The 57671-nt window shown below is 57.2% G+C and carries 51 protein-coding genes and 1 tRNA gene (1 of these 52 only partly in view); 33 read left to right on the forward strand and 19 right to left on the reverse strand.

Features of this window, described 5'->3' with window-relative positions; genetic code table 11:
* The 7 genes from ccmE to AC0V6W_RS14235 form a co-directional block, all read left to right on the forward strand.
* On the forward strand, positions 1 to 429 hold the 3' portion of the coding sequence (ccmE, locus tag AC0V6W_RS14205; protein WP_486151055.1) for a cytochrome c maturation protein CcmE. Its footprint begins 66 nt before the window's first position; only the last 429 of its 495 coding nucleotides appear in the window; its start codon lies off the left edge, out of view; it ends in the stop codon at positions 427 to 429.
* An 18-nt stretch (positions 430 to 447) separates the two neighbouring features.
* Positions 448 to 2463, forward strand: coding sequence for a heme lyase CcmF/NrfE family subunit (locus AC0V6W_RS14210; protein ID WP_486151057.1), 2016 nt, complete (start codon positions 448 to 450; stop codon positions 2461 to 2463).
* A complete protein-coding gene (locus AC0V6W_RS14215; RefSeq protein ID WP_486151059.1) occupies positions 2463 to 2987 on the forward strand; it encodes a DsbE family thiol:disulfide interchange protein in 525 nt (174 codons plus the stop codon). Before AC0V6W_RS14210 ends, AC0V6W_RS14215 begins: the two co-directional genes overlap by 1 nt.
* Entirely contained in the window at positions 2987 to 3409 is a 423-nt protein-coding gene (locus tag AC0V6W_RS14220) for a cytochrome c-type biogenesis protein (protein ID WP_486151061.1), read from the forward strand. Before AC0V6W_RS14215 ends, AC0V6W_RS14220 begins: the two co-directional genes overlap by 1 nt.
* The gene (locus tag AC0V6W_RS14225; protein ID WP_486151063.1) at positions 3406 to 4086 is read left to right on the forward strand and encodes a tetratricopeptide repeat protein; all 681 of its coding nucleotides are present in this window, start codon (positions 3406 to 3408) and stop codon (positions 4084 to 4086) included. Before AC0V6W_RS14220 ends, AC0V6W_RS14225 begins: the two co-directional genes overlap by 4 nt.
* 84 nt (positions 4087 to 4170) lie before the next feature.
* Positions 4171 to 6093: a potassium transporter Kup gene (locus tag AC0V6W_RS14230; protein ID WP_486151065.1), complete on the forward strand. Its 1923-nt coding sequence runs from the start codon at positions 4171 to 4173 to the stop codon at positions 6091 to 6093.
* Positions 6094 to 6357: 264 nt separating this feature from the next.
* Complete coding sequence (locus AC0V6W_RS14235; protein WP_486151067.1) at positions 6358 to 6555, forward strand: hypothetical protein; 198 nt, start codon at positions 6358 to 6360, stop codon at positions 6553 to 6555.
* A gap of 93 nt (positions 6556 to 6648) precedes the next feature.
* Here the strand turns inward: AC0V6W_RS14235 and AC0V6W_RS14240 are convergent, their stop codons facing one another.
* The 5 genes from AC0V6W_RS14240 to AC0V6W_RS14260 all read right to left on the reverse strand — a co-directional run bounded on the left by AC0V6W_RS14240 (position 6649) and on the right by AC0V6W_RS14260 (position 12096).
* Entirely contained in the window at positions 6649 to 7320 is a 672-nt protein-coding gene (locus tag AC0V6W_RS14240; protein ID WP_486151069.1) for an inner membrane-spanning protein YciB, read from the reverse strand.
* Complete coding sequence (gene ftsY, locus AC0V6W_RS14245; RefSeq protein WP_486151071.1) at positions 7320 to 8249, reverse strand: signal recognition particle-docking protein FtsY; 930 nt, start codon at positions 8247 to 8249, stop codon at positions 7320 to 7322. The genes AC0V6W_RS14240 and ftsY overlap by 1 nt, the downstream gene beginning before the upstream one ends.
* Complete coding sequence (locus AC0V6W_RS14250; RefSeq protein WP_486151073.1) at positions 8246 to 9475, reverse strand: MiaB/RimO family radical SAM methylthiotransferase; 1230 nt, start codon at positions 9473 to 9475, stop codon at positions 8246 to 8248. The genes ftsY and AC0V6W_RS14250 overlap by 4 nt, the downstream gene beginning before the upstream one ends.
* Complete coding sequence (gene dapF, locus AC0V6W_RS14255) at positions 9472 to 10293, reverse strand: diaminopimelate epimerase (RefSeq protein ID WP_486151075.1); 822 nt, start codon at positions 10291 to 10293, stop codon at positions 9472 to 9474. The genes AC0V6W_RS14250 and dapF overlap by 4 nt, the downstream gene beginning before the upstream one ends.
* A 99-nt stretch (positions 10294 to 10392) precedes the next feature.
* Positions 10393 to 12096, reverse strand: a complete 1704-nt coding sequence (locus AC0V6W_RS14260) for a putative bifunctional diguanylate cyclase/phosphodiesterase (protein WP_486151077.1) — start codon at positions 12094 to 12096, stop codon at positions 10393 to 10395.
* A 237-nt stretch (positions 12097 to 12333) separates the two neighbouring features.
* Between AC0V6W_RS14260 and AC0V6W_RS14265 the strand changes: the two genes are divergently transcribed.
* Positions 12334 to 12726 carry an EVE domain-containing protein gene (locus tag AC0V6W_RS14265; protein WP_486151657.1) on the forward strand — a complete coding sequence of 131 codons (393 nt, stop codon included), beginning with the start codon at positions 12334 to 12336 and terminating at the stop codon, positions 12724 to 12726.
* A 22-nt stretch (positions 12727 to 12748) separates the two neighbouring features.
* Here AC0V6W_RS14265 and AC0V6W_RS14270 read toward each other — a convergent pair whose 3' ends face one another.
* Complete coding sequence (locus tag AC0V6W_RS14270; RefSeq protein WP_486151659.1) at positions 12749 to 14446, reverse strand: thiamine pyrophosphate-binding protein; 1698 nt, start codon at positions 14444 to 14446, stop codon at positions 12749 to 12751.
* Positions 14447 to 14598: 152 nt separating this feature from the next.
* Between AC0V6W_RS14270 and AC0V6W_RS14275 the strand changes: the two genes are divergently transcribed.
* Positions 14599 to 14889, forward strand: coding sequence for a hypothetical protein (locus AC0V6W_RS14275; protein WP_486151078.1), 291 nt, complete (start codon positions 14599 to 14601; stop codon positions 14887 to 14889).
* On the opposite strand, the gene AC0V6W_RS14280 is transcribed toward AC0V6W_RS14275, so the two are convergent.
* Entirely contained in the window at positions 14890 to 16293 is a 1404-nt protein-coding gene (locus tag AC0V6W_RS14280) for an MFS transporter (protein ID WP_486151080.1), read from the reverse strand.
* 159 nt (positions 16294 to 16452) lie between these two features.
* Between AC0V6W_RS14280 and pgsA the strand changes: the two genes are divergently transcribed.
* Together pgsA and AC0V6W_RS14290 are read left to right on the forward strand one after the other, a co-directional pair.
* On the forward strand, positions 16453 to 17061 hold the full coding sequence (pgsA, locus tag AC0V6W_RS14285) for a CDP-diacylglycerol--glycerol-3-phosphate 3-phosphatidyltransferase (RefSeq protein ID WP_486151661.1): 609 nt from the start codon (positions 16453 to 16455) through the stop codon (positions 17059 to 17061).
* A gap of 307 nt (positions 17062 to 17368) precedes the next feature.
* Positions 17369 to 18286, forward strand: coding sequence for an OmpA family protein (locus AC0V6W_RS14290; RefSeq protein ID WP_486151082.1), 918 nt, complete (start codon positions 17369 to 17371; stop codon positions 18284 to 18286).
* A 106-nt stretch (positions 18287 to 18392) separates the two neighbouring features.
* On the opposite strand, the gene AC0V6W_RS14295 is transcribed toward AC0V6W_RS14290, so the two are convergent.
* The 4 genes from AC0V6W_RS14295 to AC0V6W_RS14310 form a co-directional block, all read right to left on the reverse strand.
* Positions 18393 to 18821: a hypothetical protein gene (locus AC0V6W_RS14295; protein ID WP_486151084.1), complete on the reverse strand. Its 429-nt coding sequence runs from the start codon at positions 18819 to 18821 to the stop codon at positions 18393 to 18395.
* 181 nt (positions 18822 to 19002) lie between these two features.
* Positions 19003 to 19911, reverse strand: a complete 909-nt coding sequence (locus AC0V6W_RS14300) for a hydrogen peroxide-inducible genes activator (RefSeq protein ID WP_486151086.1) — start codon at positions 19909 to 19911, stop codon at positions 19003 to 19005.
* Positions 19912 to 19918: 7 nt separating this feature from the next.
* Positions 19919 to 21121 carry a ribonuclease D gene (rnd, locus tag AC0V6W_RS14305; RefSeq protein ID WP_486151088.1) on the reverse strand — a complete coding sequence of 401 codons (1203 nt, stop codon included), beginning with the start codon at positions 21119 to 21121 and terminating at the stop codon, positions 19919 to 19921.
* A gap of 204 nt (positions 21122 to 21325) precedes the next feature.
* Positions 21326 to 21640 carry a hypothetical protein gene (locus AC0V6W_RS14310; protein ID WP_486151090.1) on the reverse strand — a complete coding sequence of 105 codons (315 nt, stop codon included), beginning with the start codon at positions 21638 to 21640 and terminating at the stop codon, positions 21326 to 21328.
* A gap of 354 nt (positions 21641 to 21994) precedes the next feature.
* On the opposite strand from AC0V6W_RS14310, the gene aspS reads away from it, so the two are divergent.
* The 17 genes from aspS to AC0V6W_RS14395 all read left to right on the forward strand — a co-directional run bounded on the left by aspS (position 21995) and on the right by AC0V6W_RS14395 (position 45766).
* Positions 21995 to 23782 carry an aspartate--tRNA ligase gene (gene aspS, locus AC0V6W_RS14315; protein ID WP_486151663.1) on the forward strand — a complete coding sequence of 596 codons (1788 nt, stop codon included), beginning with the start codon at positions 21995 to 21997 and terminating at the stop codon, positions 23780 to 23782.
* A gap of 110 nt (positions 23783 to 23892) precedes the next feature.
* The gene (locus AC0V6W_RS14320) at positions 23893 to 24924 is read left to right on the forward strand and encodes a hypothetical protein (protein WP_486151092.1); all 1032 of its coding nucleotides are present in this window, start codon (positions 23893 to 23895) and stop codon (positions 24922 to 24924) included.
* Between the two features lie 47 nt (positions 24925 to 24971).
* Positions 24972 to 25751 (forward strand): hypothetical protein, encoded by a 780-nt coding sequence (locus tag AC0V6W_RS14325; RefSeq protein ID WP_486151094.1) that lies wholly within the window; start codon positions 24972 to 24974, stop codon positions 25749 to 25751.
* A 108-nt stretch (positions 25752 to 25859) separates the two neighbouring features.
* Positions 25860 to 26096, forward strand: coding sequence for an acyl carrier protein (locus tag AC0V6W_RS14330; protein WP_067596821.1), 237 nt, complete (start codon positions 25860 to 25862; stop codon positions 26094 to 26096).
* Between the two features lie 133 nt (positions 26097 to 26229).
* Positions 26230 to 27492 carry a beta-ketoacyl-ACP synthase II gene (fabF, locus tag AC0V6W_RS14335; protein WP_486151097.1) on the forward strand — a complete coding sequence of 421 codons (1263 nt, stop codon included), beginning with the start codon at positions 26230 to 26232 and terminating at the stop codon, positions 27490 to 27492.
* 4 nt (positions 27493 to 27496) lie between these two features.
* Entirely contained in the window at positions 27497 to 28465 is a 969-nt protein-coding gene (gene mltG, locus AC0V6W_RS14340; RefSeq protein WP_486151099.1) for an endolytic transglycosylase MltG, read from the forward strand.
* A gap of 408 nt (positions 28466 to 28873) precedes the next feature.
* Positions 28874 to 29404: a 2'-5' RNA ligase family protein gene (locus AC0V6W_RS14345; RefSeq protein WP_486151101.1), complete on the forward strand. Its 531-nt coding sequence runs from the start codon at positions 28874 to 28876 to the stop codon at positions 29402 to 29404.
* A gap of 101 nt (positions 29405 to 29505) precedes the next feature.
* Positions 29506 to 29582, forward strand: a tRNA-Met gene (locus AC0V6W_RS14350).
* 256 nt (positions 29583 to 29838) lie between these two features.
* Positions 29839 to 30819, forward strand: a complete 981-nt coding sequence (locus tag AC0V6W_RS14355; RefSeq protein ID WP_486151103.1) for a hypothetical protein — start codon at positions 29839 to 29841, stop codon at positions 30817 to 30819.
* A 31-nt stretch (positions 30820 to 30850) separates the two neighbouring features.
* Positions 30851 to 31366, forward strand: coding sequence for a hypothetical protein (locus AC0V6W_RS14360; protein WP_486151104.1), 516 nt, complete (start codon positions 30851 to 30853; stop codon positions 31364 to 31366).
* A gap of 71 nt (positions 31367 to 31437) precedes the next feature.
* Positions 31438 to 32553 carry a hypothetical protein gene (locus AC0V6W_RS14365; protein WP_486151106.1) on the forward strand — a complete coding sequence of 372 codons (1116 nt, stop codon included), beginning with the start codon at positions 31438 to 31440 and terminating at the stop codon, positions 32551 to 32553.
* A gap of 24 nt (positions 32554 to 32577) precedes the next feature.
* On the forward strand, positions 32578 to 37806 hold the full coding sequence (locus AC0V6W_RS14370) for a hypothetical protein (protein WP_486151108.1): 5229 nt from the start codon (positions 32578 to 32580) through the stop codon (positions 37804 to 37806).
* A gap of 65 nt (positions 37807 to 37871) precedes the next feature.
* Positions 37872 to 39989 (forward strand): DUF11 domain-containing protein, encoded by a 2118-nt coding sequence (locus AC0V6W_RS14375; protein ID WP_486151110.1) that lies wholly within the window; start codon positions 37872 to 37874, stop codon positions 39987 to 39989.
* Between the two features lie 82 nt (positions 39990 to 40071).
* Positions 40072 to 41721, forward strand: a complete 1650-nt coding sequence (locus AC0V6W_RS14380) for an acyl-CoA dehydrogenase family protein (RefSeq protein WP_486151112.1) — start codon at positions 40072 to 40074, stop codon at positions 41719 to 41721.
* A gap of 70 nt (positions 41722 to 41791) precedes the next feature.
* Positions 41792 to 42526 carry a trehalose-phosphatase gene (otsB, locus tag AC0V6W_RS14385; RefSeq protein WP_486151114.1) on the forward strand — a complete coding sequence of 245 codons (735 nt, stop codon included), beginning with the start codon at positions 41792 to 41794 and terminating at the stop codon, positions 42524 to 42526.
* Positions 42527 to 42536: 10 nt separating this feature from the next.
* Entirely contained in the window at positions 42537 to 44378 is a 1842-nt protein-coding gene (locus tag AC0V6W_RS14390; RefSeq protein ID WP_486151116.1) for a glycoside hydrolase family 15 protein, read from the forward strand.
* Positions 44375 to 45766 carry an alpha,alpha-trehalose-phosphate synthase (UDP-forming) gene (locus AC0V6W_RS14395; RefSeq protein ID WP_486151665.1) on the forward strand — a complete coding sequence of 464 codons (1392 nt, stop codon included), beginning with the start codon at positions 44375 to 44377 and terminating at the stop codon, positions 45764 to 45766. The genes AC0V6W_RS14390 and AC0V6W_RS14395 overlap by 4 nt, the downstream gene beginning before the upstream one ends.
* Before the next feature lie 15 nt (positions 45767 to 45781).
* Here the strand turns inward: AC0V6W_RS14395 and AC0V6W_RS14400 are convergent, their stop codons facing one another.
* The gene (locus AC0V6W_RS14400) at positions 45782 to 46246 is read right to left on the reverse strand and encodes a response regulator (RefSeq protein ID WP_486151118.1); all 465 of its coding nucleotides are present in this window, start codon (positions 46244 to 46246) and stop codon (positions 45782 to 45784) included.
* Positions 46247 to 46424: 178 nt separating this feature from the next.
* On the opposite strand from AC0V6W_RS14400, the gene AC0V6W_RS14405 reads away from it, so the two are divergent.
* On the forward strand, positions 46425 to 47216 hold the full coding sequence (locus AC0V6W_RS14405; protein WP_486151120.1) for a tyrosine-protein phosphatase: 792 nt from the start codon (positions 46425 to 46427) through the stop codon (positions 47214 to 47216).
* A gap of 61 nt (positions 47217 to 47277) precedes the next feature.
* On the forward strand, positions 47278 to 48258 hold the full coding sequence (trxB, locus tag AC0V6W_RS14410) for a thioredoxin-disulfide reductase (RefSeq protein WP_486151122.1): 981 nt from the start codon (positions 47278 to 47280) through the stop codon (positions 48256 to 48258).
* A 3-nt stretch (positions 48259 to 48261) separates the two neighbouring features.
* On the opposite strand, the gene AC0V6W_RS14415 is transcribed toward trxB, so the two are convergent.
* The 5 genes from AC0V6W_RS14415 to AC0V6W_RS14435 all read right to left on the reverse strand — a co-directional run bounded on the left by AC0V6W_RS14415 (position 48262) and on the right by AC0V6W_RS14435 (position 52191).
* Positions 48262 to 48744 (reverse strand): MAPEG family protein, encoded by a 483-nt coding sequence (locus tag AC0V6W_RS14415; RefSeq protein ID WP_486151124.1) that lies wholly within the window; start codon positions 48742 to 48744, stop codon positions 48262 to 48264.
* A gap of 7 nt (positions 48745 to 48751) precedes the next feature.
* Positions 48752 to 49195 carry an MAPEG family protein gene (locus AC0V6W_RS14420; RefSeq protein WP_486151126.1) on the reverse strand — a complete coding sequence of 148 codons (444 nt, stop codon included), beginning with the start codon at positions 49193 to 49195 and terminating at the stop codon, positions 48752 to 48754.
* An 82-nt stretch (positions 49196 to 49277) separates the two neighbouring features.
* The gene (locus AC0V6W_RS14425; RefSeq protein ID WP_486151128.1) at positions 49278 to 49925 is read right to left on the reverse strand and encodes a class I SAM-dependent methyltransferase; all 648 of its coding nucleotides are present in this window, start codon (positions 49923 to 49925) and stop codon (positions 49278 to 49280) included.
* Positions 49922 to 51139 (reverse strand): BtaA family protein, encoded by a 1218-nt coding sequence (locus AC0V6W_RS14430; protein ID WP_486151130.1) that lies wholly within the window; start codon positions 51137 to 51139, stop codon positions 49922 to 49924. The genes AC0V6W_RS14425 and AC0V6W_RS14430 overlap by 4 nt, the downstream gene beginning before the upstream one ends.
* A 95-nt stretch (positions 51140 to 51234) precedes the next feature.
* Positions 51235 to 52191: a threonine ammonia-lyase gene (locus AC0V6W_RS14435; RefSeq protein ID WP_486151132.1), complete on the reverse strand. Its 957-nt coding sequence runs from the start codon at positions 52189 to 52191 to the stop codon at positions 51235 to 51237.
* Positions 52192 to 52485: 294 nt separating this feature from the next.
* On the opposite strand from AC0V6W_RS14435, the gene AC0V6W_RS14440 reads away from it, so the two are divergent.
* The gene (locus tag AC0V6W_RS14440) at positions 52486 to 53712 is read left to right on the forward strand and encodes a saccharopine dehydrogenase family protein (protein WP_486151134.1); all 1227 of its coding nucleotides are present in this window, start codon (positions 52486 to 52488) and stop codon (positions 53710 to 53712) included.
* A 4-nt stretch (positions 53713 to 53716) separates the two neighbouring features.
* Here the strand turns inward: AC0V6W_RS14440 and AC0V6W_RS14445 are convergent, their stop codons facing one another.
* Positions 53717 to 54355, reverse strand: coding sequence for a hypothetical protein (locus AC0V6W_RS14445; protein WP_486151136.1), 639 nt, complete (start codon positions 54353 to 54355; stop codon positions 53717 to 53719).
* A gap of 276 nt (positions 54356 to 54631) precedes the next feature.
* On the opposite strand from AC0V6W_RS14445, the gene AC0V6W_RS14450 reads away from it, so the two are divergent.
* Positions 54632 to 55822: a carboxynorspermidine decarboxylase gene (locus AC0V6W_RS14450; protein ID WP_486151138.1), complete on the forward strand. Its 1191-nt coding sequence runs from the start codon at positions 54632 to 54634 to the stop codon at positions 55820 to 55822.
* A gap of 3 nt (positions 55823 to 55825) precedes the next feature.
* Here the strand turns inward: AC0V6W_RS14450 and AC0V6W_RS14455 are convergent, their stop codons facing one another.
* On the reverse strand, positions 55826 to 56938 hold the full coding sequence (locus AC0V6W_RS14455) for a DUF3137 domain-containing protein (RefSeq protein WP_486151140.1): 1113 nt from the start codon (positions 56936 to 56938) through the stop codon (positions 55826 to 55828).
* 61 nt (positions 56939 to 56999) lie between these two features.
* Here AC0V6W_RS14455 and AC0V6W_RS14460 point away from each other — a divergent pair, with 61 nt between their 5' ends.
* Positions 57000 to 57557, forward strand: coding sequence for a LemA family protein (locus tag AC0V6W_RS14460; RefSeq protein ID WP_486151142.1), 558 nt, complete (start codon positions 57000 to 57002; stop codon positions 57555 to 57557).
* Positions 57558 to 57671 lie beyond the last annotated feature (114 nt).

Genomic DNA, 57671 nt, shown 5'->3' on the forward strand with positions numbered 1-57671 from the left:
GTTATCGCTGCGCTCGCGATTTTGGGGGCGGGGTTCTTGGCGGCGTGGGCTTTGCCCAATCAGGCGAATTTCTTTTATCTGCCGGAACAAATGGTCGATGATCCGCCCGAAGTGGGACGCGCGGTGCGGCTGGGCGGGATGGTTGCGCCCGAAACGCTGACCCGGCTGGACGATGGCGTGACGGTGGAATTTGCTGTTTCCGGCAATACGCCTGACCTCGTCAAAGTGCGTTACACCGGCATCCTGCCAGATCTATTCGTCGAAGGGTCAGGCGTGATCGCAGAGGGCTCCCTCGCAGAAGACGGTGTTTTTGTTGCCAGCAACCTTTTGGCCAAACACGATGAAAACTACGTGCCCCGCGAACTTGAAGGGCTGGAAAGCCATGAGGCTGCGCAAGCCGCCGCTGATACTGCGGTTGGTTTGGATTAGGGCGGGTAAAGCGGCACCATGATCCCTGAAATAGGTCTTGCCGCCTTGTGGCTCGCCGCAGCGCTTTCGGTTCTGCAAATGGTCGCAGGCGCGCTTTCCATGCGCGAAGTTTCCGAAGGACAAGCCGGGCCTATGGCGGATTTTGCGCGTCCTGCGGCTGTGGTTCAGGCGGCGCTGGCAGTGCTGGCATTTGCGGCATTGCTGTATGCGTTCGCGGTGACCGATTTGTCGGTCAAACTGGTGGCCGCCAATTCGCATTCGGCCAAGCCTGACCTTTACAAAATCACGGGAACCTGGGGCAATCACGAAGGTTCGATGCTGCTTTGGGTGGCGGTGTTGGCGCTTTCGGGCGGTCTGCTCGCGGGGCTTGAGCGGCGCTTGCCAGAACGAACGATGCAGGCCGCGCTTGCAGTGCAGGGGTTCGTCGCGCTGGGATTTTATGCGTTTTTGATTGGCTCATCCAACCCCTTTCAGCGGCTTCCTGTACCAGCGGCGGAAGGCATCGGGCTGAACCCGCTGCTGCAAGATATCGGCCTCGCGCTGCATCCGCCCACGCTTTACGTCGGTTATGTCGGGCTGTCGGTGGCATTCAGCCTTGCGATGGGCGCGCTTATCACACGGCAAGTCACGCCCGAATTTGCGCGCGTCATGCGGCCATGGGTGTTGGGAGCCTGGGTCTTTTTGACGCTGGGCATTACGGCGGGCTCTTACTGGGCCTATTACGAGCTGGGCTGGGGCGGCTGGTGGTTCTGGGATCCGGTTGAAAATTCATCGCTTATGCCTTGGCTGGCAGCAACCGCGTTAATGCATTCGGTGAGCGTGCTGGCAGCGCGCGATGCACTGCGCACTTGGACGATTATGCTGGGCGTGCTGGCCTTTTCCATGTCGATGCTAGGCACATTCCTGGTGCGTTCCGGCGTTCTGACCAGCGTTCACGCATTTGCTGTTGATCCAGAGCGCGGCACATTCATCCTTATTCTGTTGCTGCTGTATATCGGCGGCGCACTGGCCATTTTTGCGATGCGTGCAGGCGCTGTTGCGGAAGGCAAGACTTTCGCCGTGAACAGCCGCGAAGGCGCGCTTGTTTTCAACAATGTGATGCTGACGGCGATTCTTGCGATTGTCCTGCTCGGCACGCTGTATCCTTTGTTGACCGAGGCGTTCGATGTGCGGGTTTCGGTTGGGCCGCCCTATTTCAATCCCGCAGGGGCAATGTTTGCGATCCCGATGCTGCTTGTGATGGCAGTTGGGCCATTGCTCAGGTGGAAACAGGACAAGGCTGCGCGCATCAACCGTGAGCTGATACTGCTCGCTGCGGTGCTGATTGCGGGGTTGGTGATTTTCGGCGTCATGGCTGATGTCAGCGTGCTGGCTCTGCTGGGTTTAGGCTTGGCTTTTGCGCTGGCCTTGGCCGCGTTTTTACCGCTGCGCGGGCGAAAACTTGCCCGCACTCCTGTGGCCGTGTGGGGTATGGTGTGCGCGCATTTTGGCGTGGCGGTTGCTTTGTTCGGGATGGCCTCGGAAAGCGCTTTCACTCAGGAAAAGCTTGCCGCGGTTACTGCTGGCGAGACGGCGCAAATTGGCGATTGGGATGTGACGTTGAACAGCGTTGATGCTGTGGCAGGCCCCAATTGGACTGCGATGGAAGCGCGCCTTTCGGTCAGCCGCGGCGGCGATCCGGTGGTGCTGTCTCCGCAAGCGCGAAACTTCTGGTCACCCGCCATGGCGACAAGCGAAAGTGCGCTGCTTACCCGCTGGGACGGGCAGCTTTACGCCGTTCTGGGTGAAAGTGTCGGAGCCGATGAAACGGGCGCGGAACGCTGGCAATTGCGCGTCTGGTGGAAACCGTTTGTGACATTTATTTGGTATGGCGGATTGCTGATTGGGCTGGGCGGAATGCTTGCGATGATTGGCCGCCTGCGCGATGATTTGCGCCGCCGCCACACTGTTCGCCGCCGCGAAGAACAGCGCGAGGATGAGGCCGAAGCGCGGGCCGCATTGGCGCATACGGTCCGGCAGGAGCCAGCTGAATAATGCGCCTCATCTATTTGATACCGCTAGGGCTGTTCGCATTCATCGCAGGGCTGGGGGGCTATATGCTCACTCAGGTAAAGGACGACACGATCCCCTCGCAGATGATCGCCAAGCCTCTGCCCGAATTTGATCTGCCGCCTGCTACAGACGGGGTGAAAGGCGCATCAAGTGCAGATTTCGGACAAGGCGAACCGCGTCTTCTCAACCTATGGGCCAGCTGGTGCCCGCCATGCATCGCCGAAGCGCCGCAATTGGAAGCGTTAAAAGAGGCAGGCGCTCCGATTATCGGCATAGCCATGCGCGACACGCCTGAAGACGTGGCCGCGTTCCTTGACGCGCACGGTAACCCCTATATCGCAATAGGACATGACGAAATATCGGCGATCCAGTTTGAGCTTGGCTCATCGGGGCTGCCCGAAACTTATGTGATCGATGGTGAGGGCGTGATCCGCTATCAGCATATCGGCGATATCCGTAAAGAGCATGTGCCGATGCTGCTCGAAATGCTGGAAAAAGCGAAGTGATGCGCGCACTGGTCATGTGGCTGCTGCTTGCCGCAGTCCCGCTTCATGCGCAGGACAATGCGCCGCCTGCGCCCTATGCCAATGTGCAATTGGAGGATGCCGCGCTCGAGGCGGAAGCGACCGCTTTGATGCACACTTTGCGCTGCCTCACCTGTCAATCGCAATCGATAGCTGACAGCGATGCGCCCATGGCAGGAGATATGCGCCATCAGGTTCGTGTGCGACTGCTGGAAGGCCAATCGCCTGACGAAGTGCGCAGCTGGTTGATTGATCGGTATGGTGATTATGTCAGCTACACCCCGAAAATCAGCCAGACGACATGGCCATTATTTGCCGTGCCGGTGCTTGTCTTCCTGATCGTCACACTGGTCCTGTGGCGGCGATTGAGGCGTCAGGCCAAAACTGCGCAGGTGAGCGAGTGATCGGCTGGTTTTCCGTGTTGGCACTGGCGCTCGCGACCTTTGCTTTTGCTGCTTTCGCTTTGAAGCTGCCACGGCAAAGCTGGGCGCTGTTTGCTGCTGCCTTGTCACTGGGGCTGGCGGGTTATGCCTGGCAAGGCGCGCCGCAGCAGGCGTCTTCCCCCAAGTCGCCAGTGACGGCTCCTTCAGGTTCGGGCGAAGGCATGGTCGAGGCGCGCATGCAATTGTTTGATCCGGTGCAGCCGAAACCTTCGTATCTGATCACGTCGGATGCATTCGCGCGGCGCGGGCAATTTGGCGATGCAGCCGGGCTGTTGCGCAAAGGTCTGAGCGATAATCCCGATCATCTCGAAGGATGGCTGGCTTTGGCCATGTCGCTCACCGGGCATGCCGATGGAGTGGTCACGCCTGCGGCGCTCTATGCGTATGACCGTGCGCGCGCGATCAATCCTGCCAATCCGGGAGCGGATTTCTTTCTTGGCATATCATACTTGCAAACCGGAGAGATACGCGAGGCGCGTGCTGTTTGGGGCGAATTGCTTTTGCGTTCGCCCGAAGATGCGCCCTGGCGGCCCGAACTGGAACAGCGCATCGCCGGTCTCGATCAGATGATCGCGAACGCGCCGATGCTGCAGCAAAACCGCCCAGAAGCCGCGCAGCAGGCTGAGACGCAGCCTTGAGCTGGTGTTGCGAGTGTAGCCGCGCAGTGCTAGGCGCGCGGCCTTTCGGGGATCAATCCCTCGCAATGGGAATACCGCATTGAAATGAGCGAAGCCACGGCTCCCGCACACCAACCTCCCGTAGGGGGCAAAGGGCACAGCGCGTCGAAGGGCGCGCTCGCGGTCGGCGCGATTGGTATTGTGTTCGGCGATATCGGGACAAGTCCGCTTTACGCGTTTCGCGAAACCTTCGTTGGACCGCACCCTCTGGCTGTCGATACACCCCATGTGCTTGGCGTTATCAGTTTGATCTTCTGGTCGATGACTTTGGTCGTCGCGATCCAGTATGTCACGATCCTGATGCGCGCCGATAACAAAGGGCAGGGCGGCTCGCTCGCTTTGGTGGCGCTGATTTCGCGCAGCATTTCAAAGTCGAAATATGGCTGGGTCGCCGTGCTTCTGGGCGTGTTTGCGACATCGCTGTTTTATGGCGATAGCATGATCACGCCTGCCATTTCGGTGCTGTCTGCCGTTGAAGGGCTGACAGTGGTGGATGCGGGGCTGCAACGTTATGTCATCCCGATTGCGCTCGTCCTGCTCGTGTGCCTGTTCCTGCTGCAAAAGCGCGGGACAGCCAAAGTGGGCGCTCTGTTTGCGCCTGTGATGATTGTGTATTTCTGTGTGATTGCCTCTCTGGGCGCTTGGCAGATCGTTCAGATGCCCGAGATTTTGTGGGCGCTGAACCCCTATCACGCGGTCAACTTTTTTGTGCTGGACGGCTGGCTCGCGTTCCTGGCGATGGGCAGCGTCGTGCTTGCGGTGACAGGGTCTGAGGCGCTGTATTCGGACATGGGCCATTTCGGGCGAGGGCCGATGCGTCTGTCCTGGTTTGGCTTTGTGATGCCATGCCTGCTGCTCAATTACTTTGGCCAAGGGGCCATGATTATAGGCATGCCGCCCGAAGCGGCGGCGGCTGCCATCCAGTCACCGTTTTTCTTTCTGGCTAGCGAGGAATGGCGTTTGCCTCTGGTTTTGCTCGCAACGGTTGCCACTTTCATCGCCAGTCAGGCCGTGATCTCGGGCGCGTTCTCGATCACGCATCAGGCGATTCAGATGGGATACATTCCGCGGCTGTCGATCAGGCATACGTCTGAAACTGAGGGCGGGCAGATCTATATCCCAGTGGTCAATTGGGCGTTGATGGTCGCCGTCATTATCCTGGTTTTGACGTTCCAGAACTCTTCCAACCTCGCCAGCGCTTACGGGATCGCAGTGACGGGCGCTGTTACCATCGACACCTTGTTGATGGGCGTGTTGTTTGTGGGCGTGTGGAAGTGGAAATGGTGGTATGCTGCACCCATCGTCGTCCTGTTCCTGATCGTCGATGGCGCATATTTCGCTGCCAACCTGACAAAGGTGCCCGATGGCGGATGGTTCCCGCTTATGATCGGCTTTATCGCGTTTCTTTTGCTCACCACATGGGCGCGCGGGCGAAAGCTTATGCGCGCCAATATGTCAGAGCATGCGCTGCCGATCGAGATTTTCGCTAAGTCTGCAAAGAACTCTGCATTGCGCGTACCGGGCACCGCGATTTTTATGGCCAGCCAAAGCTCAGGCGTGCCTTCGGCGCTGCTTCACAACATCAAGCACAACAAGGTGCTGCACGAACGTGTCGTGATCCTCACGGTTGATATTCAGGATGTGCCCTATGTCGATCCGGAGAAAAGGTGCGAATACACCGATATGGGCGACGGGTTCTACCGCGCTGTGCTGCATTATGGCTTTATGGAAGAAACCAATGTTCCGCTTGGCCTGAGGCATATGGAGCGGTGCGGCGGCGAGTTTGATATGATGCAAACCAGCTTCTTCCTGTCGCGTCAGACATTACTGGCATCAGACAAGCCGGGCATGCCAATCTGGCGCGAGAAGATATTCGCATGGATGTTGCGCAATGCGGCCAATGCGATGGACTTTTTCAAATTGCCGACAAACCGTGTTGTCGAATTGGGCAGTCAAGTCGAAATCTGACACGCGCGGGGCGCTTGTTCACAGCTTTATTTGCAATGCGCATTCATAAGTGACGGCTCCATACAATCCGCATAACCGGGCATCCATGCTAGCTATAACTCAGTCGGATGTTTCCGATTTGCGGTAATATTTAACAAGTGAATGTCCCGATGTGGTCTTTTCCACACAGGACATTTCCTGAAACAGCAAGTTACATGATATGCAGTTGCATCAACACAGAATCACGAAGTAGTAAAAAGATCAACTTCCAATAGGGGCGAGATCATGACAGCACGTCGCGTTTACACCTCGGGTCATCGCGAAGCTCAATTAGGGCACAGAGGGTATCTGGATTTCGGTTCACGCCGGTCCGTCGACAACCAAGAAGAGGTTTTGCAGGCCGTCCGCGCTGAACGCGCGCGCCGCGATCTCTATATGAATTGCGAGCTTGCTGGCAGCGGTTGGGAATACCACGCCGCTTAAGCACGCGCGCTCCTTGGTCCCTTGCGGCTAGACACTTGTTCAACACGCCCGGCGCTCGTGAGAGTGCCGGGCGTTGTTGTTTCTAGGGTTTATTCAGGCAGGTTTGTCGTCTGCGCTTTGGGGTTTGTCGCTTTCATCATCGCCGCCAACATCCAGCCCGTATTTGAGAAGCATTGGGATCTGCGAGAAGGTGAAGAGGAACGATAGCGGCAGAAACACCCACAGCTTTGCCCATAGCCAGCCCTCAAATGAAAGAAACGCGCGTAGACCCTCGTTCAAGCCGGCCAACAAAAGGAAAAACACACCCCAATTGCGCGACAGTTTCAGCCAGCCTTCGTCCGAAAGCCCCTCAAAGGCCGCCTCCAGCAGGATTTTCAGCAGCGGTCGGCCCATCGTATATCCAGCGAGCAATGCCACGCCGAACACGCTGTAAATGATGGTCGGCTTAAGCTGCACAAAGACAGGATCGCCAAACAGAATGGTGAGTGCGCCAAATCCGACAATCAGTGCGGTCGAAAACCACAGCATGGGCGAGATTTTGCCGAGCAGTGTGCGGCTTGCGATCAATGCGGCGACAGCGGCGACCATAAAAGCAATTGTCCCGGAAATTATCGCGACCAGCTCGCCCGCCGGGTTCGGATCATCAGGCGCATTCCAGCGATAAACCCCAAGGAACACAAGCAAGGGCCCGTAATCGATGACGACATTCAGCCATCCCGAAGCCGGCTTTTTCTCCGCAGCTTTATCGGTTTGCGGTTCAGACATCACGCGACCCCAGCGATGACACGCGCAACAAGATCGGGATCGAAGGGGCGCAAATCTTCCATTTTCTCTCCCACGCCGATCGCGTGGATCGGCAGGCCATATTGCTCAGCCGCTGCGACAAGCACACCGCCGCGAGCGGTCCCGTCAAGCTTGGTCATGATGAGGCCAGTGACCCCTGCGACTTCCTTGAAGACATCAATCTGGCTCAATGCGTTTTGTCCATTAGTAGCATCCAGAACCAGCACCACATCATGCGGCGCGGCCTCGTTCAATCGGCCAAGAACGCGGCGGATTTTCGCCAGCTCGTCCATCAGCTCGGCTTTGTTCTGAAGGCGGCCTGCGGTGTCGACCACCAGTGCATCAATCCCGGTATTGGTGGCTTGCTTTACCGCATCGAACACGATGGATGCCGGATCGCCGCCTTCCGGCCCTTTAACAATATCGACGCCGGCCCGCTCTGCCCAGGTTGCCAATTGGCCAATGGCCGCAGCGCGGAATGTGTCGCCAGCGGCAAGCAGCACGCCGTAATCGTCTTCCATAAACAGATGGGCGAGCTTTGCGATGGTGGTGGTTTTGCCCGAGCCATTGACCCCGATCACAAGGATGACCTGGGGCCTTGGGAAAGCGTTGACTTCCAACGGTTTTGCCACCGGGCGCAGGATTTCTGCGATTTCTTCAGCTACCGCCTCTTTAAGCTCGGTTTCGGTGATCGCGCTGCCAAAACGCTTCTCGGCCAGCTTGGCACGGATACGGCTTGCCGCAGCCGGGCCGAGGTCCGAGATGATGAGCGCGTCTTCGATATTGTCGAGCTCGTCATCTGATAATTTGCCGCCGCCAGCCAGGCCTGACAGATTTTCGCCAAGGCGTTCCGACGTCTTGCGAAAGCCGCCAAGCAGCTTGTCGCTCCATCCAGCAGGTGCCTCGCTCATCGCAGCAGCCCTTGTTCAATACGGGTTGGCGTGACGTTCACGATGGAGCCTGCGGGCGTTTCGGGGGGCAAAGCAATTCTTGCATAGTCCGGCGCATAGCCTGTGCCATCGCGTTCGGCGAGGACGCTTTGCGAATTGCCCACATGGGAAAACAGCCAGTCCGCCCGGATATCGGCGATGGCGGCGCGCAATTCGCCTGCGCGGCTTTTGATTACCGAACGGTCCAATTGCGGCATGCGCGCAGCGGGTGTTCCGGGGCGGGGAGAGAAGGGGAAAACGTGGCCGTGGACGATATCAAGCTCGCGGATGATTGAGAGGTTTTCGCCGTGGTGCTCACCGCTTTCGGTTGGAAAGCCTGCCATCAGATCTGCCCCCACTGCGATATCGGGCCGGCGCGCTTTTAACCGGTCAACCAATCGCACTGCATCTTGGCGCAAATGGCGGCGTTTCATGCGCTTTAAGATCAGGTCTGCGCCGTGCTGCAAGGAAAGGTGAATATGCGGCATTACCCGCTGTTCTGAGACGATCAGATCTTCGAGCAGCGGATCAATTTCGATCCCGTCCATGGATGACAGGCGCAACCTTGCTCGTTGGCTAAGTACATTCAGGATAGAGGACACAAGGTCGCCCAGAACAGGCGTGTTGGAAATATCATGTCCCCAACTTGTAAGATCAACACCCGTTAGGACAATTTCCTTAGCCCCTAAATCAAGGTGCTGTTCCACCTGCTCCAGCACCTCGGCCACACTCAAAGATCGGCTCTTCCCGCGCCCTTGAGGGATCACGCAGAACGTGCAGGTATGATCGCAGCCATTCTGCACCGCGATAAAGGCGCGCGTTTTTGTAGGGGCCAACGGAGCCTTTTCCGCCGCGATGTTAAAACTGCGCGGATCAAGCTTTGCCGCATTGGCAACCAGCCCATCGACCTCGTCCATCGCGCCCAAAGCGTTGCGCTCAATATCGGCGGCGCAGCCGGTGACGATCAGGCGCGCACCGGGGCGTTCGCGCCGGGCTTTGCGGATGGCCTGACGCGTCTGGCGCACTGCTTCTGATGTGACCGCGCACGAATTGACGACCACCAGATCGCTTTCCTTGGCGAGCATGGCGCGCATGCGTTCGGCTTCGGCTGTGTTCAATCGGCAGCCCAGATTGATGACTTCGGCGCGTGACGTTGCTGGGCGAGAAGGCGCTGGCTGAGGGGTGGCAGTACGGGGAGGCGCGTTCATGCGTAATCATCCCATTCGATAGTGCCGCGAAACGCCTCTGCCGCGGGGCCTTTCATGGTGATGGAGCCGCCGCGTTCCCACTCAATCACCAGATCGCCGCCGGGCAGAGTGACGGTCACCGGGCTTTGCACGATACCTTTGGCAATGGCGACGGCGGCGCTCGCGCATGCACCTGTGCCGCACGCGCGGGTCAGCCCTGCGCCGCGTTCCCACACATGCAGTTTGATATGATTGCCGCCAGCAAGGCTTAAAACGTTAACGTTAACCCCTTGGGTAAATGCGGCATCGGTCTCTATCACAGGGCCGATTGCGGCGAGATCGACCCCGTCGGCATCATCCACCACAAATACGGCATGCGGATTGCCGACGTTTACCGCCATGGGCGCTTCAAGCATTGCGCCTCCTTCGCCCCAGGCAAGCGGCATGGCGGCAGTGTCCATCGGGAAGGCAAGCGGGATCGCATCCCAATCGAACCGGGGCACGCCCATATCGACGCTCGCACCGGCTTCAGACGGGGTGAGAGCAATGACCCCTCCGCCCGTTTCAACGCGCGCAGGTTCGCCGTGCAGGATCGCCACAGCGCGCGCAGCATTGCCGCAGGCTTCCACTTCGCTGCCATCTGAATTGAATATCCGCATGCGGAAATCGGCAGTGTCCGACAGTTCAAGCACAATCACCTGATCGCAGCCCACACCGGTACGCCTGTCAGCCAGCGCGCGCGCGGCGGTTGCAGTCATGGCGGGCAATGCCTCACCGCGCCCGTCAAGCACGACGAAATCATTGCCAAGCCCGTGCATCTTGATGAAGGGAATGCGCATGGTCTTGCCAGCGCATTTATGCATGGCAAAGGCAATCGTCCAGTCTTGTGCGGTGCCGTGATTTATTGGGCGATGTAGCGGGGGGCCCTAACAGGCGCTTTATTGGCTCGCGGTGCGGCGCCAATCGGGGCGGTGTTCTTGGCGCAGGTCTGCGATGTCGGCCTCTTCGTCAGAGGAGGCAGGCGCGGCAGTGATTTCAAGATCTTCAGGCGCGGCATTGACCAGCAATTGGCCCGATTGGCCCAGCCGCTTGCACACATCCAGCGCGCTTTCAGGCTGACCATACAGATAGCCTTGCCCTTTAAACCCGCCTTTGCTTTTGAGCGCGTCCAGCGTCGCCTGATCCTCGATCCCTTCGGCGGTGATCGGCATGCCCAATCCATTGCCCAGCGCCACAATCGCATCAACCACGGTGGTGTTGCTGGAAGAATTGGTCAGATCGCGGATGAAAGAGCGGTCAATTTTCAAACGGTCAAACGGCAGGCTTTGCAATTGTTCAAGGCTGGCATAGCCGGTGCCAAAATCATCAAGGCTGACACGCACGCCCTGATTGCGGAGGCTGGTAATCATCGAACGCACCATGGCGATGTTATCGTGCAGACAGCTTTCGGTGATTTCGATTTCAAGGCGCTGCGGGGGAAAATCGCATTCGACCAAGGTTTTGAGCAGTTTTTGCGCAAACCACGGATCGCGCAATTGCACAGGCGAGATATTGACCGAAATCGAAATCGAAGGATCCCAATGGCGCGCATCGGCAAATGCCTTGCGCATCAGCACATCGGACAATTCATTGATAACGCCAATTTCCTCGGCGATGGGGATGAACAATTCTGGGCTCATCAAGCCCAGTTCGGGCGATTGCCAGCGCGCCAGCACTTCAAACCCGACCAGCGTACCCGTTTCCAGATCAACCTGCTGTTCGTAATAGGGGACGAATTCGTCGCGTTTCAATCCGGCGCGGATGCCCGTTTCCAACTGGTTGCGAAAACGCAGTTCATTTTCCATCGAAGGTTCAAACCAGCAGAACCGGTTTTTGCCTTCTTTCTTTGCGTGATACATGGCGATGTCCGCCATGTGCATCAGCCGATCGCATTCGCTTTCCTGCGGGTCTTTCACCAGAGCATCAAATTCATGCGCAAGCCCGATGGAGATCGTCGCATGGGCAGTGATGGTGTTCAGTTCAAACGGCGTGGCCAGTTTTTCGAACAAACGGATGACCAGATCATCGACGCGGTCCTGCTGCGTTTTGTCAAACGGCACGGCAAAAGCAAATTCATCGCCGCCCAGACGCGCCAGCGGGGTGTCTGCTGGCAGCAGTTCTTTCAGCCGCTTGGTTAAAGCCATCAGCAATTGATCGCCTGCCATATGGCCATGAATGTCGTTTATTTTTTTGAAGTTGTCGATGTCGACCATCGCATAGGCAATGCCCAAACCGCGATCATTCGCGATTTCTTTGGTCTCCAACGTGGCTTCGGCCATGCTGCGGCGATTGAGGCATCCGGTCAGCGGGTCGATTTCGGCCAAGCGGCGCGCGCGGTCTTCGGCATCTTCGCGTTCACGGATTTCCATGGTCAGCTGGCGATAACGCCGCCAGCCAAAGATGATCAGCGCGACATTCAAAAGAAGAGCGTTGACGAGCAGGAAATCGGGGCCTTCTCCGCCAGCCAAAAGGGCCGCAACCACACTGGGCAACACCGATCCGCCTGTGCCGACGAACAGAATTATCGCAGCCGTAGCAATGCCTAGTGCGACGATATCGCGATTGGCGATGCTCAGACGGTCAGATGCGTGTTTGGTTGCCACTATTTGCACTACCATGCTTCAGGTGAAGCGCGGTCCCCATTTGCTGCCCTTATCAATATGAAACAACTAGGTGGATGTGATAAATAAAGTGTTAACAGCTCACTAACGCGGCGAAGGGGTTGCCTAAGGGTGGCGATCTTTGCGCTGCGCGTTTAAGCAGAACATCTACAGACTTACTGCCGCGATCAATGAATTAGGAGGTTAGGTGTGGCCAATACTCGCCCCAATTACTGGCTGATGAAATCCGAGCCGTTCAAATACAGCTGGGATGATCTGGTTGAGGAAGCAGAGGGCACGTGGGACGGGGTGCGCAACCATTCGGCAAAGCTGAACCTGCGCGCAATGGAAGTGGGGGATGAGGCGTTCTTCTACCATTCACGCGAAGGGCTGGAAATTGTTGGCATCGCAAAGGTTTCGGTGTCCGGCATTATGGACCCCACCGATGAAACCGGCAAATGGGATGCGGTGAAGATCAAGCCTAGCCGCAAGTTTGATAATCCGGTGACTTTGAAACAGATAAAGGCGGTGCCCGAACTGGCCAATTGCGAACTGGTGCGATTATCGCGGCTATCGGTTGCGAAAATCACGCCGGAGGAATGGGAGATCATCTGCAAAATGGCAGAGGATTGAGGCAGGGGGTTGACGAAGGGGCCTATTCGCGCGCTCGAAGCCCTGAAATGGTCGCTCCGCTGGCGGCGAGCTGTTCGACATCAATCTTTAGGTGGATCAGGCGGAGGCCCTTTTTGGCAGTCGCTTGGGCCAGGGCCGCTTCGAATTCGGCCGTGGTCGAAACCGCAGCGGACCACCCGCCAAAGGCTGCGCCGAGCGCTGCAAAATCGGGATTGCTCAGCTGGGTGGCAGAAACGCGCGCGGGATAATCGCGCTCCTGATGCATGCGGATGGTGCCGTAAGCTCCGTTATCGACCACCAGCACCAGCAGGTTTGCGCCATATTGAGCAGCGGTCGCCAATTCCTGACCGTTCATCAGAAAATCGCCATCGCCTGCGACCGCTACCACAGTGCGGTCCGGATATCTTAGCGCTGCTGCAATGCTGGCGGGCACCCCGTACCCCATCGCGCCTGATGTGGGAGCAAGCTGAGTGGGGTGACCTTGATAACGCCAATACCGGTGCCACCATCCGGCGAAATTGCCCGCTCCGTTGCAGATGATGGTGTCCAGCGGCAAGGCCTCTCGCATCGCTGTGACGCAGGCTGCCATGTCGAGTGCTGGCGGATTTTCGCTTCTGGCTGAATAAGTGGCCCATTGCTGCCATTCGCGGTGCGCGCTCGCGCCTGCATCAAAGGGGATGATGCTGGCATCGTCCCACAGGCTGGCGGCCTCGGCAAATTCATCCATGCTGCATGCCATGGCAAGGTCGGCGGGGTAGACGCTGCCGAGTTCATCGGGGTCAGGGTGGATGTGGATCAGCTTTTGATTTGCGGCAGCGGCGCCGGTTTTGGGCGCAGGGACGGTGTATCCATCGGTGGTCGCCTCGCCCAAGCGCGCACCCACGGCAAGGATCAGGTCAGCATCTTTCACGCGGGCCACCAGTTTGGGATTGGGGCCATATCCCAGATTGCCGGCATAGACAGGTGAAGACGGCGCAATCGCATCCTGCCGGCGAAAAGCAGTCGCAACCGGCAGGCCGATCTTCTCGGCAAAGCTTTCAAAATGATCGCGCGCTTTCGCGTTCCAGCCTGCCCCGCCAATGATTGCAACAGGGCTGGCCGCATCGGCGATCATCGCGAACATCGCCTGCATGGCATCCGGGCAAACGGCCTGGGCAGGGCGAGTGACCGCGGGGCGCGGGGCAAGGTCAGCTGGCACTTCATCGCAAAGCATATCTTCGGGCAGGGCAAGCACGACAGGGCCGGGCCGCCCGGAAATGGCAACCGAGTAAGCGCGCGCGATATATTCAGGAATGCGCCGCGGATCATCAATGCGCGCCGCCCATTTGGAAATGGGGCCAAAGAAAGCGGGAAAGTCGATCTCCTGAAACCCTTCGCGATCCCGCATATCGCGCGCGACATCGCCGACAAACAGGATCATCGGCTGGGAATCCTGATGCGCCACATGCACGCCGATGCTCGCATTGGTCGCGCCGGGTCCGCGTGTGACAAAGGCAATGCCGGGCCGCAGCGTTTCGCCTGCGCTCAGCGCGCCGTCCGCGCACGCCATAAAGGCCGCGCCGCCTTCCTGGCGCACAGTCACAGTATCAATGCCGCCGGCATCATGCAGCGCATCGAGCACCGCGAGAAAGCTCTCCCCCGGCACGGTAAAAACCCGGTCGGTCCCTTGTGTTGCCAGACATTCGACCAGCAAATCGCCTGCCCGTTTGGTGTTTTGCATTGTCATAATGGCGCGCTCTCCCTTGCGTCCTAGCGCTTAGCGAGGCGGGCATGGTCAATCAACGCGGTTAAGGGCGGGGCTAACTGTCCCGCTGTGCAACATGGCCGCGAACCGGGCTGGGCAATCGTTAAAAAAGTCTTAAGATTACGCTCATGTCTTTTGCAAGTCTTACCCAAGTTCGCATTCGCCCCACTCGCGATCCAGAAGGCGCCAAAACACTCGCGCCGGCTGCCAATCCGCGGTTCTCGGAAGGCCGCAGGGCGCTCGTCCTCACCGATGAGCAGGCCAATCATCCTTTCCGCGCGACGCTTCCCGCCCATGTGCGCGAAGATCTGCACGACATCCCGGCAGAAGCGCTGTGGCAATTGACGAAAGATGACGTGCGCGGTGCGGCAACAACCTATGTTGCGGCAACAGCGGCGATCCTCGCCTTTATTGTCTGATTATTCGACAGCTTGAGGGGCGAGGGCTTTTGCCTCTTTTTCGGCTTTGAAAAGCAGGTATCCGAGCCAAGCTGAGACCACTGTCATAGCGGCGGCGAGCAGCAATTGTTCTGCGCTTGGAACCCCGATAAAGCTAAGTGCCATCGCAATCAAAGACCCAATTACCATCGACACGGAATTCACGACGTTGTTTGCGGCAATCGTCCGCGAGGCCGCATCGTGTTCACATCGAGTGGTGAGGAAGGCGTAAAGTGGGACTACGAAGAACCCGCCTGCCGTCGAAATCCCTAGCAGCATCAAAGAGAGCGGGACGGCTAGCGGCTCAAGTATCCACTGTTGGATTGGAAGTAGCTCGCCTGCAGGGTCAGCTGGCCATGATTTTACTACAAAGTAAAAGCCAATCACGAAGCAACCCATGACGACAACCGAAAGGGGTGAGTAGCGGGCTGAAACTTCGCCTTTAAGCAAAGCATTTATTCCAATCGAACCAATGGCAATTCCTATTGAGAATATCACAAGAAATAGACTGGCGACTTCCTTGCTTGCGAGCAACTGGTTCTTGGCGAGTGGCGGGAATTGGATGAACAGCACCGCACCGATGGTCCAGAAAAAACTAATGGCAACAATTGCAAACCAGATCTCGCGATTGTCCATCGTGTGGCGGATGAGTTTCCAACTCATCACTGCTTGGTCAGCAATGGCGACTGGTGCATAGCCGAGCCATCGTAAGACTGGATTTCCGACCTTTTTGGCATATGGCTCGAGCAGCGGGTAGTGCATCTCGTAGTCGCTTTGCGGAGGCGCATCTGGCACATAGCGTGATATCCAATAACCGACGAGTGCGGTTATCACGATAAAGACCATAGCTAGTTCAATCGCAATAAACCCGGCAAGTATCGTACCGGTAAGTATAGCAATATAGGTCCCAGCTTCGATTAATCCCGTACCGGGTAGAACTTCCTCTTTTTCAAGATGTTGTGGGAGGATCGAGTATTTGATCGGTCCTAGGAATGTCGATTGGGCGGCCGCCAGAAATACTACAAGAAGGAGCAGCGGTATGGCGATTGTGTGCACCATGATGCCTTGCCAAGCCATATACAGGCCGATCGCGCCGAGTGTTGTCCAACCAATCTCGCAAATCTTGACTGTGCGTATGATCATGGCTTTGTCGCGAGTGTCGGCGAGCTGTCCCGCAAGAGCCGATAGGAACACAAATGGGAGGATGAAAATACCGGTCGCAAGTCCGCTGAACAACGCTTCTTGTTGTTCATCATTATAAACCGAATAAACAACAAAGAGCACAAGCGCGGTTTTGAACAGGTTATCGTTGAACGCGTTGAAAAACTGCGTGACCATAAGCGGCAAAAAGCGCTTTTGGCGCATCAGGTTTGTCGATGTTGTCATGCGTTAGAGCGAGATGGCTAACCCTGCGCTGTTTCCCCGTGATCGTTTGACATAGCGATGAACCCCAATCGATCAAGGCGGCCTGCACAAGTCCTGTGCATGGCCTGCGCGCTTACCCTTTGGCTTATAGGTCAGAGCGGCTAAGGGATTGTGAACGTTATGCTGACTTTGCCCAACATCCTTACGCTGTCGCGCATTCTGGCTGTGCCATTGCTGGGCTTCTTCCTGTGGTGGCCCGAATGGAAGCTGGGATATCTGATCGGTTTTCTGCTGTATTGCGGGATTGCGATCACTGATTTTTTCGATGGCTATCTTGCCCGGGCGCAGGGGACCGTTTCAAAACTCGGCATCTTTCTCGATCCGATTGCGGATAAGATTATGGTCGCATCGGTTATTTTGATCCTGACAGCGCAAGGATATCTGCGCGGGCCGTATGTGGGGGATATGCATGTCATCGCAGGGGCAGTGATCCTGATCCGGGAAATCGCCGTATCGGGATTGCGCGAATTTCTGGGCGGTATCCAGATATCGGTTCCGGTCTCAAAACTGGCCAAATGGAAAACGACATTTCAGCTCATCAGCCTTGCCGCGCTGATCCTTGGCGGCGCGCTTCATGGCCAGCCTTGCCAATCGCTGGCGGCTGATTGCGGGACATTTGCGGACAATTGGATGCACGTAATTGGGCTGACGACTTTGTGGGCGGCTGCCGTGCTGACATGCATCACCGGGTGGGATTATCTGCGCGTTGGCCTGAAACATATGGAATGAGCCCGCGATCAGCCGAGGCTCACGCGCAGATTAACGGTTCATCGCAAGTTGCTCTCTGGCTGTCTGTCTGGCCCCTGTTTTTGAAAGAACCATTCATTTACGCGCAATGTCACAGCGTCATTTGGCGTTTGTGAGCGCGAGCTGTGGTTAGGCACTCCGGCTTATGTTCACGTTAAAAAGAGGACCACACCAACAGGGATTCACACGGATCAATGCCGTCTTGCAGGAATGGGGCACATTCAAGATGTCTTGCAAAGGGAAACACCCTCCCGCGCATTGTTCGTGATACAGGTTAAGGAGTATCAAAATGACTTTCACAACGAAAAGCGCAGCCGCGCTGGCTGCAACTGCCATGATCGCAGGAACTGCATCTTTCGGCGTCGCAGCGCAGGAAACCTACGGCCAGCCGGCCGCTGCCGAACAGGGCGAAGTGCTGACCACTGTTGTCGGTTCGCCGCCTGCTGATCTGGAAGGCCTCACCGAAGGGCCGGATGTCGAAGGCATCATCTCGGCGCGCACTGGCAGCGATCTGCAAGTGACTTTGAACGACGGCACCAACACCGTGGTGACATTGAGCGAAGGCACTCAAATCCGCGCATCGGGCGGCTTTCTCGGCCTCAACCGTGACAATCTGGGCGCTGATGCACTGCTGAACGGCCTGCCTGTCAAAGTGGACACGGTGGAATGGGCCGGATCGCTTGTTGCGACAAAGATTGCGCTGAAGAACAAGGATCTGCGCACTGCAAACATGATCCGCAGCGGCACCAATCAGCGTTTCGGCCAGAACGAAGCTGACATCGCTGCCAATGCTGCCGCTGCCGAAGCTTTGCGCGGACGGTTTGGCGACATTGACAAATACAATGTGCGCGGCACCACCAATGTGTTCTTCGACACGGGCAAGTTTAACCTGTCCGATCAAGCGCGCGGCGAACTGTGTCAGGCGGCTGCCCAAGCAGAAGCGATGGACAATGCGCTCCTGCTGGTGGTTGGTTACACCGATTCAACCGGAAGCTATGAAGTGAACCAAACGCTCAGCGAAAAGCGCGCTGGCCGGGTTGTGAATTACCTTCAGCAGCAATGCGGATGGAAGCCGTGGCGGATGCTGGCACCTTCGGGCTTTGCCGATTCTGATCCGACAGCGGACAATTCAACCGCTTATGGCCGTTCGCAAAACCGCCGCGTGGCTGTGAATGTGCTGGTCAGCAAGAGTGTTGACGGGCTTTAAGGTCCGCTTCGCAGATTGCGATTGCTAACACAAAAAGGGCGGAACAGTTGATGCTGTTCCGCCCTTTTTTCACGTCAGTTTACTGGTAGGAGAACCGGGGCGAGCCTTAGAGGTTTTGCGGTTCAACAGGTTTCCACATGACCGGATCATCTTCGCTTGCCTTGGCAGACTGGCCGCTCGCCGATGCCGAAGCGCCTTTGTCGATCCCATCTCCAAGGCCTTTCACCACAGCCGCTGATGTGCCTGCGTTAAACGTGTTCTGCTTTGATCCTGACGAGACCAGCCCGCCGAGATATTCAAAGATTTGCGCGACCCTGCTTTTGTCCTTGGGCTTTGCGATGCGCATTTTCTTGCCCGGATCGATCACGACGAATTTCCCGCCGCGCACCAGCACAGCGCGCGCTGTTTTGCTGGTGCTGATCACATCGCCGGGCTGCAATACGGTCCCTTGCGCGCCATAGATCGGTTTGTTGCCGCGCGTGACGGTCACTTGCCCGTCGGCATCCGAAATCGTCCAGCTTGTATCGCTGGCCATGGCTGCGCTGCTTGCGAAAAACGCTGTGAGAATACAGAGAAGTTTGGAAAATTTACCCATGTTTTCAGCCCCAAATCGCTCAAGTTCGGGACGTTAAATAGCGTAAACCATTTGGCATCGTGTTGCTGGGAAGAGTTAACAGGAGCTTTCCAAAAACGCCTCAGCGCCCTCGCAAGACCACTTATCCGGCGCGCAATTCTTCGGCAAGCAGCTTGAAATCAGCCTCACGCGGGGAGTTTTTGCGCCACACCAGCACAATTTCTCGCCGCGCTGTGTCACTTTTAACGGGGCGTGCAACGACATTGGTGCCGCCAAGAATACCAGCATCAATCGCCATTTCGGGCAGCATTGTCAGCCCCAGATCATGATCGACCATTTGCACCAAAGTGTGCAGGCTCGTCCCAATCATCGCCGCGCTGGCGCGCAGCTCAGACCGGTTGCACGCCGCCAAAGCATGATCGCGCAGGCAGTGCCCATCTTCGAGCAGCAATAAGCGCCCTTCGGAAATCGCAGGTTCGATCATGTCAGGCGGGATCAGGGCAGGGGGATCGCGCGGGTCATCCTTGGGAAAGGCGACGAACAGCCGGTCATCGCTGATATGCTCAATCGCGGCATCACCGGTGTCAAACGGCAAAGCCAACAGCACGCAATCCACCCGGCCATGCGTGAGCGATTCCATCGCATCCTGGCTGGTTTCCTCGCGCAGCATCAATTTGAGATCGGGCCGTTCTTCGCGCAGACGCGGCAGAAACCGGGGCAGCATAAATGGCGCGATGGTCGGGATAACGCTCATGCGCAATTGCCCGGATAACGGCTTGCCCGATGCCTGCACCAGATCGGACAGCTCCTCTGCCTCGCGCAGCAGCCGGCCTGCTTTTTGCACAACTTGTTCACCCAAGGACGTAAAGCGCACCACGCGGCGCGATCGTTCAACCAAGGTCACGCCCAACAGCGATTCCAATTCGCGCAGGCCAGCCGACAGCGTCGATTGCGACACATAACACGCATCTGCCGCACGCCCGAAATGGCCGTGTTCATGCAAGGCGACGAGATATTGCAGCTGTTTGATCGTGGGGAGATAGGTGCTCACCGCCGGCTCACTCGGCTGCCAGCGCTTCTTCCATGCTGGCTTGCATGTCGTCGATATGGGTCATGGTGAGCTTGCCCTCGCGCACGGCAAAGGCGGTTTTGCCTTCGACCAGTTCCAGCGCATCTTTGCCAAACACTTCATACCGCCAGCCTTGCAGAACCGACAGATCGCGAACACCGGCGGCCAGCGCTTCCATCTCATCCGCGCGGGTTAGCAAGCGTGCTGCGACATCAATTTCGCGCGCGCGGATTTTGAGCAGCAATTTGAGCAGGTCAGCCACCAGCGCGCCTTCTTTGCCCAATGGCGCGCCGCGTTTCATTTTCTCGGGCATTTCTGATTTGGGCAGGGGCTGCGCATCGGCGATGATTTTCATCAGCCGCTTGCCAATATCATTGTCTTTCCACGCGCTGGAAAGCCCGCGAACCTTGGCCAGATCGCCCTGTTTTTTCGGCGGATGCGATGCAATGTCAGCCAGGGTTTCATCGCGCATAATTCGCCCGCGCGGAATGTTCTTGTGCTGCGCTTCGCCTTCGCGCCACGCGGCAAGCGCTTTTAACCGGCCCAGCACTTGCGGGTTGCGCCCCGGTGATCGGATGCGTTTCCACGAATTGTCAGGATCAATCAGATAACGCGAGGCATCGGCCAGTTTCTCCATTTCGGCATTGAGCCAATTGCCGCGGTCCGTTTTGATCAGTTTTTTCAGTATTTTGGGAAAAATCTTAGACAGATGCGTCACATCGCCAATCGCATATTCGATCTGCCGATCGGTCAGCGGACGGCGGCTCCAATCGGTAAACCGCGCGCCTTTATCGATGGTGATATTGAGCCAGGTTTCCACCAGATTGGCATAGCCGATCTGTTCGGACTGGCTGATGGCCATCATCGCAATTTGCGTATCGAAAATCGGGAAAGGCGTTTTGCCCGTCATATTGACGATGATCTCAACATCTTGCCCGCCTGCATGGAAGACTTTTAACACGTCGTCGTTTTCGCACAGCAGATTGAGCAGCGGGGTCATATCCAGCCCGTCTGCCAGCGGATCAATCGCGGCGGCTTCTTCGGTGTTGGCGATCTGCACCAGGCACAATTCCGGCCAATAGGTGTTTTCGCGCATGAATTCTGTATCGACCGCGACAAATTCGGATTGCGCCAATCGGTCGCACAAATCGGAAAGAGCATCGGTGGTGGTAATCAGATCATGAATTTTCATATCATCTCTTGCGTTTGAGCGGAGTGCCGCTCGCGGACCCAATCCTGGTCCATGGGGTTTCAAAGGCGCAGCCGCCATCGGCCACGCGCTTAGAGTGTTACGCAGAAAATTGATATCTGTTTAGGGCTGGCCTCCACACTGCCCACAATTGCGGTGATTAAGCGGTCCGTTCCGGTTTTCGGTTTCAGCCGCGAGTGGTCCTGATCAGCCGGTCACATCCACCGTGACATAATCTTCATCGCATTGGGCCGCGATTGCCTCAAATGCTTCGGCCATTTCTACGAATTCGTTGTCATTTTCGATTGCCTTCATCTCGCTTGAAACCGCCTGCGCGACCTGAGAGCGCGCTTTATCATCCAGCTTGCTTGCCTCAATCATCTGATCGAGAAGAACTCCGAATTCTTCGGCATTTGCCGCCTTTTTGGTCGCAATTTCAGCGATGGATCGCTTCTTTTCCTCACTATCGCTTGTTTCGGCCACAATGTTATAGATCGTTGTCAGGCGCTCGTTAACGACCATGCAGCGGGTCACTTCCGTGTATGCCTCAGCCGAGGTGTCGAGCGGTTCTGTTTGCGCCGCCGGCTCTGTTTCTTCTTTGAACCCTTCCTCAAACCCTTCTTTGAAATCGCTGCATCCAGCCAGTGATACACTTGCCGCTGCAATGATGATGCCCGCTTGTTTGATGATCTTGTCCCCCTCGCTTTGATTTCGCTTACTATAAAAAGCGCAGCGTGTGGGAATAACGGGTCAAAAAACTTGAGGGGGTGACCGATTGCAGGTGAACCGCTAGAGCGCGCGGCAATGGGAGCGAGAGCACGCAAAAGCTCTTCGCTTCGACGTTCACAAATATTGAGAAACACGACCACGATGACTATGCACGCATACCGCTCTCACAAATGCGCTGATCTGCGCGCTAGCCACGTTGGCGAAACCGTTCGCTTGTCCGGCTGGATCCACCGTATCCGCGATCATGGCGGGGTGCTGTTTGTCGATTTGCGCGATCATTATGGGATTACGCAGATTGTTGCGGATGAGGATTCGCCTGCTCTGCCAGTGTTTGAAAGCCTGCGCGCTGAATCGGTGGTGACAATCGATGGCGAGGTAAAGGCGCGCACGCCCGAAACTGTGAACAAGGATTTGCCGACCGGCGATATCGAAGTGTTCGCGCGCGCGATCACGGTGCAATCTGCCGCTGAAGAGCTACCCATGCCGGTAGCGGGCGAACAGGATTATCCCGAAGATATCCGCCTGAAATACCGTTTCCTCGATTTGCGGCGCGAGACGATGCACCGCAATATCGTGCTGCGATCTCAGGTCATTTCCTCGATCCGCAATCGGATGGTGGAGCAAGGCTTTACCGAATTTCAGACCCCGATCCTCACTGCCTCCAGCCCCGAAGGCGCGCGCGATTTTCTGGTGCCGAGCCGGATGCAGCAGGGCAAATTCTACGCGCTTCCCCAGGCGCCGCAGATGTTCAAGCAGATGCTGATGGTGTCGGGTTTTGACCGCTATTTCCAGATCGCGCCGTGTTTCCGCGATGAAGATTTGCGCGCTGATCGCTCACTTGAGTTCTACCAGCTCGATTTTGAAATGAGCTTTGTGACGCAAGAGGACGTGTTCCAAGCGCTGGAGCCTGTGCTTGGCGGGCTGTTTGCAGAATTTGCCGGTGGTAAAACTGTCACTCCCGTGGGCGAATTTCCGCGTATTCCCTATGCCGAGGCGATGCTGAAATATGGCAGCGACAAGCCCGATTTGCGCAATCCGCTGATCATCTCGGATGTTACCAGCCACTTTGAAAAATCGGGTTTTGGCCTGTTTGAAAAAATCGTTGGCGGCGGCGGTGTGGTGCGCGTGGTGCCTGCGCCCAAAACCAACGAGAAAAGCCGTAAGTTCTTCGATGATATGAACAATTGGGCGCGGGGCGAGGGCTTTGCTGGCCTTGGATATGTCACGCGCAAAGGCGGCGAATTTGGCGGACCCATTGCGAAGAACCACGGGCCGGACCTGATGGCGAAGCTTTATGACGAGCTCGGCCTTGGCGATGATGATGGCTTGTTCTTTGCCGCTGGTAAAGAATCCGATGCTGCAAAACTCGCAGGCGCTGCTCGCACGCAAGTCGGCGAACAATTGGGATTGATCGAAGAGGGCTGCTTCAAGTTCTGCTGGATCGTCGATTTTCCCATGTTCGAATATGATGACGATGCGAAAAAGGTCGATTTTTCGCACAACCCGTTCTCCATGCCGCAAGGCGAGATGGACGCGCTCGAAACAATGGACCCGCTCGACATCAAAGCGTGGCAATATGACATTGTCTGCAACGGTTACGAGCTCTCATCGGGCGCGATCCGGAACCACCGGCCTGATATCATGTACAAAGCGTTCGAAATCGCAGGCTACACCAAAGAGGATGTGGACCGCGAATTTGGCGGCATGATCGAAGCGTTCAAGCTGGGCGCGCCGCCGCATGGCGGATCTGCTCCGGGCATTGACCGGATCGTGATGCTTCTGGCCGGTGAAGAAGCCATTCGGGAAGTCATCGCTTTCCCGATGAACCAGAAAGGCGAAGACCTGATGATGGGCGCGCCTTCGCAGGTTGATCTTGCTCAATTGCGCGAGCTTTCGATCCGCGTTGTGGAACCGCCGAAAAAGCCGAACTCGTAACTGGTGAAGGGCAGGGCGCTTTGCTCTGCCTATGACCCTGTAAAAACGCGCTATTCATGCTTTCCTAATCAACGTCCTGCAAGAGACATCCAGATTTGGGGAGATAGAACATGGGCGCACACGGCAAATACACAGCATCTTTGATCGCACTGGCGGCTTTAGCCACTGCGGTTCCTGCGCAGGCTGAAACACTGCGATTGGGCGCGCATTTGCCAGCTGGCACAGATGCAGCGCTTGATGTGGAAGCGATCGCGATTGATGATCTTGCCGGTGCAAAAGGCAGCCAGCTTGCGTTTGAACTGAAAGAGGCCTTGCGAAAAGCCAGAGTTGAAGACGAGCCCTGGTTTGACGTGATTGTATTGGGTGCGGGGCCAGTGGATGCGGTCATTCAAGGCAGCGCGAGCGTTGACGCATCGGTGATCGAGCTTGAGCCCAAGCGAGAGCGCAAATGCGATGAAAAGAATGATGATGGCAAATGCGTTCGATACCGAACCGATGTCTATGAGTGCAGCCGCACAGAAGTGACGTTTTACCCCGACATAGAAGTTGTAGGGCAGGATGGCCGGCTCCTTCACGCATCGCGCGATGCAATCAGCCGCGAGAAAGAAATCTGTGCAGACCTTGGCCCTCCGCCTTCGATCAGCGAAATAACAGACGGATTGGTCAGCAGCTTTGCATGGCGCGTGCGCAACGCGCTTGCGCCGCGATATTACGAACGCGATTATCGTATCCTGGAAAGGCGCAAGGGCTTGGAAAAAGACGACCGCAAAGCGTTCAAGGCCGCGGTGAAGCTTACCAAATCCGATGAAGATGCCGCATGCGAGGCTTTCAAAGCGCTAGAAGTGAACAACCCGGCGCAGGTCAGCGTCTTGTTCAACACGGCCATGTGTCATGAGCGTGCGGGGGATTTTGATGCGTCTTTGGCAGTTTTGCAAAGGGCGCTTGCAATAGAACCAGAAAAACTCATGGCCCTGGAATCGGTTGACCGGGTCGAAGCCTGGATCAAAGCTGAAGGCCAATTGGCGCAGCGAGCCGATATTTTGAACCGCCGTTATGCGGCCGCCCCTATGTCCGAGCCGCAGCTGGAAAACGAAGAGGATACCTCAGCTGCTTTGCCGTCTGGGCAGGCTGAAGCCAATTAGGCCGCGAAAATTGTAACAATCGGGCGCATCGCTGCTAACACTGCGGTATGACGTATTCTCGCCGCTCCGCAATTTTCGCTGGCCTTGGTTCAATTGCCGCCTTGCCGCTGTCTGGGTGCGCATTGGCCAACCCTGTCAATCCTGCTGCAACCCGCGTGCATGTGATGGGCGTTATTCACGGACGCCACAGGACCAGCACCGCTTATTCGCTCGATGTGCTGCGCAAAGCCGTTCGGGCTGCGCAGCCCGATGTTATCCTGTCTGAAATACCGCCTGACAGGATTGATCAGGCCGTGACCTCATTTCGCGAAACCGGCGAAATTGACGAGCCGCGCACGCAGGTTTTTCCTGAATACACCGATGTCGTTTTCCCTCTAAGCCGCGAGATGGATTTCCGGATCCTCGGCACAGCCGGTTGGACCCGCGAAATTGCTGACAATCGCAGCGCTGCACTGAAGCGTATCGAAAACGATCCGGCGCGCGCGCAGCAATGGGCCGAGCACCGTGCTGCATTGCAGGAATATTCCCGCGCGATCGCGGGCAGGGGCGATGATCCGCTGTTCATCCACACGGACGAATTTGATCGTCTCGTCGAAGCATCACGCACCCCTTATCAGCGATTTTTCGACGATGATCTGGGCCTGGGCGGCTGGACGCAGATCAACAAAGCGCACACTGATCTTATCAACAGCGCGCTCGATACGATTTCCGGGCAAGGGCTTACAGCGGTCATTATGTTTGGCAGCGCGCATAAGTATATGATTTTGCGTAGTATTGCTCTGCGTGATGACACCGAGCTGCTGGATAGCCGTGATTTGTTTGCCTGACGGGGCAAATTTCGCTTTTCTGCGGTGCGCATCTTGACTTGCACTTAATGAAACCGACCTTTAGGGCATCCGTTAGATTTCAAACCCCCAGAATTAAGAGGGAAACACATGAGCGATACTGCCGACCGCGTGCAGAAAATTGTTGTCGAACACCTTGGCGTGGAAGGCGATAAAGTCACACAAGAAGCCAGCTTCATTGATGATCTGGGCGCAGACAGCCTCGACATCGTGGAACTTGTGATGGCTTTCGAAGAAGAATTTGGCGTCGAAATCCCGGACGATGCGGCAGAGAAAATCTCGACCGTGGGCGATGCGACAAAATTCATCGAAGAGCACAAGGGCTAAGCCTTTTCGGGCCGATCCGGTCCCGACTGTCCCGCAATTTTGCGGGCACCTATCTTGCAGGCCCGAGCCCTTTTTTAAGGGTGCGGGCCTGTTGTATTTCTTGGCCCCTGTTTGATTTTTGGGAGAGTATTGCATGCGCCGTGTGGTGGTAACCGGGCTTGGACTTGTCACGCCTTTGGGCGGGGATGTTGAAACCTCGTGGAAAAACCTGATTGCAGGCGAAAGCGGCGCAGGCCCGATCACGCGCTTTGATACAGAGGGGCAGAAATGCACCATTGCGTGCGAGGTCAAGGATAAGGATCACCCCTGGGGTTTTGATGCAGACAAGCGTGTCGATGGCAAAGTCCAGCGGCAGGTCGATCCGTTCATCGTCTATGGCATCGATGCCGCAGGACAGGCGTTGGAACATGCCGGATTGCTTGATCTTACCGACGAGCAAAAAGAGCGCGTGGGCTGCTCCATTGGCGCAGGGATCGGCGGGTTGCCGGGGATTGAGCTGGAAAGCGTTAATCTGCACAATCGCGGACCGGGCCGCGTTTCACCGCATTTCGTTCATGGCCGCCTGATCAATCTGGTCACAGGGCAGGTACAGATCAAATACGGTTTTATGGGGCCAAACCATGCTGTGGTGACGGCCTGTTCAACCGGAGCGCATTCCATCGGTGATGCTGCGCGCATGATTATGATGGATGATGCCGATGTGATGCTGGCAGGCGGGGCGGAAAGCACTGTTAATCCGCTCGGCATTGCAGGCTTTGCTCAGGCGCGCGCGCTCAACACCAGCTTTAACGACCGCCCAACCGAAGCAAGCCGTCCCTATGACAAGGACCGCGAAGGGTTCGTTATGGGCGAGGGCGCGGGCGTGGTTGTGCTCGAAGAATACGAATACGCCAAAGCGCGCGGCGCAACGATCTATGCCGAGGTGACCGGATACGGCCTGTCGGGCGATGCCTATCATGTCACCGCCCCGCATCCCGAAGGCAAAGGCGCAGAGCTTGCCATGCGCATGGCGTTGAAAAAAGCGGGCCTTGGCCCCGGCGATATCGATTATGTCAACGCGCACGGCACATCGACCATGGCGGACACGATCGAATTGGCCGCGGTCAAACGCGTGCTGGGCGATGATCTGAGCGGTGCCTCGATGAGCTCAACCAAATCGGCCATTGGGCATTTGCTGGGCGGGGCAGGGGCGGTTGAGGCTGTGTTCTGCATTTTGGCAATGCGCGATGGGATTGTTCCGCCAACGCTCAATCTGCACAATCCCGATGACGGCACCGAAGGCATTGATCTGGTGCCGCTGGTGGCCAAAAAGCGCGAAGTGAACGCGGTGCTCAACAACAGCTTTGGTTTTGGCGGGACGAACGCGTCGATTATCATGCAAAAGCTTGGCAGCTAAGTAGATGAAGCGGCTTGGACTGATTGCTGGCGTCGGCTTTGTCGTCCTTGTTGCAGCGGCGCTGTTTTTTGGCTCCGTCTTTTTGGGCTCGGCCACGGTTAAGCAGGAAACGGCCTTTATCATCCCCGATGGCGCGTCTGTCACCTCGGTGGCGAATGATCTGGAAGAGCAGGGGCATATCGCCTCTGCCGATGGCTTCGTTATGAATGCGCGCCTGTTTGGATCATCAGAGCCGATCAAGGCGGGCGAATTTCAGCTTAAGCCCGAGATGAGCCAGGGCGATATTCTGGCGCTGTTTCAATCAGGCGATGTTGTCCGGCGCTTTGTGACGATCCCCGAAGGAATGCCGTCTGTTCTGGTGCGCGAACGCCTGATGGCAGAGGATTTGCTGACAGGCGAGATTGAAGTGCCGCTCGAAGGGTCGATCCTGCCTGATACCTATTCCTATGAACGCGGCCAGACGCGCGCTTCGCTGGTGAGCGATATGCAATCTGCGATGGATGCGTATCTGGCGGACGCCTGGGCCAAGCGTAAGGAGGGCATCGCTGTCGATACCCTGCGCGAGGCGTTGATCCTTGCCTCCATCGTTGAAAAAGAGACGGGGAAAGCATCCGAACGCCGGATGATTGCGGGCCTGTATTCGAACCGTTTGAAGACCGGCATGATGCTGCAAGCGGACCCGACAATCATTTACCCCATCACCAAAGGCAAGCCGCTGGGCCGCCGCATCCGGCAATCTGAGATTGCGGCGGTCAATGGGTACAACACCTACACGCTGATTGGCCTTCCCGAAGGCCCGATCACCAATCCGGGGCGCGAAAGCATCGCCGCCGTGCTCAATCCTGAGGCGACCGATGCGCTGTTCATGGTGGCTGATGGCACAGGCGGGCACGAATTTAACACAACCAATGAGGGCCATCAGCAGGCCGTGGAACGCTGGTATCAACTCCGCCGAGAGCGCGGTGAGATGTGATTTGGGACGATTGTTGGTGGAAATGAGCCAATGGTTAAACATAGCGCGGCGGTCCTCGGCGGACACGAAACAAGGACACCGAGAGCGCGGTGAGATGTGATTTGGGACGATTGTTGGTGGTGATGAGCCAAGGGTCCGACATGGTGCGTCGGTCCTCGGCGGACATGAAACAAGAACGCCGAGAGCGCGGTGAGATGTAATGGAGGCCAAGCGTTGGCGGAGATGAGCCAGGGGGCCAACCATGCGCGTCGGTCCTCGGCGGATGCTAAACAAGAACGCAGAGAGCGCGGTGAGATGTGATTTGGTACAGCCGTTTGTTGAGATGAGCCAAGGGTCCAACCATGCGCGGTGGTCGTTGGCGAACACTAAACCAAAACCCCGAAAACGCGGCGAGATATCGGCCTGCTAATGGCGCGTCCGTTCATCCTTACTGCGGCGCTGCCGCCTCATATTCAAAGCTGGGCTGAGGGCCTTCGCCGCACGCATTATCCGGCACAGCGCAATCATCTGCATGCGCATGTAACGCTGTTCCATTCCTTTGCGCCTTCCCTGCTGGACGAGCTCAAAACATTCCTGCCGCGCGTCACAGGCGAATTTGCAGCCCCGCAGGGCGCGGTCAGCGGTATCATGGACCTTGGCACAGGCACGGCCATCGCTTTGGCTTCTCAGCCGATTTTGTCCTTGCGAGAGCTGATTGCGGACCATTTTCACGGCAGCCTAACATCGCAGGATCTGCACGAACCGCGCCCGCATATCACTGTGCAGAACAAGGTATCCAAACGCGAAGCGCGCGAATTGCAGCGCCTTTTGGCGCTTGAGGTTGAGCTGAAAGCGGGTGAGGGGGCGTTTGTGTTTCCTGCGCTCGAATTGCACCTTTACCGTGATGGCCCATGGGAGTTGGTGAAGCGCCAGTCTTTCCGCGGCAAAGAACAATTGTAGCAGCGGCTTGACCGCGCCGGGGGTGCGCCCTATGTGCGCGGCTCGCTTGGTGTAAAGCGCCACGCGGCAGCCCCTGTCAGATCAACCAGAGACAGGTTCGGGGCGGAGTAGCTCAGGTGGTTAGAGCAGTGGAATCATAATCCATGTGTCGGGGGTTCGAGTCCCTCCTCCGCTACCAAATTTCAGATCATAAATCCCAATATCTACGCGTTGACCATTGCTGGCTTGCCGCGCTGAGCGCTTTGTGAATTCATGATTGCGCATTGCATTGTGCGCGCGCCCGGGACGCTGCGCACGCGGTAAACCAGCGGCTAACTCTGCTGATGGTTACGGCCATCTAAACCACAATAAAAGATGTAAAATCGTTGGTTTCCTGCGGCTTTTGCGCGCTTCCCTAACTTTTCGATAACCATTCTCCCGTATTCGCCCTCAGTATGAATACGAAGGTTATCACTCATTCGCTCTTTGCCACCTGTGCTGTGGCGTTGGTACCGCTTGCATCCGCTGCATCTGCTGCAGGGATTGATGCGGGGACCCTTATCGAGAACACCGCATCGGCCACCTATGACGATGGCAGCGGAACACAAACCATCGATTCCAATACGGTTGTTGTGCGCGTCGATGAGCTTTTGGATGTCACTGCGACGTCGCTTGACCCTGGCCCGATTTCGACGGGGCCTGGCGAAGCGGTGCTTACCTTTGAAATTATCAACCAGGGTAACGGACCCGAAGCCTTTGAGCTGACAGCCAATCCTGCGGTTGCCGGCAATGACTTTGACAGCGTGGTGGATTCCATCGCGGTCGATACGAATGGCAACGGCACCTATGACCCCGGCGTCGATGTGATTTTGACCGGGCCTGAGACCACCGATGTTCTCCAAGCCGATGAAAGCCTTACCGTTTTCGTCATCGTGACAGTGCCCAATGGCGTGTCTGACGGCGATGAAAGCGATGTTGAACTGACCGCCGCTGCGGTTACCGGCACCGGCGCACCGGGTACCACATTTGCAGGTGCGGGCGCTGGAGGCGGCGATGCAATCGTTGGCGCAAGCGGCGCCGATGACAATGCAACAGGATCGCTGATTATCGGTGTGACGGATGTCACTTTGACCAAAGCGGCCAGCGTCGTTGACCCATTTGGCGGAACCAGCGCTGTTCCTGGCTCTGTCGTCACCTTTACCATCACCGCAGAGGTCGCCGGAAGCGGTTCGGTCGATGATCTCGTGATCACCGACGCCATTCCCGATGACACAACCTACGTCGCCGGGACCCTCACGCTCGACAGCGCGCCTTTGACAGACGGCGCAGATGCAGATGCCGGCGAGGCCAGCGATGCAAGCGGCATCAGTGTCGATCTGGGCACTGTTGCAGGCGGAACCACCCAAGCCATCACTTTCGATGTGACCATCGATTGATCTCATCCAAGACCCCACAGGGACCATATTCATGACCAAGCTAACAAAAACAGTCGCAGCTGCTCTGGTCGCCGCAATCGCCGCTCTTACAACAGCGCCCGTTTCGGCACAGAATACCGCTTCAGCCCAGGCCGAAGCGGCCAAGCCTGATGTCAGCCTGCAAAGCGATGTCAAAGCGTATCAAACCACCACCGATGCCAATGGCAATCAGGTTACAGAGCTGGTGGAGCCAACGATCTTCACGCCGGGTACTCGGCTCAGCTTTGGCTTAAGCTATGAAAACAAAGGACAATTGCCTGCCACAGATGTGACGGCGACCAATCCGATGAATGTCGCTGTGCAATTGGCGAGCGATGCCGATCCAGCGCTGATCGTATCGGTGGATGGCGGCAAAACCTTCGGGATCCTCGCTGATCTTGAAGTTTCCGATGAATCAGGGGCCAGCCGGCCCGCTTCCCATGGTGATGTGACGCATGTCCGCTGGACGATTGCGAGCATTGCTCCGGGCGAAAGCGGGCGGGTCGCCTTTCCAGTGATCATTCGCTGACAAGCGAGAGATAGCCGCCAAGTCCCGGGGGCGGTCAATTTGACACGGGGCACACGCAGAGGACCACTCATATGAGAAGAAAGACCCAATTGCTGGGGATGGTGAGCGCGACAGCGCTTATTGTCATGTCCAGCACTCCGGCCATGGCGGAAGGTATCCGCGCAGGGACGGACATAACCAACAATGTCACCGTTGAATATCAGGTTGGCGGTGTTCAGCAGACAGATGCAACTGACAGCGATACATTCGCCGTTGACCGCCGGGTCAATGTCGATGTGACTGCCGTTGGCGGCGGTGTTAACGCCAGCCCTGGCGAAGACCAAGTCGTGCTTGATTTCGATGTTACAAACCTGTCGAACGACACTGTTGACCTTGATCTGACGACGGCTGTCACCGATGGTACAGCTGCAAACCTTTCAAATATCGAGATTTATCTCGATATTGACAATGATGGCACTCTGGATGCGAACGATATCGCGGCCGGACCGATCACCTTCCTTGATGAAGTTGACGCCGATGAGACCATTTCGGTCCTTGTCGTTGCCGATGTTGATATTGCAACCGCCAATGGCGACACGTTCGATATCGCTCTTGTTGCTGATGCACACGAAGCCGGTGCAGCCGGACTTGGTGCGGAACTCACTGAAAGCGCTGGCGATTCAGCCGATCCGAGTGTTGTCGATACTGTCCTTGCGGATGGCAATGGCGGCACTGGTGAAGAAGTTGATGAAGACGGTGCGGATTCTGATGAGAACACCATCACTGTCCAAGGCGCGCTTGTTTCGGTCGTTAAATCGAGCGAAGTTATCAGCGATCCTGTCAACGGAACGACCAATCCCAAGGCCATTCCGGGCGCGACTATCCAGTACTGCATTGCGGTTGTGAACGCAGCTGGCGGCGCAACGGCTACCAATATCAACGTGCTCGATGATCTGCCTGCAGAGGTCGATTTCGATGCCGCATTTGGCATTTTCGTTGATGCAACCTCCACGGTTGACAGCTCGGGGCCGACACCTGTTGCAACTTGCGATGATACCTCCGGCACATCCGGCGGCACTTTCACCGCTGGTGGCGGTACGGGCGGACTTGACCTTGTGTCGGGCACGCTCAGCAACATCAATGGAGGCGCAAGCCGCGCACTCTATTTCCGTGTGACGATCCCGGCAGCCACGGCTCCTACGCCGTAAGCTGGCCGGACTGGATCTAACTCCATGCGTGTAACCCCCTCTCTACGGCTGATGGTAGCGGCATTGCTTGCAATGCTGCTGCCATTGGCTGTTGCTGTACCCGGAGAGGGGGTACTTGCGCAGGATAATGGATCAGAACAAGATACTGAAATCCTTCGCACTATTACCAATATTGCGGATGCAAACTGGGAGTTTGGCGGCAACCAGTTTGAGACACAGTCAAACGAGGTCACAATTGATGTGACTTTCCCGCCTCCAGAAATTCGCACATTGCGGCCGAGCACTGAAGGCGGTGAACCCATCACCTTTATCGAGCCGGTCTGCGGTGGAAACAACTTGTCGCTTGCCAATGTGCAGCCCTCAGGGCCTGCCACTGGCAACACGCAGACACCGCAGACAACCACTGCGGAACCCACCACGATTATCCGGGCTGGTCAGACCCTGTTCTTCGAGATTACCGCGCTTGCCGCGAACGAAGATCCAGGTGCGATCGACAGCCTGGATATCGTCATCACCACCTCCAGCGGCGACCGCGAAGAAGAGACAATCTTTGAAACGGGCGAAAACACCGGCATTTTCGTTGGTCAGATCGCCACGGCGCGCATTCCGCCTGCTCCTGTGCAGGGTGATTGCCGTTTGAGCATCGCTGATGGCAATACAATCACTATTTCTGCATCGCCGCCCGGCGGCACTGACATTATCGTCGAAACCGATGTTGAAGTGCTGGCCGATCCGTTTGGCGTTGTGTTCGACAGCGAAACGGGCGAGCCTGTTGACGGCGCGGTTGTGACTTTGATTGATGTGGCCACAGGTCAACCCGCAACCGTCTTTGCCGAGGATGGCGTAACTTCTTGGCCATCAACGGTTATTTCTGGCGATCCGGTGACGGATGGCGCTGGGAATGTGATTGAGCTGGGCGCTGGCGAGTTCTGGTTCCCGCTGACATTCCTTGGTCAATATCGCCTGCAAATTGACCCGCCTGATCCCTACACCGCGCCATCGGTCGTCTCGCCAGAAGATCTGGCGATGATAACACGCCCGGATGGCCGCGCCTTTGTGATCCTTGATGCATCTTACGGCGCGTCATTCACGCTCGACAGCCCAATCCCGGTTCAGGTCGATATTCCGCTCGACAGGCCCAGTCTTGAGATAAACCTCATCAAAACCGCATCGCGTCAGCGCGTGGTGCCGGGTGATGTGGTGTTCTATTCCATCACTGCGACAAACACCGATCCATCCCGCGCCAAACGCAGTGTGGTGCTCACCGATATACCTGCCAGTGATCTTCGCCTGCGGCCCGATACCATTCGTGTGAATGGCGAGGAAGCTGCAGATATCATTGATATTTCTGGTGATGGCAGACGGATTGAGATTGCGCTGGGTGACCTTGCTGGCGGCGCCAGCGCGCGGGTAACCTATGGCATGACAGTTCGTCCTGATGCGGCTCCGGGACAAGCTTTGAATGATGCTATCGTGGTCGATTCTGTGGGCCGGGCGGCGCGCGCCAATGTCGCGGTTGATGTGGAACGCGATGCGATTGCGGATCGCCTGACTATCATTGGCCGTGTCACCGACGGGGCTTGCTCTGTGCGCGATGAAAACCGCCCCGGTATTCCCGGTGTTCGCGTGATGCTCGAAGATGGCAGCTTTGCCATCACTGATGCCGATGGCCGCTATCATTTTGAAGGCGTTGTGCCTGGCACGCATGTGGTGGCCGTTTCGCCGATGACTTCGCCCGAAGGGTCTGAATTTATTGACTGTACACGCTCCACGCGCAGTGCAGGCAGCGCAATCTCGCGCTTTGTGCTGGGCCGCGGCGGCCAGCTTGTCGTTGTCGATTTCCATGCCATCGTGCCCGAAGGCGCGCTGCCGCAGGCTGCACCTTTGGCAGAAACCCGCCCTGGCGGTGCAGGTGCGCTTGCGGTGAATGCCATCGCAACTGGCCAACGCCTGCCCGAAGGGGCTGACGAGGTTCTGGTTGCTGCGGGCGTACCGCAAAGCACCGCAGAGGCTGTCGTTGAGACCGCGCCCAAGGCAGAAAAATCAAACGAAGCGGATTGGCTCGCACTGGGCGATGGGCCCGATGGGTTCCTGTCTCCCACTGAGGATGCAAACCCGCGCGCGCCTGCGGTGAAAGTCGCCATTCGTCACCGCAAGGGCCAAAAAATCGTGCTGCGCGTCGATGGAGAAGAGGTCAATCCGCTTGCCTTTGACGGCACTGCGAATGCGACGCGCGGCAAATATGCCGTCAGCACGTGGCGCGGGGTTCCGCTTGAGAACGAGCGAACGGTGCTTGAAGCGGACATCATCAATTCATTTGGCGAAATCAGCCGGACGATCACGCGCGAAGTGTTTTTCACCACCACGCCCACCAAAGTGGAGTTGGTGCCTGAAATGTCGAACCTCGTCGCCGATGGCCGCACGCGCCCGGTGGTTGCGATCCGTGTGCTCGATCGCAACAATCGGCCCCTGCGCGAAGGAATTGCCGGCAATTTCCAGCTGAGCGCGCCGTATGAGAGCGCCGAACAGCTTGATCGCCAGCAGCTGGGCCAATTGACCGGGCTGGGCGCAAGCTCTGCGCGCTGGGTCGTTGAAGGCACTGACGGCATCGCTCTGATCGAGCTTGCCCCGACCATGGTCAGTGGCTCATTGCGGCTCGATTTCCTGTTTGATGATGGCGAGATCACTCGCGATCAGCAGCTCGAAGCGTGGATTGAACCCGGCGATATCGAATGGACCATCGTGGGTCTGGCCGAGGGCACCTTTGGTGCGCGTTCGGTGGCTGACAATATGGAACGCGCCAGCAACTTTGCCAGCGACCTTGGCGATGATGCGCGCGTGGCGCTGTATGCAAAAGGGCGCGTGCTGGGCAAATATCTGGTGACAGTCGCTTATGACAGCGCGAAACAGCGCGAAGATCAGCGCGTGCTCGGCACAATTGATCCGCAGGCCTATTACACCGTTTTTGCCGATGGTTCGCTGCGCCGGTTTGACGCTGCCAGCCGCGAGAACCTGTATATTCGCATCGAAACATCCACTTTCTATGCGCTGTATGGCGATTTCCAAACAGGCTTCGATCAGACACGCCTGGCGCGGTACAACCGCACTGCAACCGGCGTTAAAGGCGAAGCGCGGATCGGCAATGTTCAGGCGCAGGCTTTCGCTGCTGACATTTCCACTCGTTTGCAGCGCGATGAAATTCAGGGGCAGGGCATTTCTGGCCCCTATCAGCTCGGCAGCCGCCGCCTGCTTGCCAACAGCGAAGTTGTAACCTTGCAAGTGCGCGACCGGTTCCGCGCAGAGATTATCGTGAGCGAACGTCAGCTGACGCGCTTTATTGATTACGACATTGACCTGCTTACAGGCCAGATCACTTTCGCACAGCCCGTGCTGAGCCGCGATGTTGATCTCAACCCGCAATTTATCATCGTGGAATACGAAGTTGATGGGCTGGGCAATGCTGAACTGAATGCAGGCGTGCGCGCTGACTGGACCAGCAATGATGGCAATATCCGCATTGGTGCGAGCGCGATCACGGATAAAGGCGAAGCATCGCGCACCACGATCGGCGCTCTCGATCTGCGCGCCAATGTCACCGAAAACACCGAAATCCGCGCAGAACTGGCCGTGAGCCGCCGTGATGAGGAAAACGCGACTGGCTGGCTCGTCGAAGCGCAGCATCAGACCGGAAAGCTTGATGTGCTTGCCTATGCTCGCCAGCTTGATGCCGATTACGGTGTCGGCCAGCAAAACGGTGTTGATCTGGGCCGCCGCCGCTTTGGTGTGGATGCGCGCGTCCTGATTGACGACAATCTCAGTGTGCTGGGCAGCGTATGGCAGGACGATAGCCTGGTTGACGATGCACGCCGCCGCGCCGCACAAGTGCAGGCAACCTATACCCGCCAGTCAACCGACCTCCGCCTTGGCCTCACACACTTTAACGACCGTTTGGCCGATGGCACCACGAACACATCCACAGTGGCCGAAGCTGGCGTGACACAGCGTCTGTTCGACAACACGCTTGAGCTGAGTGTGTCGTCATCCATCGCTCTTGATGATGCGGAAAGCGTAGATCTGCCTGCCCGTCACCGGTTCGGCGTGCGTTATGCAATCACGCCCGATGTGCGGCTGGTTGGCTCTTATGAAATTGCCGATGGCGAAAACATCGACGCGCGTTCATTGCGCGCGGGTGTGGAAGTGACCCCGTGGCAGGGCGGCCGGATTGTTACGACCGTGGGCGAGGAAACGATCAACGAATTTGGCAACCGTTCCTTCGCTGCCTTTGGCCTGTCGCAAACGCTGCAAGTGAGCAAGGAATTGACGCTGGATGCGACGCTGGATGGCAATCGCACTTTGGGCGGCGCGCCCGACACGAATGATCTGGTGAACCCTCTGCAACCGGCCGCGACGGGCGGTCAGCTGACATCGGGTCTGAATTTCGAAGACTTCACCGCTGTCACATTCGGCGCGGCATGGCGCAAGGACCGCTGGAGCCTGACTGCGCGCGGTGAATATCGCGATGGCGAACTGGCTGATCGCACCGGCATTACCTTTGGCGCGATCCGGCAGCTTGGCGAAGGCAGCGTGATTGGCACCGGGGCCACATGGACGCGTGCAGAAACTCGCGGCGGTGCAACAAACGAGATTTTTGACGCAAGCATCGCCTTTGCGCATCGCCCGGACAATTCCGAGATCGCATCTTTGGGCAAGCTTGAATATCGCAGCGATCTGGTAACCGGCGCGGTTGCTGGCCAGGTTGATGGCGCAGGCCTTAGCGCGCTGATCGTCGATGGCGATGCCACTTCGCGGCGTCTTGTTGCAAGCTGGTCGTCCAATTGGTCGCCGCGCGATTGGGACGAGGATGAATTTGGCATCGAACACCAAACCCGGCGCGACGAATACGGCTTGTTCCTGGGTGCGCGTTACAATCTTGATGAGTTTGAAGGCACTGAATTTTCGGGCACAACCGTGCTGGCAGGTCTTGATGCGCGCATCGGAGTGGGCGAGCGGTTCGAGCTGGGCGTGACAGGAACCGTGCGCGCCAATTTGGAAGATGATGTGACCAGTTTCTCCTATGGCCCGCAGATTGGTTTTGTCCCTGCCGAAGGCGTGCTGCTTACCGTTGGCTATAACGTCGAAGGGTTCCGCGATGGCGATTTCGCCGAAGCGCGCAACACCAATAAGGGCGTTTACGCCGCAATCCGTGCGAAATTCGATCTGCGCACTTTTGATTTCCTTGGGCTGGGCCGGTGATACCAGCAGGGCGTAGTTTTCTTGGGGCGATTTTGGGGGTTATGGCAGCATGTTTGATGCTCGCTATGCCGCAAGGACTCGCTGCGCAAAATGCAGATATTGACTGGGCCGATGCTGGCGCTCCCAGCTTGGGGACATTTCCCAATGGGGGCACAGTAACAGGGTCCGATGGCACGACCGCCACGGTATCGCGCACCATAACCACATCAGGCGGCAGCACCTTTACACCTGCATCTTTTGCAAGTGATTATCTTAGCTATTTCGCAGGAACGGTCGGCGACGGCGAATCGCCCCTGCTGCTCAACTTCGACAACTCCGAATTTGATCCGCTCGATAAAGTCACGGTCACGATCACGCTAAGCCGCGCGGTAACCGACCTGAATTTCGCTCTGAGCGATATTGACAGCGGCAACTTCGCTGACGCCGTTGAGGTCTTATATGATGATGATCTTGCAGGCGGATTTACCAATGCGGCCAATAACAATGCACTTTGGAACATTGGTCCTTCGGTCACGCGCACCAATGATGCTACCGTAAATGGCTGGCGCGGCACGGCACCCTCAGATCAGTTCACAACCGATGGTGATGTGGCATTCGATTTTGGAGCCACGCCGGTTCAACGCATCAGGGTCGTGTATTTCAGTTACACCGGCACAGGCAATCCGGGCGTTCAGTTCGCCAGCGTCTCTGATCTGGAATACTTCGCACCCGGTGCGGATCTTGAATTGAGCAAGACGCTTGTCGGTTCCCCGCCGATCCAAGGAGGCACGGCGACTTGGCGTTTGACAGTGACGAACACGGCTGGTTCTTCGCTCACCACAGACAATATCATCGTGCAAGACACTTTCCCTGCAGGGTTCAGTTTTACAGGAGCCAGCGGGGAAGGGACGTTCAATTCAGGCAATGGCCAATGGGATGTCGGATCGCTCGCGCCGGGCGAAAGTGCGATCATCAATCTGACAGGCACAGTCTCTTCTGCCGCTGGCACTACATTGACCAACATTGCGGAAATTATCGCCAGCAGCGCTGCTGATCCGGATTCGACCGTCAACAATGGCAACACAGGCGAGGACGATTACGACACGTCCAGCTTTGCCGTGCAATCGGGCAGAGCGCCCGGCGTGCCCCCGATCCTGTCCTGTCCCGCCGGGTTTTCGCAGTTTGATTGGGACACAATCTCAGGATGGACGCCCGGTACGGTCGACAACACCTACGCCTTTTTGAGCTTTGGTAACATCCAGTTTGAGCTCACCAACGATGGCGCTTACGTCAACAATGCAGGGTTTGGCGGGCAATCCCCCACGGTTGTGGATACGTTTGAAGGCGGACTCGACCCTGCCGAAGACAGTCTGACCGTGCTGGCCGATCAGGTCACAACTGCTGGTGAAGTTGATATCGAGATCACTTTGCCGCGTAGCTTCAATGGCCTGCAATTCACGATTTTTGATGTCGATTTCAACGCGGGGCAGTTCACTGATAGGGTCGAAGTTGTCGGCAGCAATGGCGGGACCACGGTCCTGCCGGTTCTGACCAATGGCAACGTGAACTTCGTCACTGGCGCAGGCAATGTCGCCATTGGCGATGGTGCCTCTGACAGCGATGCAGCGCTTGGCAATGTGGTGGTCACATTCACACAGCCCGTTGACAGCATAACGGTCACTTATGGCAACGTCACAACTGATCCCGATCCGGGGGTTCAGGGCATTGGTGTGCACGATATCACCGTGTGCAACCCTTTTGCGAATGTTTCCGTCAGCAAAATCAGCTCGGTTATCTCAGATCCGATCAATGGGACAAGCAATCCCAAAGCGATACCCGGGGCCGTGGTCGAATATCTTATCACGGTAACCAACAGCGGACCTGATGCGGCCGATCCAGACAGCGTTGTGGTTTGGGATGACGGACCGGCGGATGCCAAGTTTTGCCGGGTCGATATCGCAAGCGGGCCGATTGTTTTCAGCGATCCGGGCAGCAATTCGGGCCTGACTTACAGTTTTGTCAATCTGGGATCAGGCGCCGATGATGTCGAATTTTCGGACAATGATGCGACGAGTTTCGCTTACACTCCCACTGCCGATACCGATGGATGCGACGAGGATGTGACCGATTTTCGGGTTTTGCCCGGCGGCGCGTTCTCGGCGGGCGGTAATTTCACGCTGCGGGTCCGCTATATCGTAAAGTGACCTGCATCACTGCGTGACGAGCGCGTCATTCGTCAAAATTGATCGGTCCCCTTGCGTTCTTGCTTCTGCTAAGGGCTCTGGCATGAAAGATTGGATAAATACGGCAAACCGCGCATGCGATGCCGCGCGCGAATATTGTTCGATTGTGCGAAGCGCAGTTTCGGACCGATTGGGCACCACGCCCGCTGCCGCAACGCTTAATCGTGAACAGCATAGTGTGCACGGCTTTGCCTGGATCGCATCAAGCGTAGCTGCTCTCGAAGCGACCACCGATTGGGCCATGCGCGCTCAGGCGGATGGGCGGTTTGGCCGGATCGAGGAATTGGTGCTGGCGATCGGCATGGGCGAATATTGCAATCAGCTTGTCCATGGTGTCCCGATGAGCGCAAGCGAAGTCGTGAGGCCCGCTGCCATGGGGGCCGCCGATGCTGCTTCCCGGTTTGCCGCCCAAGATGCGATTGCAACTTTCATTGCACGCGGAAACACCGCTGAACACCGGAAAGAGTTAGCGCAATTGCTGGGCGAAGGCGCGCGGCCTGATGAGAGCCTTGGCGATGAAACGCTCGATTTGATCCGCGAACAATTCCGCAGTTTTACTTCGGATCAGATCACGCCTTTCGCTCATGAATGGCATTCGAAAGATTCTCTAATACCCCTGCAAGTCATTGATAAAATGTCTGAACTTGGCGTTTTTGGTGTTTGTATTGATGAACGGTTTGGCGGGCTGGGATTGGGCAAGCTGGCCATGTCCATCGTATCGGAAGAATTGTCGCGCGGGTGGATTTGTGCAGGCTCCTTGGGCACCCGATCAGAAATTGCAGGCGAGCTTATCGGCGAAAATGGCACCGATGCGCAGAAAGCCAAATTCCTGCCCGGCATTGCGTCAGGCGACATATTGCCGACCGCCGTTTTCACCGAACCCGATACAGGTTCCGACCTTGCCGGCGTGCGCACCAAAGCGGTGAAAGATGGCGACGATTGGCAGGTTACAGGCGCGAAGACATGGATCACTCACGGTGCGCGCGCGGATTTGATGACGATGCTGGTGCGCACCGATCCTGATGCGCCGGGCTATCGCGGTTTGTCGATGTTGCTTGCGGAAAAGACGCGGGGAACAGAAGATCTTCCGTTTCCCGATCCCGGCATTGATGGCAGCGAGATTGAAGTGCTCGGCTATCGCGGGATGAAGGAATATGCGCTGGGCTTTGATGGTTTCAGCGTCGCAGGCGAAGGTCTTTTGGGAGGCGCCGAAGGGCAGGGGTTCAAGCAGCTGATGCGCACATTCGAAGGCGCGCGGATACAGACGGCTGCCCGCGCAGTTGGTGTTGCGTGGAATGCGTTCGATCTGGCGCTCGATTATGCGCAGGGGCGCAAGCAGTTTGGCGAGCCGCTTATCCAGTTTCCTCGGGTGTCTGATAAACTTGCGCTGATGGTGTGCGACATCGTTATGAGCCGCGAGCTCACCTATTTCGCAGCGCGCCAGAAAGATCGCGGAAACCGCTGCGATATTGAGGCGGGCATGGCAAAATTGCTGGCCGCGCGCACCGCATGGACGGCTGCAGATCAGGCCGTGCAAATCCATGGCGGGAATGGCTATGCGCTCGAATATCCGATCAGCCGGGTGCTGTGCGATGCGCGCATTCTCAACATTTTCGAAGGCGCTGCGGAAATTCAGGCGCAAGTGATCGGGCGCGGTCTGTTGGCTGAGCAGAAAGCGCGCGCAGCGGCTTAATTTCTACCTTAAGCAAATGGTTTGATTGACGATGGTGTTGCGGGCTCTATTGCAGTGCACCATGCCCGCTTTGGATTTTCCACCTGCGCCGCCTCCGCTTTCGCATTGGCTTGAAAAAGGCCCCGTTGCGCTCTTTCTCGATTTTGACGGAACGCTTGTCGAAATCGCCGCGAGACCCGATGCAATCGAGCCTGCTGCTGGATTGGCCCAAAAACTGCGGGAATTGTCAGAGCGACTGGATCACCGTCTCGCCTTGGTAAGCGGGCGGGCCTTATCCGATATTGAGGGGCATATCGGTGCATTGCCTGTCGCAGCGGCGGGATCGCATGGCGCGGATGTGCGAGGGGCCAACGGAACGGAATTAGGCCAGCCGCCCGGCGAGTTTCCCGAAGCTATCAAAGCGGCGATGCGCGATTTTGCCGATAAGTGGTCGATTGAATACGAAACCAAGCCGCATGGCGGGGCGCTGCATTATCGTTCAAAACCTGAAATGGCGGAGTTTGTTGGCTCGTTTGGAAGAGTGCTTGCAGCGACGCATGGTTGGAAGGCACAGGAAGGCAAATGTGTGGTCGAGCTTGTCAAAGGTGACAAGGACAAGGCGAGCGCATTGAGAACCTTTATGAATGTCGAGCCATTTGCTGGTGCAACCCCGATCTTCATCGGAGATGATCTGACGGATGAGGCTGGATTTGCTGCCTGTAAACTGTTTGGCAGCGATGGTATCCTAGTGGGGGATCGAGAAGAAACAGCCGCTTCGTACCGATTGCCCGACGTGACTTCCGTCCACCAATGGCTAGGGCTATAACTACTCGAACATGACCGATCTCTCCCAAGATACATCACCGCAATCCGCGCCTACCGAACACATCCGCAACCTGGAATTGTGGCCGATTGGCAATTGTCAGGTTTCCGGTCTGATCGACAATTCCGGCGCGCTTGTCTGGGGCTGCGTGCCGCGGGTTGACGGTGATCCGGTGTTTTCCGCCTTGCTCAATGGCGACACGCGCGATGCGGGCATTTGGCGGTTTGAACTGGAAGGGCAGACGTCCAGCACGCAGGAATATATCCGCAACACGCCGCACCTGCTGACAACGCTGACTGCGCAGGACGGCAGCGCGGTGCAAATCCTCGATTTTTGCCCGCGTTATGAACGGTCCGGGCGGATGTATCGCCCGGTCGCCTATGTGCGGATGGTGCGCCCGATTGAGGGAACGCCGCGCATTCGCATGGTGCTGAAACCGACCAAGAATTACGGCGCGCAGATTGCGGAAACCACCAATGGCACCAATCACATCCGCTATCTTGTCGGCGCGCAGGCCATGCGCCTGTCAACCGATGCGCCGGTGGGATATATCCTCGAAGGGCGGACCTTCCGCCTGGAGGAGGACACGCATTTCTTTCTCGGCCCGGATGAACCCTTTGTCGGCAATGTCCGCGACGAATTGCGCGGCATGGAACAGCGCAGCCGCAAATATTGGCAAAGCTGGGTAAGGGGCCTTCATATCCCGCTCGAATGGCAGGAAGAGGTCATTCGATGCGCGATCACGCTGAAGCTGTGCCAGCATGAGGAAACAGGCGCGATTGTTGCGGCGTTGACAACGTCGATCCCGGAGGCGGCGCATTCTCAGCGCAATTGGGATTACCGTTACTGCTGGATCCGTGACAGCTACTACACCGTGCAGGCGCTAAACCGGCTTGGCGCGCTCGATGTGATGGAGAAATATCTCGGCTATTTGCGCAATATCGTCGATGGCGCGCGCGGGGGGCAGATACAGCCGCTCTATTCGGTGATGGGCGAAAGCGAGCTGGATGAGACCACCGCTTCCTATCTTGCCGGATATCGCGGGATGGGGCCAGTGCGGCGCGGCAATGCGGCCTACAAGCAGATCCAGCACGATTGTTATGGCCAGATTGTCCTGCCTAGCGTCCAAGGGTTCTTTGATTCCCGTCTGCTGCGCCCAGCGGATGAAGGTGATTTTGAAAACCTTGAGCAAGTCGGCAAAATGGCCTGGGCGATGCACGATCAACCCGATGCCGGCCTGTGGGAATTTCGCACCCGGCAAGAGGTTCACACCTATTCGGCCGTGATGAGCTGGGCTGCGTGTGACAGGCTTGCCAACGTGGCCAATCATTTGGGTAAAGCGGATCGCGCAAAAATCTGGCGCGAACGCGCGGATGCGATTGCGCAAACGATCGACGACAAAGCGTGGAAGGATGATGGCAAAGGTGGCGGCCATTACGGCGCCAGCTTTGAAAGCGACTATCTTGACGCAAGCCTGCTGCAAATGGTCGAGCTGCGTTTTCTTTCGCCCGATAATGAGCGTTTTCAGCACACATTTGCGGCGGTTGAGGAGCATTTGCGGCGGGGCAATCACATGCTGCGCTATGCCGCCGAAGATGACTTTGGCGCGCCTGAAACCGCATTCAATGTCTGCACTTTCTGGCTGATTGAGGCGCTGCATCTGGCCGGACGCAGCGATGAAGCGCGCACTTTATTCTGCACAATGCTAAGTCACACGACACAATCAGGCCTTTTGAGCGAAGACCTCGATTACGATACCGGCGAGCTATGGGGGAACTTCCCGCAGACCTATTCGCTAGTAGGTGTAATCAATTGTGCTGGCTTGCTGTCCAAGCCGTGGAGTGAAGTGCGATAAGCCGCCTCGTTGTCATATCCAATCGCGTCGCCGTACCAAAGGCGCGCGGCGTCGCTGGTGCGCAAGGCGGGCTTGCAGGCGCGCTGAACGCTGCGCTGAAAGATCGCGGCGGGCTGTGGTTTGGCTGGTCGGGTGAGGAGAGCGATGAGGCAAGCGATAATGTCCACCTCCAGCGCAATGATGGCGTCACCACCGCGACAATTGACCTGACCACGCGCGAGGTCGATGAATATTATAACGGCTATGCCAATTCGACCCTGTGGCCGCTATTCCATTACCGGATAGACCTTGCGCAATACGAACAGCGCACGGGCCAAGGGTATGAGCGGGTCAATGACCGGTTTGCCGACAGTGTCTCCACCCTGATTGAGCCTGAAGATATGGTGTGGGTGCACGATTATCACCTCATTCCGCTGGGCCAGAACCTGCGCGAGCGGGGCTTAAAAAATCGCATCGGCTTTTTCCTGCATATCCCCTGGCCGCCCACCCGGCTGCTGACATCTTTGCCGTTTCACGAGCGCTTGGTGCGCACCATGCTCGATTATGATCTGCTGGGCTTTCAGACAGAGGAATGGCTGTCGAGCTTTGTTCATTATTGCGAGACAGAGCTTGGCGCTAAGGTCGATCACGAAACCGGTCAGATCAGCCATGAAGGGCGCACAGTCATCGCGCGGGCCTATCCGATTGGGATCGATTGGGACCATTTTCAGACGCAAGGCGAAACCGATGCGGCCAAAGCGGCAGAGGAACGTTTCCTTGCTTCAATCCGTGGCCGCACAGGGATGATTGGAGTGGACCGCCTCGATTATTCCAAAGGTCTGCCGGAACGCATTGACGGCATTGGCCGGTTCTTTGACGAATTTCCTGATCGAACGCGCGATCTGGTCTTTGTCCAGATCGCGCCGCCCAGCCGTGAAGATGTGGAAAGCTATCAGAAAATTCGCGGCGAGCTTGAACAGAAAACCGGCCAGATCAACGGCGCGCGTTCCGAAGTGGATATTGTGCCAATCCGCTATGTGAACCGGGGATACAGCCATGCTGAGCTGTATGGCTTTTTCCGCGCATCCAAAATCGGGTTGGTGACACCTTTGCGAGATGGGATGAACCTTGTCGCAAAAGAATATGTGGCAGCGCAGGATCCGGATAATCCCGGCGTGCTGATCCTGTCTGATTTTGCCGGCGCCGCGCATCAATTGGGCTGCGCAGGGGAGGGCGCTTTACTGGTCAATCCGCACAGCCCGGACGCGTTGGCCCATGCGATCAGGCACGCGCTCGACATGCCTTTGGAAGAGCGCAAAACCCGCTTTGAGGCGATGATAGCCACCGTGCGCGATGATAACGTGGCTGAATGGACTTCAAATTTTTGCGCGGATCTTGCTGCTGACTGATATGCCGCGCCAGCGCTAGAGCATGCGATAGCCGCTTGATCGTTCCGGTGCCGGTTCCATGCCCGAATTTCGCTCAAGATACGTCTTAAGGTCCGTATGCTGAGGCCGTTCAGCACGGTTTGACAGCAATCGGGCGACCCTGCTTTTTAATCCAAGAGCGTCAAAGGGTTTGCGGATGTAATCCTGCGCGCCCGCATAGATTGCCTGCGCTTCGTCGTCGATCCCGCTCATCGCAGTGAACATCATAACCGGCAAATCGTAAAATTGCGGCGACCCTCGCAATTGTCTGAGCAAAGTCAGGCCCGATATGCCCGGCATATCCTGATCGAGCAGCAGAAGATCGGGTCGCTTTTTAACCAGCAGCGCCAACGTGTCTTCGGCGGTGGTGACCCAGCCGCAGGCGTGGCCTGCATCTATAAGCACTTGGCTGGCCAAATCCGCGACCAGTTCATCATCATCGGCGATCAGTATCCGTGCCATTTTCGGCGCACCTTTTCGTTGTTGGCGAACAGGCTGTGATTAGCGGCTGGTTTCCAATTCCCTCTTTGAGCGCCCCTCAGTTTAACTGCCTAGGCATTGCCGCAGAGCGTTAAGACCTGCATTTCAACATAGGTCCGGCAGTTGCCCCGCCGCGATGCGCCTGTCAGGGGTGGCGGTGATGATTCTATCCAATCCAACCGATCCGTTCATCCCCACACAGGGCATTCACAACCTGCGCGATTATGGCGGCTATAGCGGCGCTGATAACGCTCAGGTGAAGCGAGGTCTGCTGTTCCGCTCAGGCCAGCATATCGAGGCTAGCGATGCAGATCTTGATGTGGTGCAATCGCTCGATGTCCGCACTATTATTGATCTGCGCGGGACGAGCGAGCGAACGCGCTTTCCCTGCCGCCGGCATGCGGATTTCGCCGCCGATGTCATTGCGTATGATGGCGAAACCACCAGTTCCCCTCCGCATGAAGGCGGTTTGGAAAGCGCCGAAATGACCGCTGAAAAGGCGCGCCAACGCATGCTTTTAGTCTACACCCGGATGCCGGTAAACCCTGCGATGATTGATATGTTCACACGTTATTTCAAAGCGTTGAAGGAGCGTGATGGCGGCAGCCTCGTGCATTGCTTTGCCGGGAAAGACCGCACGGGCATCGCTGCGAGCCTGCTGCTGCATACACTCGGAGTGCACCGCGATGATGTGGTCGCTGAGTTTCTAAAGACCAATGACGCGCCCACCCAGCACATCCTTGAACGCCAATCGCTGCCGCGCATGAAAGAGCATTATGGCACCATTGAACCTGCAGCGATCCGCAATCTGATGGGCGTTCTGCCCGAATATATCGCGACCTATTTCGATGCGGTCACGGCGAGCCATGGTTCGATTGATGGCTATTTAGCTGAAACTTTAGGTGTGGATGAGGCAAGCAAAGCTCGTCTGCGCGAACGCTTCCTGACGTGACAATGGGCCGCAGCGCTCCCATATTCGCTTCAATACAATTTTCGAACTGAAGAGATAAACAATGGCTACTCATCACACCAAAATGCTCATCATTGGTTCCGGCCCCGCAGGGTATTCCGCCGCGATTTATGCCGCGCGCGCCATGCTTGAACCGATTGTGGTCCAGGGCCTGCAACCCGGCGGCCAGTTGACGATCACGACCGAGGTGGAAAACTATCCCGGTTTTCGCGATGTGATCCAAGGGCCGTGGCTGATGGAGGAAATGCAGGCGCAGGCAGAGCATGTCGGCACGCGGATGATGTGGGACACCATCGTCTCGGTTGATTTGGAAGGCGGAGCGCCCTTCCGCGCGATCGGTGATAGCGGCGATGAATACATCGGCGAGACATTGGTGATTGCGACCGGTGCGCAGGCAAAGTGGCTTGGTGCACCGGGAGAGCAGGAACTGGGCGGCAAAGGCGTATCGGCCTGCGCAACGTGCGATGGGTTCTTCTATCGCGGCAAGAAAGTGGCTGTGATCGGCGGCGGCAACACCGCTGTCGAAGAGGCACTTTACCTCACCAACCATTCCGATGATGTGACTTTGATCCACCGCCGCGATGAATTGCGCGCGGAGAAGATCCTGCAAAACCGCTTGTTCAAATCAGACAAAACCAATGTGCTGTGGAACAAGACGGTCAAAAGCTTCGAAGCGGGTGAGAGCGGGGCGCTGGATCACCTTGTGCTCGAAGATACGGTGACGGGCGAAACCTCAACGCTGCAAGTGGATGGCGCGTTTGTTGCTATCGGCCATGCGCCTGCGACCGAGTTGTTCAAGGGCAAACTCGCAATGGATGATGGCGGGTATCTTGATGTCGAACCGGGCACGCCCAAGACGGCAATCCCCGGCGTCTTTGCGGCCGGTGACGTTGCCGATCACACCTATCGGCAAGCCGTGACAGCGGCCGGTATGGGCTGCATGGCGGCCTTGGACGGCGAGAAATTCCTCGCCGCGCGCGAAGATGAAGATGCGATGGAGGAAACCGCCGAAGCGGCAGAATAGGCGTCAGGCGCCAGTCTGCACTTCGGTTCCGGCGCCAAAGACAATCAATGCGGCTTTGGCGATCAGCACGATCAGCACAACGCTGGACAATGCGAACAGCACAAAGCGTACCATCACGCGGTTGGCCGTAACTTGCACTAAGCTGTGAGCCACCCGGAGCCCGACGTAAATCCACGCCAACAGCGCGTTTTGACCATCGCCGTGCCCGACAATGGCGAGCACGATAGCAACCGCATAAAACACCGTAGGTGCTTCGTGTAAGTGATTGTAATTGTCCGCCTTCCAATTGACTGGATCAGGCAGTTTTGATCGCAGATCAGCGCCCGTTGATCCGACCAGTTTCGATGGATTTGCGATCTCGGGCGATTTGCTCATCGCAGGAATGCGGGTGGCATACATCCATGCCCACATCACCATGGTCCAGATCATCAATGCGACGGCGGGTTGCAGGATATCCATGCCCATAAGTATGATTTGCTCTCTCATAGTCAGTTTAAGCCCCCGCAAGAACCGATGGGTCGGCAAACATAGTGGCCATGACCAATCGCACGGCCATTACGATCAGCGCAATTGTGCTGATCAGAAACAGCGCAAAGCGCACAGGCAGTGTATTCACCAATATCTGCCACAGCGAATGCGCGATGCGCACACCTACATAGATCCACGCAAGTAGGACATCGAAATGTGCCGCGCCCACAATCGCCAGCATAATGGCCACCGCATAGAACAAGGTGGGTTGTTCGTGCAGGTGGGTGTGGTTATGCGCGGGCCAATTGGCTTTGTCCGGGATCAGGCCTTCCAGATCCTGTCCGCGTCCGCCCCGTTTGCCGGAGAATTGGGACTTGTCCACCTTGGCGATGGAGCCAAAGCGCGGCGGGATGATCCAGAACAGGACTATCAGCGTCCACACCACCAGCACAGCAGCAGGTGCGAGCATTTGCGCTTGCATGATTGAGCGATCCCCTCTTCTCGTTTCGATCTACCTGCGAGGGTGAAGGCCGATTGTCAATTGCAACGCATTATGCAGCCAGCACGTGGAGTTGAAAGTAGCCCAGCTTTCCCCGTCTGCTCGAATGCGTCAGCCCGCGCGTTGCCGCAATGCGCTTGCACACATCTGGCAGCGCGCTGCGGGTCTCCACATGGAACTTGGCGAGCCATGCATGCAGGCCTGTCTCAAACGGGGCGGGAAGGCCCGTGAGATCGCCAAAATCCACCACATGCAGCTGACCGCCCGGCGCAAGGACGCTGGCGGCCTGGTCCAATGCCGCTTCCCAATCAGGGATCATCGACAGCGCATAGGACAGCACCACCCGCTCAAACGCCTCTTCGCCAAACAGGTCTGCGGGGGCGAAGGCGCAGGCATCGCCTTTTGCCAATTGCGCTGAGCTGCCCAGCGCCTTGCGCGCGTTTTTGAGCATTTCAGCCGAGATATCGATCCCGAACCGCCGCGCGCCCGGCCATGCCTTACCGATCTTCGCCAGATTGCGCCCGGTTCCGCATGCGACTTCGAGGACGCGCATTCCAGGGCGAGCATCCAGCCCCTCAATCAACGTATCGCGCCCAAACAGGTAGTATTTGCGCGTCGCGTCATAGACATGGCGCTGGCCCTTATAGACGCTGTCCATCAGCGCTGCATGGCCTGTGTCGTGATTGGCCGATGCGCTCATCCGGCAAGCTCATAGACATGCACGCCCCCATAGATCGAGGAGCGGTCGCGCTGGGTCAGATCAGCCGACGTTTCCTCCAGATACCGCCATTTGCCAAGGATCGTATCATCCAGACGGCCCGGCAGCATCGTGGGCTCTGCCGCTGTGCGGAACAGCACGCGCGCACCCGGGCGCGATGCGGCCTTTATGCGGCTCCACAGCTCATCAAGCTGCGCGTTGTTCATCCAGTCCTGCGCATCGAGCAGCACGAACCGGTCCATGCTTCCCGCATCCCGGTCCCCGATCCATTGCACCATATTACCGCGCACCACGTCCAACCGGTCAATCCGTGTCCGCATCGCTTCCCAATGCCTGCGTTGCAGATAGGGCGGCAGGGGCGCTTCTTCTGATCTTGCATAGCCTCTGCCGAATGCCTGCCATGCGAAGTAGTTGTCCTTTATCGCGAAATCGCAGGCCAGCTTTTCCAGCCTTCGCCGCAGCACTTCTGCCATGCGTTCATCGCCTGCCAGCTCGTCAAACTGCGCAGGCGGAATGCCAAGCCCGAACAGCGAGGCCGGCTGATCGGTGAGCCAGCGCACGAAACGCTTATCAAACACCGGCGCCAGCTCAGCTTCAAACACAGCGCGCTGTTCCTCAAGCGTTTCAGCTTCGAGCAAGCGATTGAGATCAACCTTATACAATTTGGCAAACACATGCGCCAAACCTATGAAGTTGCCCAGCAAACCCTTGCGATACAGCCCTTTGGTGAAGTAGCTGATCCGCCTGCGGCCGCGTATGTCGCGCTTTTCCCAGTATTTGCGTGATACATCGTCCAAATGCGGAGCGATCATCTCCTTGTAGACCGCCTTGTTCTCTTTGTGATCAGCATGGCCGAAGAAGCGGTGAAAGCGTTCGTAATTGGGCAAATGCCGGATTGCAGTGATTTTGAGCTGCCCCAGCGCGACATGCGCTTTGTTCAGATCCACCGCTGTCACCTGTAGCGGATCAGCGGTTAAGTAGGAAAGCGCGTTGCACGATCCGCTTGCGATGCACATCACGCGGCTGTCGCTCTGGATGGCGAGCCCTTCCATATCCACCACCGGGTCTTCCCATATCTGCGCATAGACCAGACCGTTGAAAGCGAGCGCGAAGGCCTTGTCGAGCAGCTTGTCCTTGGCGCTTGCATCGTCGCGCACGACGGCATCGGCAATGATGCGCTTGGGCTGGGCGGTCATGTGGGGTCTACCTTCCGTTACGTCAGTCCTGTGCTCCTATAGCCGTTATGTGCCAGTTCAAAGACGCTTTTGCACAAGCTCACCCTTCGCTCACCTCATGCCGCTATCGTCTCGGCGAAGCGGGCGGGGTCTGCATTGCCGCCTGTCGCCATGATGACGCTGCGATCATCCAAGGGCACTTTGCCGGCGAGCGCGGCTGCCAGCGCCGCTGCACCGCCCGGTTCGAGCACAATGCGCAAGGTCGCAAAGGCCCATCGCTGCGCATCGCGCACTTCGTCATCGGTCACCGCGACACCGGGCTCTGCGCGGCCATGCAGCACATCAAGGTTGATCTGCTTGGTCGCATTGGGTTGCAGGGCGTCGCAGATGGTGGCGGGCGCATCTGCTTCCACCTGCACGATCCTGCCAGCGGCCAGCGCACGTCCCACCATGTCCCAGCCCACTGGCTCGACCACGTGGATGCGGGCATCAGGGCAGGCAAGCGACAACCCCGCAGCCAGCCCGCCGCCGCCGCAGCATGCGATGATGCGGCTGGGCCCGGCTTTGGCTGATGCTGCGGCCAGTTGGTCTGCAATCTCGATCCCGGCGCTGCCTTGCCCTTCGATCACGCGGGGGTGGCCAAAGGCGTGGACGAGCGTGCCGCCGCGTTCCTCGATCAGCCGGGCGGCCACTTCGTCGCGGTCTTCGCTCGCGCGGTCATACAGCACCACTTCAGCGCCCAGCTTGCGGGTGTTATCCAGCTTCACCTGCGGGGCATCGCGCGGCATCACGATGGTTGCTTTGATCCCCAGCCGGCGTGCAGCCCATGCAACGCCTTGCGCATGGTTGCCCGATGAGACAGCGACCACCCGGTCCCCATCAAGGTTTGACAGCGCCCACCAGGCCCCTCTGATCTTGAACGCGCCGATGGGTTGCAGGCATTCTGCCTTTACCCAGCAATCGGTGCCGTTGATGGTGGCGGGCAGCAGAGGGGTGGGGGGCAGGATGCTTGCCACCGCTTTGGCTGCTGCGATCACGCCTTGGTGGGATGGGAGCGGGCTTGCTTCAGTCATGGCAGGAGTGCTCCTTTTGCGGTGCCAATCCCGTCTGGCCAGCTATGAGACATGGACCGCATGTTACACGGTCTAGGCGATAAAAAGTTCACTGTTTTCATTGGGTTTTTCGCTGCACTTCCTACAGGCCATGTTGGAATTGGATAAGCCATGATTTCGCTATGCCCAATTTGACGGGTGTAGGAAACTTTGAACGCACCATTACGGGCAAGATTTGCGCGAGCGATCAATTGAGCCCTTTCGCGCATTGCATTAGGAGCGCTGACAAGAATCGCTCATCGAAAGGCCTCTCACATGTCTACAGTCCTCGTCATTGGAGCGGGCGGTGTCAGCTCCGTTTGTGTCCACAAAATGTGCATGAATGCGCAAATTTTCCCTGACGTGCACCTCGCCAGCCGGACCAAGTCGAAATGCGATGCGATTGCCGCCTCGGTAAAGGAGCGCACGGGGCAAGACGTGGCGACCTATGAAATCGACGCGGAAGAAGTGCCCGCAATGGTCAATCTCATCCGCAAAGTCGGCGCATCGCTCGTGGTGAACCTCGCGCTGCCATATCAGGATTTGCCGATCATGGATGCCTGCCTAGAGGCGGGCGTGCATTATCTCGACACCGCCAATTACGAACCCAAGGATGAGGCGAAGTTCGAATACAAATGGCAATGGGCCTATCACGACCGATTCAAGGAGGCAGGGCTTATGGCTTTGCTCGGCAGCGGGTTTGATCCCGGTGTGACATCGGTTTTCACGATGTGGCTGAAGAAGCATAAGCTTAAAACTATCCGCACGCTCGACATTCTCGATTGCAATGGCGGCGATCACGGTCAGGCTTTTGCGACCAATTTCAATCCCGAAATTAACATTCGCGAAGTCACCGCACCTGCACGGCATTGGGAAAAGAAACCGGGGGAAAACGGCGAGTGGGTGGAAACACCCGCCATGCAGGTCTCAACCCCGTTTGAATTCGAAGCGGTGGGCACTCGCCAAGCGTACCTTATGTATCACGAGGAGCTGGAGAGCCTGGCCAAATTCAACCCGGAAATTGAGCGCGCGCGGTTCTGGATGACTTTTGGCGATGAATACATCAAGCACCTCACAGTGCTGCAAAATATCGGCATGACTTCGATTGAGCCGGTGCGTTATCAGGGCCAGGAAATCATCCCGCTGCAATTCCTGGCAAGCGTTCTGCCAAAACCGGAAAGCCTTGGCGAAACCACCAAGGGCAACACCAATATAGGCTGCATCGCAACCGGAGAAGCTTTGGACGGTTCAGGCGAGAAGACCTTCTATATCAACAATATTTGCAGCCACGAAGCCGCCTATGAGGAAACCGGAAATCAGGCGGTCAGCTACACCACCGGCGTGCCCGCAATGATCGGCTCAGCGCTGATGGTGATGGGCGTTTGGAACGGCAAAGGTGTGTTCAACATCGAGGAAATGGACCCCGATCCGTTTATGGACATGCTCAACGAACACGGCCTGTCATGGCAGGTGAAGGAGCTTGATGGGCCGGTCGCGTTCTAAGCTATCAATAGCCCGGCACAATCTCGCACGATGGGTCGCCTGCGCACACAATCGTTTTGCGCGCATTTTCCATTGCGGTCAGATTGGCAGTTTGCATCTGGATATAGGTTTGCAGCGCCCATTGCGCCCAAATGTCCGCTACGCCAGACAATCGTTGGGCCTGAGCCTGCGGGGCCGCGCTTCCCTGCTTGAGTGCATTGTCGACTTCGGTGGCGGGATCCAGATTCAGCCACAGACTTGCGGGCACAACCCACCCGCCCATGGCTGCAAACTTGTCTTTTGGGGCGACAAATGTGTGTACGCCAGTGCTGCGCGGATCCTCGCTGCTAAGGCGACCATACAGCGCCATTGCGGCGATCCGGTACGGTTTTCCGCCGCGCATGCCATCCGCAATGTAGCTGCGCCCGCTGCCGCCGCGATCTAGCAGAGTGACCTGTTTCAAGGGATGATCACCAAGGATTTTGACATTGGTTATACCGCCCGATTTTGCCGATGCCATCAATGCGGCGCGCAAATCAGCATTGGGGTGATCGTAAAACCATGCAGCACTGCCTTTATGGGCGGCGGTTTTGGGCCGGTGCAGATACTTCACGCCCGCAGGCAAGCCACTCGTCACCTTTTGCCAGCCCACAAATGTTTCCACTCCGAAACCGCCCTCGCTTGCAATGGGTTGCGGGGCTTGTGCCCAAACCGCGCTGGGTAGAGCAAGGGCGGTCAGAACTATTGTCGCAAATGTTACGAATGGGCTTTTCATCATGATACCCCTACTATCTGATGCTATTTCACTTGGCCGCCGTACTTTAGGCGGCGCGCTTGCTTGCCGTCCAGAACCAGCTATCGAACCGTTCAGTGTTTACGACCAAATGAGCTTAGAAAGGCCGGTTATGCAAGCCCCCCGCCAGGCCCCTCGCAAAACCCAATGCAAACCCAAGCAGGTGACCCCGGCGCTTTCGCCGGGTTTGATCTCTCCCGCGTCGAGAGCCCCGCATTCGTTGTGGATGCGGCAAAGCTGCGCTCCAATTGCCAGATCCTCGCCTATATCCGCGATGCGGCGAGCGTGGATGGGGCCAGCGTTAAGGTGTTTGCCGCTTTGAAAGCGTTTTCGATGTGGTCGGTTGCGCCGCTAATCGGCGAATATCTGGACGGGGTTTCCACCAGCGGCCTGTGGGAAGCGCAATTGGCGTCCGAATTTTACGATGGCGAAATTGCGACCTATTCTGCCGCTTACAAGCCTGAGGCGCTGGAGGAAATCTGCCGGCTGTCCGATCACGTTATCTTCAATTCGCCTGCGCAAATGGCGCGCGCGCGATTGATCCTTGATGCGGCAGCCACGACCGGCGGGGATGTGTCGGTGGGGCTCAGGATCAACCCGATGATCGCGACAGGCGAAGTGCCCAAATACGATCCCTCTGCGCCCGGTTCGCGGCTTGGCTTTCCGATTGACCAATTGACCGACGAGCATATGGAAGGGGTGGAGGGCATTCACTTCCACAATCTGTGCGAGCAGACCTTTGAACCGCTGCGCGCGACGTGGGACCGGGTTTTTGATACGATTGAGCCCTATTTTGGACAGCTCAAATGGATCAACATGGGCGGCGGTCACCATATCACGCGCGCTGATTATGAGCGCGATCAGCTGGTGGACCTCCTGAAAGAAGCCGCGGAGGACACCGGCGCTGAAATCATCCTTGAGCCGGGCGAAGCGATTGCGCTGGATGCCGGGATATTGGTGGGTACACTGCTTGATACGATGTTCAATGATGGTCCTGTCGGCATCACCGATGTATCCGCGACCTGCCATATGCCCGATGTGCTGGAGGCGCCTTATCGTCCTGCAATGCTGGGCGAGTTGACGGATGACAGCATTCCCATCCGGCTGGGCGGGCCATCTTGCCTTGCGGGCGATGTTATCGGCGAATACCGCTTGCCCGTACCAGCGGAGGCCGGCGCGCGGTTCGCGCTGCTCGATCAGGCGCATTATTCGATGGTGAAGACCAACACGTTTAACGGGGTGCCGCTTCCCGGCATCTGGCTGTGGGATAGCGAAACCGATGCGCTGGAATGCGTCAAACGGTTCGAATATCACGATTTTCGCGACCGGTTGAGCTAGGCTTTACAGGCCTTTTCGCCCAAACCCGCCGCCGGCGTTATTGGCGCGCTTTGCGTTATCGCGGCCCGCATTCAGCCCTGACGGTAGGCCGAGATTACGCGCATCGTCAGGGCCTGCATGCCCCATCGCTTCACCGCGCTCTGTCTGATTGATCGCGAGGGCCAGTTTGGCAAGCGAGGCAAATTGCCGGGCGGCTTCTTCCACACGCTCCCTGTCGCCTTCTTCGCTGAGCGATCCGCTTTCGAACAGATCGCCGCTTTCCACTGCGATAATCACCGCTTCATCCTTGAATATCGCGCGCACTGCATCGCCTTTAAAGGCGCTCTCTATCGCGATGAGATGTTCGACAAAGCTGGGATGCACGATGACGCGCGCTTCGACCTGATCGTCGCTGTAAATGTCGAACACATCTTCGAACGCAGGGTGGACCTGATCGACTATGCTGAGTTCATGGCCTCTAAATTTCACCCGATCCTTGCGCCCGCCAAGGCCAAACCACGATTTATGCTTGCCCGCGCGCTGTAACAGAGTGGTGGAATGGAACCTTCGGCCAAATTCCATCGCGATGATCGCGCCGCGAAACACAGTGACCCAGCGGCGGTTTTTGCCTGACCCGCGCCGCTCTTCCAGATGCGCCTCGTAGAGTTGAAAGCCGTGCCCTTCGATCGCGCCAAACCAGCGGTCTTCGAAACTGGATCGGTCGCAGCTGGGGACCAATTGGTAGGTTTTACACGCGTCAAACTCGATGCCCGGTTCGGCATCATGTTCGTAAGTCACGCCCAGGCTTTTGGCGATAGCGGAGTTGATGCCGACCTTGATCGCCTTTTTCGCCTCATTGATCGGCATGTATCCCCATGCGCTGACCCCGGCGAATGCAAGGAATGAGACAATAAACTGAAGATTGCCAATCCCCATCGGCGCAAACCATAAAAACGCCAGAACCGGCAAAGCGATGCAGGCACCGATGGTCCAGCGCCAATAGGCTTTATCCTTGGCCTTTGCGCGCATGGCGGATTGCTGCTCAAGCCATTGGCCAAGCTCGCCGCCCATCAGTGCCTGCACATCTGCGTGCATCATGTTTGTGAAAACCCCTTTTTCACCGATGACCGCAGCCATAGCGGTGTTCCCTTAACCAATTGATGCTAATATACACAAAACAGGCAAAGAAGGGGTGACAATGTTCTGGACATTAGCAATCATTGGCGGCGTCGTTGGATTTCTGGCGGTGCTGGTTATCGGCATTTACAACAATCTTGTTGGCCTGCGCCAGAATGTGCGTCAGGGCGTTGCCGATATCGACGCACAACTGCGCCAGCGTCATGATCTGATCCCGAACCTTGTCGAAACGGTCAAAGGTTATGCCGGACACGAAGCGGCGACTTTGGAAGCGGTGATTGAGGCGCGCAATACCGCTGCCAAAAATCCGCCCAGCTCGGGCAATGAACAGGGTCTGCGCGTGGCGCTTGATAACCTTCTCGCCTTGGGAGAGGCTTATCCTGACCTGAAGGCGAGTGCGAATTTTCAGGAATTGCAGCGCGAACTGGCCAATGTCGAAGACAAGCTGGCCGCAGCCCGGCGCGCGCTTAACGCAGCGGTCGCCCGGTTCAATACAGCGCGGGAGAATTTTCCCGCAGTGCTGTTTGCTGGATTGCTCGGTTTCCAGAATGCCGATTTCAACCAGCTTGACGATAGCGAACGCGGCACCGTCGACCAGGCGCCTTCGATTGCATTCTAAACGCGATTTGCATCCAGTGCGGAACCAAGGGGCCGCATAACGATTTTATTTGCGAAAGCGCGCATGGGGCTTATATGCGCGGCTTCGCTGCCCCAAGGGACATTACCGCAAGGC

This window comes from Erythrobacter sp. JB1-7, from assembly GCF_057365015.1.

Coding starts and splice junctions, on each gene's coding strand:
- AC0V6W_RS14420 (WP_486151126.1), bottom strand. CDS start 49,195: ATGCTCGCACCTGCTGCTGTGCTGGTGGTGTGGACGCTGATAGTCCTG.
- AC0V6W_RS14400 (WP_486151118.1), bottom strand. CDS start 46,246: ATGGCACGGATACTGATCGCCGATGATGATGAACTGGTCGCGGATTTG.
- AC0V6W_RS14325 (WP_486151094.1), top strand. CDS start 24,972: ATGACGTATTCTCGCCGCTCCGCAATTTTCGCTGGCCTTGGTTCAATT.
- AC0V6W_RS14425 (WP_486151128.1), bottom strand. CDS start 49,925: ATGAGCGCATCGGCCAATCACGACACAGGCCATGCAGCGCTGATGGAC.
- AC0V6W_RS14380 (WP_486151112.1), top strand. CDS start 40,072: ATGAAAGATTGGATAAATACGGCAAACCGCGCATGCGATGCCGCGCGC.
- AC0V6W_RS14250 (WP_486151073.1), bottom strand. CDS start 9,475: ATGAACGCGCCTCCCCGTACTGCCACCCCTCAGCCAGCGCCTTCTCGC.
- AC0V6W_RS14270 (WP_486151659.1), bottom strand. CDS start 14,446: ATGCAAAACACCAAACGGGCAGGCGATTTGCTGGTCGAATGTCTGGCA.
- rnd (WP_486151088.1), bottom strand. CDS start 21,121: ATGAAAATTCATGATCTGATTACCACCACCGATGCTCTTTCCGATTTG.
- AC0V6W_RS14370 (WP_486151108.1), top strand. CDS start 32,578: ATGCGTGTAACCCCCTCTCTACGGCTGATGGTAGCGGCATTGCTTGCA.
- dapF (WP_486151075.1), bottom strand. CDS start 10,293: ATGCGCATTCCCTTCATCAAGATGCACGGGCTTGGCAATGATTTCGTC.
- AC0V6W_RS14235 (WP_486151067.1), top strand. CDS start 6,358: ATGACAGCACGTCGCGTTTACACCTCGGGTCATCGCGAAGCTCAATTA.
- AC0V6W_RS14390 (WP_486151116.1), top strand. CDS start 42,537: ATGACCGATCTCTCCCAAGATACATCACCGCAATCCGCGCCTACCGAA.
- AC0V6W_RS14310 (WP_486151090.1), bottom strand. CDS start 21,640: ATGGTCGTTAACGAGCGCCTGACAACGATCTATAACATTGTGGCCGAA.
- AC0V6W_RS14430 (WP_486151130.1), bottom strand. CDS start 51,139: ATGACCGCCCAGCCCAAGCGCATCATTGCCGATGCCGTCGTGCGCGAC.
- AC0V6W_RS14365 (WP_486151106.1), top strand. CDS start 31,438: ATGAGAAGAAAGACCCAATTGCTGGGGATGGTGAGCGCGACAGCGCTT.
- AC0V6W_RS14240 (WP_486151069.1), bottom strand. CDS start 7,320: ATGTCTGAACCGCAAACCGATAAAGCTGCGGAGAAAAAGCCGGCTTCG.
- AC0V6W_RS14320 (WP_486151092.1), top strand. CDS start 23,893: ATGGGCGCACACGGCAAATACACAGCATCTTTGATCGCACTGGCGGCT.
- mltG (WP_486151099.1), top strand. CDS start 27,497: ATGAAGCGGCTTGGACTGATTGCTGGCGTCGGCTTTGTCGTCCTTGTT.
- AC0V6W_RS14375 (WP_486151110.1), top strand. CDS start 37,872: ATGCCGCAAGGACTCGCTGCGCAAAATGCAGATATTGACTGGGCCGAT.
- trxB (WP_486151122.1), top strand. CDS start 47,278: ATGGCTACTCATCACACCAAAATGCTCATCATTGGTTCCGGCCCCGCA.
- AC0V6W_RS14295 (WP_486151084.1), bottom strand. CDS start 18,821: ATGGCCAGCGATACAAGCTGGACGATTTCGGATGCCGACGGGCAAGTG.
- pgsA (WP_486151661.1), top strand. CDS start 16,453: ATGCTGACTTTGCCCAACATCCTTACGCTGTCGCGCATTCTGGCTGTG.
- AC0V6W_RS14435 (WP_486151132.1), bottom strand. CDS start 52,191: ATGACTGAAGCAAGCCCGCTCCCATCCCACCAAGGCGTGATCGCAGCA.
- aspS (WP_486151663.1), top strand. CDS start 21,995: ATGCACGCATACCGCTCTCACAAATGCGCTGATCTGCGCGCTAGCCAC.
- AC0V6W_RS14330 (WP_067596821.1), top strand. CDS start 25,860: ATGAGCGATACTGCCGACCGCGTGCAGAAAATTGTTGTCGAACACCTT.
- AC0V6W_RS14405 (WP_486151120.1), top strand. CDS start 46,425: ATGATTCTATCCAATCCAACCGATCCGTTCATCCCCACACAGGGCATT.
- ftsY (WP_486151071.1), bottom strand. CDS start 8,249: ATGAGCGAGGCACCTGCTGGATGGAGCGACAAGCTGCTTGGCGGCTTT.
- AC0V6W_RS14415 (WP_486151124.1), bottom strand. CDS start 48,744: ATGAGAGAGCAAATCATACTTATGGGCATGGATATCCTGCAACCCGCC.
- AC0V6W_RS14210 (WP_486151057.1), top strand. CDS start 448: ATGATCCCTGAAATAGGTCTTGCCGCCTTGTGGCTCGCCGCAGCGCTT.
- AC0V6W_RS14360 (WP_486151104.1), top strand. CDS start 30,851: ATGACCAAGCTAACAAAAACAGTCGCAGCTGCTCTGGTCGCCGCAATC.
- AC0V6W_RS14215 (WP_486151059.1), top strand. CDS start 2,463: ATGCGCCTCATCTATTTGATACCGCTAGGGCTGTTCGCATTCATCGCA.
- AC0V6W_RS14265 (WP_486151657.1), top strand. CDS start 12,334: ATGAAATCCGAGCCGTTCAAATACAGCTGGGATGATCTGGTTGAGGAA.
- AC0V6W_RS14275 (WP_486151078.1), top strand. CDS start 14,599: ATGTCTTTTGCAAGTCTTACCCAAGTTCGCATTCGCCCCACTCGCGAT.
- AC0V6W_RS14355 (WP_486151103.1), top strand. CDS start 29,839: ATGAATACGAAGGTTATCACTCATTCGCTCTTTGCCACCTGTGCTGTG.
- AC0V6W_RS14220 (WP_486151061.1), top strand. CDS start 2,987: ATGCGCGCACTGGTCATGTGGCTGCTGCTTGCCGCAGTCCCGCTTCAT.
- AC0V6W_RS14230 (WP_486151065.1), top strand. CDS start 4,171: ATGAGCGAAGCCACGGCTCCCGCACACCAACCTCCCGTAGGGGGCAAA.
- fabF (WP_486151097.1), top strand. CDS start 26,230: ATGCGCCGTGTGGTGGTAACCGGGCTTGGACTTGTCACGCCTTTGGGC.
- AC0V6W_RS14460 (WP_486151142.1), top strand. CDS start 57,000: ATGTTCTGGACATTAGCAATCATTGGCGGCGTCGTTGGATTTCTGGCG.
- AC0V6W_RS14290 (WP_486151082.1), top strand. CDS start 17,369: ATGACTTTCACAACGAAAAGCGCAGCCGCGCTGGCTGCAACTGCCATG.
- AC0V6W_RS14440 (WP_486151134.1), top strand. CDS start 52,486: ATGTCTACAGTCCTCGTCATTGGAGCGGGCGGTGTCAGCTCCGTTTGT.
- AC0V6W_RS14455 (WP_486151140.1), bottom strand. CDS start 56,938: ATGGCTGCGGTCATCGGTGAAAAAGGGGTTTTCACAAACATGATGCAC.
- AC0V6W_RS14450 (WP_486151138.1), top strand. CDS start 54,632: ATGCAAACCCAAGCAGGTGACCCCGGCGCTTTCGCCGGGTTTGATCTC.
- AC0V6W_RS14280 (WP_486151080.1), bottom strand. CDS start 16,293: ATGACAACATCGACAAACCTGATGCGCCAAAAGCGCTTTTTGCCGCTT.
- AC0V6W_RS14345 (WP_486151101.1), top strand. CDS start 28,874: ATGGCGCGTCCGTTCATCCTTACTGCGGCGCTGCCGCCTCATATTCAA.